Consider the following 57671-nt stretch of genomic DNA (forward strand, 5'->3'; position numbering starts at 1 on the left):
CCGGGTCGGAGCGAAAAGTTGAGCCAGTGCGTTGGACGGGTTCCCCGGCATAAAGCAACTGGCGTTGCGCGTCCGGGTTTCCCGGCGCAAAACTTTTCAAGACAGAGGGGTTGGGGAGAGGTTCATCGAACTCACGTTAATATCGTGTTCGGTGAAAGACTTATTATTAAGGCCGCAGAGGAGAGAGTTCTGTGGTTTCTGCACCGATATACTCAATAATAATTAATCAGCCGAACATGAGATAAAATCTAAAGCACAGTTCCCCGCAAAGCTTCTGTATCAATCGGTTTAATCAGGTAAATCAACAGTAGATTCCAAACAATGGCTGCAATTAAAGGTAGTTTGCGAATCAGCTTCACAAATTTTGGACTCCTACTGCGCTCAATCTCTGAAATTTGCAAGTTGTAATCTGCACAGCGTTGCAGACGAGGGAAAAATTGGGGATGTTCGGTATTCAACATCACAGGAAACGCCCGTCCCGCCGTTTCATTAGTGTGGTAAACAACTTGGCGGTCAAATTCTGTCGCATCTAGCCCTAATGATTTGTAAAAACCAGCCCGTTCATGAACTGTCATCGTGTGGGTTGCAAATACCGACAGCAAGAAAAAGCGACTCCACAGCCTAGATTTCCAAGTTTTCCATAGTTGGGGCTGAGAACGTAAAAGTGCTTTGAATATATCCCCGTGGCGGTTTTCGTCCTGACACCAACTCTCAAAGTAGCGGAAGATTGGGTAAAACTGGTTTTCCGGGTGCTTTTCTAAATGTCTGTAAATAATGATGTAACGCCAATAGCCGATTTTTTCTGATAAGTAAACGGTGTAAAGTACCCACTCTATCGGGAAAAACGTATAGGTGCGGGTTTTAGTCACTGTGGCTAAATCCAAGGAGAGTTTAAAATCTCCCATTGCTTTGTTGAGAAATCCGGCGTGGCGGGCTTCATCACGCGCCATCAGTTGAAACATCTCTGCTAGTAGTGGACTGCGGTTTTTCAGCTTGCGGGATAGTTCTTTGAAGAGTAAGAAGCCGGAAAACTCAGAAATGCAAGAGCGTTCCAAATAATCAATAAACGATTGTCTAGCTTCGCCGTCAATATGTTCCCAAGACTGTTCAAATGCTTCATCTCGCACAAAATGGTGGCGGTTGTAGTCGGCTCGCATTTCTGCCAACATCGCTTGTAGCTCTGAGTCTTGGGCAGATAAATCCAGGTTGGCGGCTTTTTCAAAATCCGTAGTATAAAACCGGGGTGTAAGTATAGTTTCTTGGCTGGGGGTTTTTGTTTGTGGTTTGGGTAGAGTATTAACCATCAGTAATACGGTAATCAATTAGATAATTTCATAACTATCAAGTTATGATAAGTAGAGTTCTTTAGCTAGCCCTGTTTACATTCCTTCAGCAAATTTTGAGATTCTCCATACAAGCTCATCAATCAAAGGCTTTGAGGACTTGAGTTTAGATAATTTATTAAGTTTTGAAACTGACCTAAACTATAATAGCTTAATAACTATAGAGTTATTAAAAGTAGTAATCACCCTTACCAAAGCTTTAGAGGTTTTAACATGGGTCGTCATGGGGATAATTCTCTGCAAGAATCTGCAAATCACACAATATTGCTGGCATCACCTAACAACACAATAGCCAAGGATTCACGGCAACGAGTGCAACAATTTATGCAGAACATCCAGGATGAGATTTGCACAGGATTAGAACAACTGGACGGCGAAGCAAAATTTCATCAAGATCACTGGGAACGAGCAGAAGGCGGCGAAGGACGTACCCGCGTAATTCGAGAAGGACGAGTTTTTGAACAGGGTGGTGTTAACTTTTCCGCAGTTTGGGGAAATAGTTTACCTGCTGCTATTTTGGCTCAACGTCCAGAAGCGGCTGGACATGAGTTTTTTGCTACTGGAACCTCAATGGTCTTGCATCCTCGCAATCCTTACGTACCAACAGTACACCTCAACTACCGCTACTTTGAAGCAGGCCCGATTTGGTGGTTTGGTGGCGGTGCTGATTTAACTCCCTACTATCCTTTTGCAGAGGATGCGATACACTTTCATCAAACTCTCAAAAATGCTTGTGATACTTATCATCCAGAGTATTATCCGACGTTCAAACGCTGGTGTGATGAATACTTTTACTTACGACATCGCCAAGAGCAACGGGGTATTGGCGGCATCTTCTTTGACTATCAAGATGCTAGCGGTAAACTCTATGTTGGTTCGCAAACAGATACTGCCGCAGCCATTTATAGTGAAAAAGTAGGAACTGTATCTCGTGATTGGGAAGATATCTTTGCGTTTGTACAGTATTGCGGTCAAGCTTTTTTACCTTCTTATTTACCGATTGTAGAACGACGGCAAGAAATAGAGTATAGCGATCGCCAACGCCAGTTTCAACTTTACCGTCGGGGTCGTTACGTTGAATTTAACCTAGTGTACGACCGAGGCACAGTGTTTGGTTTGCAAACCAATGGCCGGGCAGAATCAATTCTGATGTCTTTACCACCTCTAGCACGCTGGGAATACTGCTACGAACCAGAACCAGGTTCACCCGAAGCAGAGTTAACCGAAATCTTTCTCCAACCTCAAGATTGGGCGAGATAAGGGAGATAAGGAAGAATTCTTACTCAGACAGTCAACAATCAACACTTTTTTAATCATGAGGTATTTACCATGAGTAGCCATTTAGATCTTCGTTTGAGAGAAGGTACCAAACACTCCCATACACTGGCGGAAAACACCGCGTTTATGAAATGCTTCCTCAAAGGTGTAGTTGAACAAAGCTTTTTCCGGAAATTACTGGCGGATCTTTACTTTGTTTATAGTGCCTTAGAAGAAGAACTCCAGTGGTATCTGTATCATCCTTTTGTGGGAAGCATCTACTTTCCTGAACTGCATCGCCGGAGCAATTTAGAGAAGGATTTAGCTTTCTATTATGGTGAAAACTGGCGAAATGAGATTGTTCGCTCTCCAGCAACTCAAGTATATATTAATCGCATTCATGAAGTTGGACATATACAACCAGAGTTGCTAATTGCTCATGCCTATACTCGCTATATGGGAGATTTATCAGGTGGGCAAGCATTGAGAAATATTGCCCGTTCAGCAATGAATTTACCAGCTGATCAAGGCACTGCAATGTATGAATTTGAACAAATTCCCACGCCTGAAGCCAAACGAGCATTTAAAGAAAAGTATCGTCAGGCTTTGAATTCTTTGCCTGTGGATGAAGAAATGATTCAGAATATTGTAGCCGAGGCAAACTACGCCTTTGCTCTAAATCGAGATCTTGTTCATGAGTTGGAAGCAGATGTGAAGGCAGTAATTGGTGATCATGTCTTTGACATGATTACTCGCCAAGACAAGCTTGGTAGCACAGAGCGTAGTTCTAAACGTACTGAAGTTGAAATGATGGCAATAGATTACAGCATTTAGCTTCCAAATTGCATTCTCTTTACCTGCCTCAATGTGGAACGTAAAAAAATACTAGCTTATGAAGGTTTTGCCACAAACTGTTAAATTTGATGCCGATTTATTGAGAAAATACGATCGCCCGTTACCACGTTACACCAGCTATCCACCAGCTACAGAGTTAAAAGAAGATTTTGCAGAAATAGACTTCAAAGCTGCGATCGCGATCGGCAATTATAAAAAAACGCCGCTATCACTGTATTGCCATATTCCCTTTTGTGAAAGTGCTTGTTATTTTTGTGGTTGCAATACGGTGATTACACCACGCAAAGTAGTTGCAGAACCTTACTTAAATTATCTGATTCGCAATATTGAGCAAGTCGGGGCGTTAATTAATCGCGATCGCACTGTTGGACAGTTGCACTGGGGCGGTGGGACTCCTAACTATTTATCTCTAGGCCAAGTTGAAACTCTCTGGAATACTCTGAACGATTATTTCCAGTTTGATGATGATGCAGAAATCTCGATTGAAGTGAATCCGCGATCGCTTGATCAAGAATACCTGTTTTTCTTAAAAGATTTAGGCTTCAACCGGATTAGTTTTGGCATTCAAGATTTCAACCCCCAAGTACAACAAGCAGTCAACCGCATTCAGCCAGAAGCAATGCTGTTTCAGGCGATGGAATGGATACGCGAGGCTGGATTTGCCAGTGTCAACGTTGACCTCATCTATGGGCTACCGTATCAAACTCTAGAAACATTCAAAAGTACCGTTCACAAAACAATTCAACTTGATCCTGATCGCATTGCTGTTTTTAACTTTGCTTATGTGCCGTGGTTAAAACCGATTCAGCGTCGCATTCCCCAAGAAGCACTACCATTAGCTTCTGAAAAACTCAATATTCTGCAAATGTCCATAGAAGAATTAAGCAGTAATGGCTATGTATTTATTGGGATGGATCATTTTGCTAAACCAAACGATGAACTAGCGATCGCCCAACGTCATGGACAACTGCATCGCAACTTTCAAGGATATACAACTAAACCTGAATCTGAATTGTTTGGGTTTGGCATGACTTCTATTAGTATGTTGGATGATGTATATGTACAAAATCATAAAAGCTTAAAAAAATTCTATCAGGCGATTGATAGTGGTGAATTACCAATTGAAAAGGGTGTCAAACTGCATCGAGATGACATTATTCGCCGGACAATAATTATGGAGTTGATGTGTCAATTTCAACTCTCGCCAGATGATATTGAAGAAAAATATCATCTAAACTTTGATTATGATTTTACCCAGTATTTTTCACCAGAACAGTGGCAACTACATCAACTAGAAGCTGATGGTTTAATTAAAATTGCAGGCGATCGCATCGAGGTTACACCTGCGGGACGATTACTTATCCGCAATATCGCCTCTGTATTTGATAATTATCTTGGCGATCGTAGTTTTACTGGCTTTTCTAAAGCTATATGAAATATGAAAGGAAATTAGGACAAGCTAAAGACCTAATTTCCAACCCTATAACTGCGGTGGTTGTTGAGGAAGTATTTAGTGACATTCAATTCATTTCAAACTCTGCCAGAGAACCCCAAGTCTCTGCGTCTGAATTGGCTGACTGTAGCATTTTTTGCTACTATTCATGCACTGGCATTGTTAGCTCCTTGGTTTTTTTCTTGGTCGGCATTAGGCATAACTATATTCCTGCACTGGTTATTCGGCAGCATTGGAGTTTGTTTAGGTTATCATCGGCTACTGAGTCATCGCAGCTTTAAAGTACCTCGCTGGTTAGAATATGCGATCGCCATTTTAGGTGCATTATCCATACAAGGAGGCCCCATCTTTTGGGTTGCTGGACATCGTTTGCACCATGCTTTCACCGAAGATGAATATAAAGATCCCTACTCTGCCCGCAAAGGTTTTTGGTGGAGTCACATACTATGGATGTTCTATCCTCGTTCAGAGTTTTTTAATTATGATTGCTACCAGCGATTTGCACCTGACTTAGCGCGAGACCCTTTTTACCGTTGGCTTAATCGCTACTTTCTGCTGTTACAACTTCCAGTTGCGTTGTTACTTTATGCCCTAGGTGGTTGGTCATTTATTATTTATGGTGTGTTTGTCAGATCTGTAATTCTCTGGCATACAACTTGGTTTATCAACTCAGTGACTCATATGTGGGGATATCGTAGCTTTGAATGCAATGATAATTCTCGTAATCTTTGGTGGGCAGCTATTCTTACCTATGGCGAAGGATGGCACAACAATCATCATGCTTATCCTCATATAGCCAAATGTGGTTGGCGTTGGTGGGAAATTGATATCACCTGGTGGGCAATTAATTTGTTGAAAACAATTGGTTTAGCAAAGGATGTAAATTTACCACCTGCTTAGGCAACTAATTGCAGGATGCGAACTATTACAAGAGGATTTGATTGTTTTAGCGTAGAAGTTATACGCTAAAACAATGATTTTAGTTCAAAAGGGGGTAGGGGGCAGGGTGTAGGGTGTAGTGACCCACGTTTTTAAACTTGGGACTGAAAACAAGGACGCGCTCATTTCATCGCACTTCGTGCCTCGAAACAAATCTTTGTTTTAACTGGGCTTTAGACCCAGAACTAAAATTTTCTCTCCATCCCCTACACCCTACACCCCACACCCTTTTTTTGGTAAATTATTTATTCCAAAATGTAAGAATTCAAATACTCTAGAGGAATGGTAAACACATAGTAAAGTACACCTCCTCCTAGAAGCAGCACAGCTATACTCGCCAAAAGTATCCAACGGTCTGGAGGTTGATAAGTATCTTCGTCAATGTCTCGGCGAACAGCAAAATAATGCTGTGTTGAAAGTAAGACTGTTAATACTCCTACTAAAGCAAATCCTAAACCTAACTTCCAACCACTACCAGGCGGTTGCGGTGCTAATGGCGGACGGATAATGCGTAACCGTACAATCAAAACACCGAAACCCATAAGCGCAATACCACTCCGCATCCACGCTAAATAAGTACGTTCGTTAGCTAAGTGATCCCGAATTCGATCTGATCTGTACTTTTTTTTTTCTATATTTTTGACTGGTAATTTTTCAGATTCTACATTCATGAGAGCTGTGTATTTATATATGGATGCTAAATTTATATTGTGCAATTTAGATGTTTCAATAAAATTAATTTATTAAAATTACCTGACAATTACGCATTTAATTTGTCCGTGTATTTAATTTTATAATATAATCTAACGTCTATCCTTTACCTAAGATAGATATTGTTAAATTCCAAGGCTAGAGGCTAAGGTTTATAGGTAAGGTAGAACCTTATATTATGAGAAACTGCTCACGCAATCAATAGCAATTACAATTAACTGCTACTTTCCCATTGAATTACCGTATAATACTCTCCAGGTGTTCAAAAACACTACCATTCAAACCTGTACATAGATTAAATGACGCTGGAACAGTTGCGAATTTTTTTAGCCGTGGCGGAAATGTTGCACTTTACCCGTGCAGCAGAAGCACTGTATATTACTCAGCCAGCTGTCAGTGCGGCTATCCAAAGTTTAGAGACAGAATATGGTGTCAGGTTATTTCATCGCATAGGTCGTCATATTGAAATCACTGATGCTGGTAAGTTATTACAGGGTGAAGCACAAAAAATTATTGACCATGTACAGTTAACAGAACGGGGCTTGAAGGAATTAAATAATCTGCAACGGGGAGAATTGAAAATAGGAGCCAGTCTCACAGTTGGTAACTATTGGCTACCAGAGAAAATTAGCCAGTTTAAGCAGTTATATCCCGGCATTTTTATTAATTGCAAGTTGGGGAATGCTGAAGAGATTTGTGAAGGGACTGCTGTAGGTATGTATGATTTGGGTTTAGTTACAGGAGATATTAAACCATCATTGCAGCAATCTTTAGAAAAAGATGAAGTAGGAAGCGATCGCTTGAAAATTGTTGTAGGTAAATCTCATCCTTGGTATCAACGTCATGAGATTTATCTAGAGGAATTATTCAATATTAGTTGGGTGATGCGTGAGTCTGGTTCTGGCGCGCAGCAGATATTTGAGCAAGTTTTACAAAGTTGGGGAGTTGAACCCAAAAATTTAGATGTTGTGCTTAATCTCAACACTAGCGAAATGGTAAAAGCCGTGGTCGAAAGTGGTGTGGGTGCAGCTGCGCTACCAGAATTAATGGTGAAAAAAGAACTACAACTAGGAACCTTACACGCTGTCCAAATTATCAACCCACAAAAACCATCTAAGAAAAAATTAGAAATTGTCCAGCCGATTTGGAAACTAAAACATCGTCAACGTTTCCATACACAAGTCATGGTTGCTTTTGAAAAGCTGCTAATGCAAGACAATGTACAAGTTGCTTAATTTAGGCATTTGAGTTATTCAATTACTTTTATTTATCATTTTAAAAAAAAAGAATATTTGCTTTTATCAGGTCAAAAGAAATACTATTACTCTCAGACAAAGCCAAGTATTTGTGCAAGAAACTAATAATAAATAACCATCTGTTTATGATTAGTTTCTTTAAATCCTCTGTCTGTTGATATTACAAAAATCAAGCAATCTCCTGATGCAACCTCTCTGTGACAAGTAGAGAGTTACTCAGGGGAACATAACTACATCCTTGCGAGCAACACACTATGAGTTGGTTAATTGGTACTATCATTATTGGGATTTCTACTGCTTTCGCCACTACGTTTGACGATAACTTGTACTTGACAGCTTTCTTTGGTAAAGTCAATCGCAACTTTCGTCCCCAGAATATTATTTTAGGTGAACTTATCGGATTTACCCTATTAGTACTTGCTAGCCTTCCTGGTTTTTTGGGTGGTCTGATTATTCCTCACACCTGGATTGGATTGCTCGGTTTTCTACCAGTTGCGATTGGTATTAATCATCTTCTCACCAGAGAAAGTCAGGAAGAAGCAGTACAAGATGTATCAATTGACTTTGACTCTCATCAAAAATCACGGCGACATAAAAAATCTTTATTAGCAACTCTACGTGACCCTCAAACCTATCGTGTCTCTGCGGTAACTATCGCTAATGGCGGAAACAACATTGGAATTTATGTACCGTTATTTGCTAGTAGTAATCTTCCTAGTTTGGGTGTAATTGTGAGTATTTGCTATTTAACAGTTGGAGTGTGGTGTTTTCTGTCTTATAACTTGACTCGTAACCCACTCATGGCTCCTGTTTTAACCCGTCATGCACGTAAAGTCTTTCCCTTTGTACTCATCTATTTAGGATGCTCAATCTTGATCAAAAGTGAAACCTATCGGCTATTACCAAATATCGCAATGTTTCCTAATTAGAGCTTAATGAACTAACTTTAAACTCACCATCATCAAAATACAGTAAACCATGAACCGCAGTGGTTTTTGGGGCGCGATTTGACAGATTTTAGCTCCTAATAATACTCCTGGCACTGAGCCAAGCCATATTGGTAATACTAAACTCCAATCAACTGTTCCCAAGGTGAGATGTCCGAGCGCAGTGAATACTAACAGAATCGCAGCTTGGGTAATATCTGTGCCAACTAACTTCCGAGCATCTAAACGGAAAAATGCAATCAACGCCAAGGCGAACATAGAACCAGAAGCAACACTTGTCAGACCCACAACACAGCCTAACAATGCTCCGACAATTAGCGTCTGCAAACGTCCTAGTGTAGTAGTTAAGTCAAATTTGGGTGGTTCAGGTAGTTTTAATTGAGGAAAGAAGGTTAGCAGGAGCATTTGCACCAAAGCTGAAATAGTGACTAACAAAATCGTTACACCCAGCAACTGCAACATGATGCTATTTAAGCTATGTTCAGCCTTGAGTTTAATTAGATGTAATATTCCTACCCCTAGCAAAGAACCAGGAACACTCCCCAACGCCAGCCATTTCACTATTTCTATATCGAGGGTTTGTTGCTGCCAGTGTTTGACGCTACCAACAACTTTCATTAAAGTTGCTGCCACAACATCAGAGCTTACTGCGATCGCAGGTGGTACTTGAAAAACAAAAATTAACATTGGGGTAATGAGAGAAGCACCACCAATTCCTGTCAAACCGACAACAATACCAACTAGAAAGCTGAAGAGAGGTAATAGTAAAAAATCCATACTCCTGTCCTTAACTGGGGATTTTTGAATGTGGCGTTCTTTAGCTGAAACTAAAAGATTGGTTGTAACGCTGTTGTGTAAAAGATTTCATAGAACTGTAAGATTTGAATGACTACTAAGAAAATCAGTATAAAACACTATAGCTCGACCGACTTACCGTATTTTAATATTAAAATAACTTAAAAGTCCATGTTTTTGTACAACAATCTAAAATGCTAGTATCTATTTATACGTGACCAAAATTTTTATTATTGATAAACAGTTATTATAGATAGGTTTATACTTCAATAATAAGTAAAGTAGCAGTATTATAAAAAACTACAAAAAAGGCTGCTCTTACATCGATAAGAGCAGCCTTTTCACATTTGTTTAAGTAAACTATCTGTTTGTGGGAGGTTCTGGGCGATCGCCAGGAGGATGAGGTGGAACACCAAGCGCATCTTTTAACTGTTGTTCAGTCACACCCAGCTTTGCTGCTGCGGCTTTAAAATCCGGGCGAGGTGGTCGCTGATTTCGGTCAGCTTGACTGGGAGGATTAGCAGGTACTCCTAATGCATCTTTTAACTTTTGTTCAGTCACACCTAGCTTTGCTGCTGCGGCGGCAAAATCAGGGCGAGGTGGTCGCCTTTGTCCGTCTGGTTGTTGGTTGGGCTGTTGTGAAGCTTGAGCAACCCGATAGCTTGGATTAGCAGCATTGACTTGATTCAGCGAAATAATACCAAATGTGCCAGCTAGAACAGAAATTGCGGTTACGACTACTGCTTTATTAATATTCATCGTCATCCTCTAGAAGTTAGATTGTTTATGTTTCTGATTAAATTCGCTGAAAATTACAGTTGTCCCTGCTGCTGAATTACAGTTTTGTAATTTTTGTGCTGAGTACCCTACTGGTCTGTCCCATTAATTTTGCCCGGTTGTAGGTGTTCAGTTCCCCGACTTCTTAAAGAAGTCGGGGAGCTATAAGCTCTCATAACTAATGCGATGAACCACTAGTTGACTTATTTGTAGATATTGTTAGTAAAAATGGGAATTTATTGCTGAACATTGGGACAAAGGCTGATGGTTCAATATCCAAAGTACAACTTGGCTTGGGTAAATGGTTAGACGTGAATGGTAAAGCAATCTTTAGCTAAACTTTCCAATTGAATACCATACTTATCAGTTTTGCGATCGCCTTTCGGCATTAGCAAATGTGTAGACGGAAAGTAGCTTGTCGATCTGCGTCAATTAGGCATCGGATTGCGGTGATAGATCCGCTCCTTTGCTAAATATTTATTTAACAGTCACTCGCTCGTCAATTATGTGAAACTCAACCAATCAAACTCTTGCCACAAACACAGCGTTTGAAGCGTTTTTTCAATAATCTTCACAAAAGATATTCATTAGTGTTGCGAAAGAATGCTTTTATCCACCGTAGCAACATCTGCCTATAATCCAGAGTTTCAACTGATGAAAATGTCAAAAATATATTTTCAAAATATTTTTTAACATTTATAAATTATTACCTTTGATAGTTTTATTTTTGAGCAAATTCTCTCTCAGGATATAAGTTATTTGGCATCTTTTATAGATATTTTAATTATTAATACTAAAATAGTTTGGAGTTAGAAACAATTAAAATATTAAATTTCAACTTTCTTTTTTAATCTTAATAAAAATTTTTATTTTACAACTAAAATTGAAAGCACTAAACTTAGTCAATTCTTCTCATTATATCAATAAAAAGTGAATGTGCTTCACAAACTTTATTTTTAGTTATCAATAATTCCTCTAGATAACAAGGAATTATTGATAACTGATTTTACGTTATAAAACGCTTTGGCTAACTTGAGTTATATGTAGCTAATGCAAAGTAGGTGGCGCTGTTCTGTGCCAAATTTTTTGAATTTACGAATATTGCATATTGGGGTTTGGAAACTGTTAGCCAACAATAGCATTTTCAACAGAGGTGGATGGCTATGACAAAGCAACTATCACTTGAACAAGTCCTTGCTTGTGGTGTAGAAACTAATATTGCTACTACAATACTGCCGCAGGTCAATCAGTGCCTTACTTGTCTACCTGCTGACTGCTGGCAGTATCTAACTCAATATATCCTTAAGCCTAGTCATCCCTTTGCACTACACGAACTCCTTTACAAAACCACCTTCTCCGACTGGGACAAAAGCCAAGGTTATCCTCCTGTTTGGTTTCCTTCTCAGGGACAGATACAGGCGACTAATATCGCTGCGTTGATGAAGGAGCTAAAACTAGATACTTATACAGAACTTCACGCTTGGTCAGCACAACATCGCGCTGAATTTTGGGACATAATTATTCAACGTTTGGGTATTCGCTTTCAAGAGAAATATACCAAAATTGTTGACTTGGCAAACGGTGTTGAGTCGCCGCAGTGGTTGGTAGGCACTCAATTTAATATTGTTGAAAGTTGTTTTCAAACATCTCCAGATATCCCTGCCATTATCTTCCAGCCAGAAGGAGGTTCAATTTCTACTCTCAGCTATGGCGAACTTCACGCCTTGACCAACCGAGTTGCTAATGGGCTGGTGAATGCTGGCTTTCAAAGAGGCGATGCGATCGCAATTATGATGCCGATGACAGCCGAATCTGTAGCAATTTACTTAGGGATTGTCAAAGCTGGTTGCATTGTAGTTTCTATTGCTGACAGTTTTAGCACCGCCGAAATTGCCAAGCGATTGTACCTGTCTAACGTTAAAGCAATCTTTACCCAAAACTATATTTTGCGTGGCGGTAAGCAGTTGCCCCTTTATCACAAAGTGGTTAACGCCGATGCGCCTGTTGCGATTGTTTTAGGTTCATCTGTTGAACTGCGTTCTGGTGATTTAACTTGGAAGGAGTTTCTCAGTTCTAACGAGCAATTTGATGCTTTCCCTACATCTGCTGGTGCTTACACTAATATCCTATTCTCCTCTGGCACCACTGGAGAACCTAAAGTCATTCCCTGGACGCAAACTACCCCAATCAAATGTGCTGCTGATGGGCATCTGCACCAGGATATCCACCCAGGTGATGTAGTGGCATGGCATACAAATTTAGGATGGATGATGGGGCCGTGGCTGATTTACGCTAGTTTAATTAATCAGGCGGCGATCGCTCTTTATTATGGAAAACCTACAGAGCGAGAATATGGTCAGTTTATACAGGACGCAGGCGTAAATATACTTGGTGTAGTACCGAGTCTAGTTAATAGTTGGAAAACAACTGGTTGTATGCAAGGTCTAGACTGGAGTGCTATTAAAGCTTTTAGCTCGACAGGTGAGTGTTCTAATCCTGAAGATATGTTCTACCTCATGTCCCTAGCTGGATACAAACCAGTTATCGAATATTGCGGCGGGACAGAAATCGGAGGAGCTTATATAACTGGCACTTTAGTACAACCATCGACTCCCTCAACTTTTACTACACCTGCTTTGGGGCTAGACATAATTATTCTCGACTCAGATGGTCATCCTACTAACAAAGGCGAGGCATTTATTATCCCCCCATCAATTGGACTCTCCACTGAGTTGTTAAACGCAGACCACCACCAGATATATTTTGCGAATGTCCCCCAAATCCAGAATCTAGTACCTCTGCGTCGTCACGGCGACCAGATACAACGGTTGCCCTATAGCTACTACCGCGCTCACGGTCGCGTTGACGATACCATGAATCTAAGCGGTATCAAAGTTAGCTCTACTGAAATTGAACAAGTTCTAAATGCCGAGCCAGGAATTTGTGAAACTGCCGCTATTGCTGTTTCCTGTTTATCAGGAGGGCCAAGTCAATTAGTTCTCTATGTGGTGGTCAAACCGGATGTCCAGGAGGATAAAGCCGCGATCGCCGCATCCTTGCAAAAAGCAATCAACCAGCGTCTCAATCCACTGTTCAAGATTCACGATATTGTCATCGTCGATCGCTTACCTCGCACTGCTTCTAACAAAGTTATGCGCCGTGTGTTGCGCGACCAATATCAAGGTTCTTTACCTCAACCTACCAAATTATATCCTGTCCGGTAAAAGACTTATCATTAAGACCGCAGGGGGGCAGAGGAGCAGGGGAGAGGGTTTTGCATTTTCTGCACAGATGTATCGAATCACAAGTAATTAGTCGGACATAATATTATATGCGTAAAGTCTATATTGTATCAGCAGTCCGCACGCCCCTGGGTAAATTTGGTGGTGTACTAGCGGGATTGTCCCCCGTAGATTTGGGGGTCTGTGTCATGCAAGCAGCGATCGCCCAAGCAGGAATTCCGGCAGCAGCTTTAGACTTATATATTATGGGTAATGTCCTTCGCGCCGGACATGGACAATTGTTACCCCGCCAAGCAGCAATTAAGGCAGGAATTCCAGAAACAGTGAATGGGTATGCTGTAGATATGGTCTGCTCTTCAGGCATGATGAGCTTAATCAATGCAACTAATACTATCCGAGTTGGGGACGCAGATATAGTTCTCGCTGGAGGTATGGAATCAATGTCTCAGGCGGGCTTTTTACTATCCCACAGAGCGAGGTGGGGTTATAAATTCTTATTGGGTGCGCCAGAGTCATTAACAGACGTACTACTCTGTGATGGGTTGACTGATGCTACCACAGGGCAAACGATGGGAGAACAGGCAGAACGCATTGCCGTAATCTACGGATTCTGCCGTCAGGAATTGGATGAGGTAGCATTTTATTCTCATCAAAAAGCTGCTGCGGCAATGCAACGAGGTAGCTTTGGCAAAGAGATTGTCCCCATTCTAGTTAAAACCAAGCAAGGCAAGCAATTAGTAGATACAGATGAAGGAATTCGTTCTGATACTACCTGCTCAGGCCTTGCTCAACTACATTCTGTTTTTCAGCCAAATGGTGTACTGACAGCAGGAAACAGTAGTCAGATATCAGATGGTGCTGCTGCTGTAATTTTAGCCAGTCAGTCAGCAGTAGAAAGTTATCAATTGCAGCCGATCGCAGAAGTGTTAGGTGCAACTTGGGCCAGTGGTGAGACTTGGCGGTTCCTAGAGGCACCAGTTTGGGCAGTTAAACAGTTGTTAGAAAAGCTCGGCATGACGGTAGCTGATATTGACTTGTTCGAGAATAATGAAGCTTTTGCCTTGAGCAACTTGCTTTTTAGTCAGTTATTGAGCGTTCCCAAGGACAAGTTAAACGTTAACGGCGGTGCGATCTCTCTAGGACATCCAATTGGAGCCTCTGGAACACGGCTTGTTGTTACATTACTCAATGCCTTAAAAGAACAGAATAAAACCGTGGGCATAGCTGCCCTATGCCACGGCACTGGTGGAGGTACTGCAATTGCAATCAAGCGGCTTTAGACTTCTTGCAGAAGTCGGGAAAAGGGTAAGGGGGAAAGGGAGAAGAAAAAACCCTTTCCCTTTGCCCCCTCTTATTGTCCTCATTGCAGTAAATCGCTATATAAACCATCCCAAAAAACGGCGATCGCTTCTAGAATCTGCCATCCTCCTTCAAAGAATTTGGCGCGATCAAAGTTGGGATTGAAGTAAACCTCCTCTAATTCCTCAAGGGTGTGTGCAGCGTGCTGCGCCTCCACACGGTTATGCCAGGTGAAGAATGCCAAACGTAACTGTGGATGACGCATTTGTTTAATACGTATGAAACCATCTTCCAATTCCTGCCAGAAACCAGCCGCCGCCCAGTGTTCGACAGCAAAGCTAGCACCCTCGGCAATCTGGCGATCGTCACTACCGTAGAGGCGAATCAGTTCATCACAAAAGTGCAAGGTTTTAGGGCTGCCGTGCTTGCGCTTACCGATATCTGCAAAATCTAGCCCCAGACCTTTAGCCACCCCCAGCAGCCATTCAAAATGAGCTGCTTGGAAACGGCAAATACCACCATCTACTGTGCATTCAGTGCTGACTAATTCGGGATCTCCTTCTTTGTCCTTTGTTTCCTCAGTGAGTACAATGGCGTTAGAGATTTGTTCGGTGTGGCGATAAATAACTCCCAGTTCGTTGAGCAATATCTCCCGACTAGCCCGCGACTGCTGGAGAGTAGGAGAATTGATAACTTTTAACAAAGCTGCAACGAGGAACTGGTTGGAGAAAACTGAGAATTGCTGAATAAAATGCCGCAGTTCTACATCTGTAGCTGTGCCTTTTTGAAACCACTTAGTATAGGCATTGTTTCTGATAATGCGATGGTGCAATAATTTGCGCTCAACATCTTTGAGAAACTCTTGAAAGTCATCTATCTGCTGTTGGGTTAACGTGCCTTGGCGCAAACGCTCATGAATCCGCGAAGAAATGGTGAGATGAGTTGGCTTTTTTGGAATTGCTTGAGCGATCATATATATTACTCCTAGTTTGAAAATAAAAAATAAAGAACAAAAAACAAAAATAGAGAATTACTTATATAGCAACCCGTATTGAATATCCAAACAAACCTGTTGCCTATTGCCTATTGCCCCCCAGCCTCACCCAAGCCAACTGTAAATATAATTTTTGTCTTCCAAAGCAATAGCATTCGTTGTCAGTCTCAATGGTCGAAAAGTATCAATCATCACAGCAAGTTCGTTAGTTCGTTCTTTGCCAATTGATCCTTCGTACATCCCTGGGTGTGGGCCATGAGGAATACCACTCGGATGTAAGGTAATCGAACCGCGCTCAATTCCTTTGCGAGACATAAATTTCCCCTCAACGTAGTAGATAAACTCATCAGAATCGACATTAGAGTGATTGTATGGGGCTGGAATTGCCTGGGGATGATAGTCAAACATTCGCGGTACAAAGGAACACAAGACAAATCCAGGGCCATCAAAGGTTTGATGCACAGGTGGTGGCTGGTGTATTTTGCCTGTAATTGGCTCAAAGTCCTCAATATTGAACGCAAATGGCCAAAGATGCCCATCCCAGCCAACTACATCCAGAGGATGATGGTTGTATAAGTAACGACTAAACCCACCGCGAGCTTTGAGTAATACCTCAAACTCTCCTTTTTCATCGTGAGTAATCAGTGCTGATGGCGGACGAATATCTCGTTCGCAATAAGGTGCGTGTTCGAGGAATTGACCGTACTGATTGAGATAGCGTTTGGGTGGCTCGATATGCCCGTATGCTTCGATTACAAGCATTCGCTGCTCTACTTCTTCATCTGGCAAAATGCGCCAAATAACCCCAGTCGGAATCACCAGATAATCCCCCGGCCTATAGTGGATTATTCCATACTGACTTTCTAGAACACCGCTACCTTCATGAATGAAAATCACTTCATCGCCATGTGCAAAACGGTACCAATATTGCATAGGTACTGTAGGCAAAGCTACAGAAATACAAACATCTGCATTGGCTAATAAAGGAATCCGAGATGCAATGGCATCGCCTTGAGCAGCTAGAGTTGCTGTACGCAGATGACGGTGGCTTAGGGGAACTGCTTCTTCATAAGATATATCTGTTTTACTCTCTAACAAAATTTTCTGGATTTGAGTGGGTGGATGCAGATGGTAAAGCAGGGATTGAATACCCGAAAAACCACGAGTTCCCATCAATTCTTCGTGATATAAAGAACCATCAGTTTGGTGAAATTGAGTGTGGCGTTTATGAGGAATATTTCCTAATTTGTAGTAATAGGTCATGGTTTTACCCTGCTTGTTTGGGTTTACCGTAGCTCATCTAAAGATTTCCTCGCCGCGCTTGCTCGCGCTCAATTGCTTCAAACAAAGCTTTGAAATTTCCCTCGCCAAAGCCTTGACAGCCATGTCGTTCAATTACCTCAAAGAACAGTGTTGGTCGATCTTCTACAGGCTGAGTGAAAATTTGTAACAAATAACCATCGCGATCGCGATCTATAAGGATTCCTAGTTCTGCTAGTTTATCCAAAGGCTCTTCAATTTTCCCTACCCGTTCTTCTATGTTCTCGTAGTAGTTTGGAGGAACGTTGAGAAACTCAACCCCTGATGCTCTAAGTTGGGAAACTGTCTCAATAATGTTGCTGGTTGCAAGGGCGACGTGTTGAATTCCAAGACCCTGATTATATTCTAAATATTCTTCAATTTGAGACTTCCGTTTGCCTTGGGCTGGCTCATTGATCGGCAATTTGATTTTGCCTGTGCTGTCTTGCATTACTTTGGACATCAAAGCAGAGTATTCTGTGGAAATAGTTTGATCGTCAAAGTGTACTAATAACTCAAAACCCATAGTATCAGCGAAGAACTTAGCCCATCGCTCCATACCACCCAATTCGACATTACCAACTACATGGTCAATCTTGGTTAGACCTACTCCTTTCCCCTTAGCTGAATCACGAGGCTGGAAACTGGGTGCAAAAACTCCAGTATAATTACTGCGCTCGATAAACTTGAGCAAAATATCGCCATAGATGTGAATAGCAGCGTAGCGAATTATTCCATCTTCGTCTTTTTCTTCAGTGGGGGGAATTGCTCCCACTGCACCCCGCGCGGTTGACTCCTGGTAGGCACTGGCGGCATTGGGAACTTCCAGCGCAATCACAGCTATGCTATCGCCGTGCTGAAGTACACTTTTGCAGATGGGATGGTTTGGATTCAAGCCACTACTCAATACAAAGCGAATTTCTCCTTGCTCCATAACATAGGAAGCCGTTTTGCGATCGCCTGTTTCTAAACCCCGGTAAGCTGTATTGATAAATCCGAAAGCTTGAGAGTAAAACAGTGCTGCTTGCCTGGCATTACCTACATAGAATTCAAGGTGGTCGAATCGTTGAATCGGAAAAAAATCATTCACGGTAATTCCTCCTTTCGGAAACTACAGTTATTAGTAGGAGGGAAGAACTAAAAGTAAAAGAGTAATATTAAGACAGTCTAATTATGCAATACAAAAATATTGCAGACATATTCGTATTTTTGCGCCTAGCCTGCGATTTTTGCTTTGCAGTACTTGTCTAATGCGCTTTTACGTAAATTAATTTTTCACCTGTTTTAAGTATAGATATGTCAACAGGAAAATTTATAAGTATGTAACTAAAAATTAACCAGAGCAATTAAATTTCTAGATTAACATCGGTTAATTCTGAGTTAGCATGATTTTAGTCAGGAGATTATCTCCAATGCTGGCATCGATAAAAACACTTTTCTCATCAATTGTTGACTATGCTGGACTGTTCCCTCCAGCAAAACTCACTATGGAAGAGGCGATCGCCAATTATGTTCGCTATCAAAATACTTGCCACCACTGGATGTTAGGTAACTTTGTACTCCCAGTGTCACGGATAAATGAGTTTGAACAACTGCTTTTAAAGTTACCTATAGAAGCGAGTAAAACTACACACTGGCGGCTCAGTGTGATTATCTCTCAAGAAGTGGAGTCGGCGATCGCCAAAATTCAAGCTCTAAATGATAATCCTAAAATAGCGATCGCCTCCCTAGAATTTCCGCCGCTTTCCCTAAGAGAAATTGATCAAATATTTCTTTATCTTCCTGCTGACATTGAGGCGTTTTTTGAAATTCCTTATAATGAAGACTTAAAAGCATATTTAACTGTACTGCAACGCCTTGGTATATCGGCTAAAATTCGCGCTGGTGGCTTGAGTGCAGAGGCTTTTCCTACTATTTCTCAACTTTATCGGTTTATCTTTGCTTGTGCTGAAGCTCAAGTTGCTTTTAAAGCAACGGCTGGACTGCATCATCCCCTACCCGGAAACTATCCCTTAACATACGAGCCAGATAGCTCTAATGCGATGATGTATGGCTTTCTGAATGTAGCAGTCTTAGCGGCACTGGTTTATTGGCAGAAGGTAACTGTACAAGAAGCCTTAGTAATTCTTCAGGAATCTACTATCGAAAATTTCCAAGTTTCAGCAGATAGCATCGTTTGGAAAGATTGCCGACTGAATATCTGGGAGCTACAAAAGGCTCGACAAAGTTTCTTTCGTTGTTTTGGCTCTTGCTCATTTCAAGAACCGATAGAATTACTCCAGAATCTGAAACTATTATGAGCCATGTAATCGATCAAACCCACGACCCAAGTTTGCGTAGTTGGGTAGAATCTGCCAATCAAAAAGATACTGATTTTCCCATTCAGAACTTACCTTTTGGCGTGTTTCGCCATCGTAATGGTATCCGAAGCTCACGAATTGGGGTAGCGATCGGCGACCAAATTCTAGATTTGACATCATGTTACCATTCAAGGCTGCTTCAAGAACTCCCTGAGCAATTGCAAGCAGCTTGCACGGCTTCTAACTTAAATCCCTTGATGGCTTTAGGAAGTTGGGCTTCATCAGCGTTGCGTACTCGTCTGAGCGAATTGCTGCGCTGGAATGAACAAAAGCCTTCATCAGAGGCAAAGCTGCTGATACCAATGGTGGAAGCCGAACTTTTATTACCTGCGGATATTGGCGATTATACTGATTTTTACGCTTCTATTTTTCACGCTACCAACGTTGGAAAGCTATTCCGTCCTGACAATCCCTTACTCCCTAACTACAAATACATTCCTATTGCCTACCACGGACGAGCCTCCTCCATTGTACCCAGTGGTACACCTATCAAGCGCCCGCAAGGTCAGCGAAAAGCTCCTGAAGATACTGTCCCTCATTTCGGTGCTTCTTTGTCTCTAGACTATGAAGTGGAGGTCGGCTTTCTAATTGGTGCTGGCAATCAACTAGGACACCCCATATCTATTGGTACCGCAGAGTCACACGTATTTGGACTTTGCTTAGTCAATGACTGGTCAGCACGGGATATCCAAGCTTGGGAATACCAGCCCTTGGGCCCCTTCCTCGGCAAGAGCTTTGCCACGACGATTTCTCCTTGGGTAGTAACTTTGGAAGCTCTGGCACCTTTCCGTTGTCCTGCTTTTGAACGTTCCCAGGAAGATCCGTTGCCCCTACCTTATTTGTCTGACTCAATTAATACCAAAATGGGTGGAATAGACCTGACGCTGGAAGTGCTACTTAATTCGGCACAGATGCGCGAGCAAGGGATAGAGCCATTTTCTATGAGCCATGCTTCTTTTAAAGAAATGTATTGGACAATAGCGCAGATGATTGCTCACCACACTAGTAATGGTTGCAATCTCCGCCCTGGAGATTTACTAGCTAGTGGAACAGTTTCCGGTGCTGAATCAGGTTCTCAAGGATCTCTGCTGGAAATTACTCGGCGTGGTTCTCAGCCGATTAAACTAGCAACAGGTGAGAGCCGAACTTTCCTGGCTGATGCAGACGAAGTGATTATTCGTGGATACTGTGAGAAAGAAAACTATGCCAGAGTCGGATTTGGAGAGTGTCAAGGCATAGTTCTTGCTGCCGAATGAGCGGAGGGAAGAAATGCAATTTTCAGCCAGTTTAGTTGAACTTCTGTAAAAGCCTCTTTAGGTAAGCTCTGTGCTAGTTCATCCAGTCTAATTGTTTTTTGAATGGGATGTACCCCCAACCTAGGCGATCGCAAATTTTGATTCAAAATTACTGTTTGGGCTGTGCAACTGGAATTGTAATAGTAAATTCTGCTCCCCCCTCAGGAGAAGAAACACACTCTAACGAACCACCATGCAGCTCGGTAATAATTTGATAACTAATCGATAGACCTAAACCAGTACCTTTGCCCACAGCTTTGGTAGTGAAAAAGGGGTCAAATAACCTTTGTTTAACTTGTTCGGGAATACCAGGGCCATTATTAAAAATCCGAATAACTATTTGTTGAGCATTTATTTGTTGAGTACAAATGACAATTTGTGGCTGATTATGTGAGAGTTTTCCTGGAATCAATGAATCTTCTAAAGCATCAATTGCATTGGTCAAAATGTTCATAAATACTTGATTTAGCTGTCCAGCATAGCACTCAACTAAAGGTAGATTGCCATAGTCTTTGATGACCTGAATCTGGGGATGACTAGCTCTAGTGTTGAAACGATGCTCTAAAATCATCAAAGTACTGTCAATACCTTGATGAATATCTACTGCTTTTAACTCGGCTTCATCTAGCCGCGAAAAGGTACGAAAAGAAAGCACAATTTGCTGGATGCGTTCAGCACCGACTTCCATTGATGCAAGCAATTTTGGCAAATCCTCGACTAAAAAATCGAATTCCATCGATTGAATTGCCATTTGAATTTCAAGTGCAGGATTGGGGTAGTTTATGCGGTAAAGATGAAGTAGATTGAGTAGTTGTTGGATATATTTGTTAGCGTAAGTTAAATTGCCGTAAATAAAATTAACTGGATTATTGATTTCATGGGCAACTCCAGCAACTAATTGACCCAGAGAAGACATTTTCTCACTTTGGATAAGTTGAGATTGAGTAGTTTGTAATTCTTTGAGAGTTTGCTCTAGTTCTATTGCTTGCTGTTTGAGTTGAGCTTGGGCTTGTTTATGTTTTGTAATGTCGTCTCGAACCACTAGTAAATATTTAGGCTGACCTTGAGAATCAAGAATCGGAGCTTTTTTAATCTGTAAAATGCGGGTTTCACCGCTTTTTGTCCGAATTATTTCTTCAGGAATCTCTAACAATGTTTTGTTATTAAGTGCTTCATGATCTCGCTGGGTAAAAAAATCGGCCTCTTGTTTGGGAAATAGGTCGTAGTCGTTCTTCCCTAAAATTTCATCGGCACTGACACCAGCTAACTTTTCTGCGGCTCGATTACATAAGACAATTCGCAGATCAGCCGCATCTTTCACAAAAACTGCTACAGGCATTGTTTGAATAACAGAATGCAGAAACTTTTGAGCAGTTTGCAGTTGTTCTTCTATCAGTTGGCGCTCATAAAGTGCCGCTTGCCGTTCGCTGTTGTGTTGCTGTAATTGATTAGTATATTCTATAACTGTCTGGCGTAGTTCAGCATTATCTGTTTTTAGTTGCTGAAGGCATTGGCGTAGGCTGGTTAACTCTTGATTCAACTCTTCAATAGACATACTGATTCACTATTTTTTAGTTTTAGATGTTGAGAAAGCTATGTATAGCTCAATACAGTGAACTGATTTGTCTATTACTAGAGTCAAGTAACTTGAAAATGCGATAGCCATGCAGAGATTTTGTTTTGGTATAGTTTCTCATATCTATGAATTTGCTGGTGAAGAAGTTATCGTTAGAGAATTTAGCCAAATCTACTGTCATGGAAAGAGCCTGAGATTATTTTGCCCAAATCAATATCAAATATTAACTATTAGTTACATTTAAATGCCTGGCTTTTCATAACAGCGAGAGCGTTATATCGGCGGGGTTCTGCGTTTGCCTGTTCACCAAAAGCTTTTTCAACTGAGTCCGGAACTGTAGTATTTCACGCTTATTGCTGTTTATATTGTTTGCGACCAGAACCAAAAACCCTACGGTTGTAAAGAAATGTAAAGGCAGAAATTTAAAAATGTGGCAGACATTGGTCAAAGCTGCTGGCTTAGTGGATACTCTCAAAGGAGAGGGGCTATTTACGTTTTACTTATAAATCCTGTATTGAACTTCATCCAGAAGATTACCGCTACTGTTAATCTGTTGAAATTCTTTAAATACTTTACCACCCAAACTTTCAGCAATTTTGCAGCTAGGAATATTTCTTTTATCAACAGGATAGGAAAGATAGTTGTATTCCAAATTTGTATCTACCCAATTTTTTAACGCATACATTGCTTCTTTACCAAAACCAAAACCATGAGCCGATTTTTTGAGCCAAATTCCTAATTCCGGTGTATTAGTATTAATAGCACCAGCCTCGCAAATTCCTAAAAACTCTAAATTATCTTTCTTGAGAATTACCAACACAAGGTCAGTTTTGTTTTGTCGTTGTTGAATCATATTGTTAATGATTTCCTGGGTTTCAGCAAAACTTTCGGCTGGCTTTGGATACATGAATGTCGTGATTTCGCTAGTAAATTCACGAAAAACATCATCTGCATATTCGAGTGCAATCACTTGCATAATTAATCTTCTAGATGCTAAAAATACTGTTTCTAAATTTTCCATAAGTTAGCATACTTAGAACGGTTCAGAACCTACCCCCAAATCCTCGCCATCGGCTCAAAATATTTTAGAAAATTATATTCTGCACAGTCATATTTTGAGAAGTAATCCACAGTGATATAAAAAAACATAGTCACACTCGCCCCTTCCTCCCAGTGCTTGAGAAGTTAAAATGATCAGCGCAAGTGGAACTGAACATTACATAAAGCAAGATCTAAGCCAACAAATGAGTGGCAGCACTATTATGCTGCGGAATTTCAACCGGGAGTAATCGCCTGATCACCAGCCATCGACCCCACTAAGGACAAGCAATAGAACTTAGGAAAACCATACACAACCCTTGACTCAGACTACTCGCTCACATCCTTGCCTAGTCGTCAAGAAAAAAGCAGATTGACTGTTCAAGTAAACCTCTACAATAGGCGATGTTCCGACTGAAAACATTGATTATGAGCTTTGCTAATAAAACCATTGTGATTACAGGTGCATCAGCAGGAATTGGGCGAAAGCTGGCAATCTCCTTAGCCCAAAAAGATGCAAATTTAGTTCTGGCGGCTCGTAATCAAGAAGAATTAGAACAGACGCTGACTGCTTGCACCAAGAATCCACAGAAGGTGATTGCAGTACCTACCGATGTAACTCAAGCCCAAGCTTGTCAGCAGTTGATCGACAAAGCGATCGCCGCGTTTGGTCGGATTGATATCTTAATCAACAATGCTGGAATTGGAATGCTGACGAGTTTTGATGAAGTCACAGATCTCTCGATTTTTGAGCAGGTAATGCAGGTTAACTATCTAGGTGCGGTCTACTGTACTCATTATGCCCTACCCTATCTCAAAGCCAGTCGAGGACTATTAGTGGCAATTTCTTCAATTTGTGGTAAGACAGGTGTACCAACTCGCACAGGTTATGTTGCCAGTAAACACGCCATGCAAGGCTTCTTTGATACATTGCGAATTGAATTGCACTCAACAGGAGTAGATGTCTTAGTTGTCTCACCAGGGTTTGTCGCCACAGATATTCGGCAACGAGCGTTGGGAGCAGATGGAAAACCATTAGGCAAAAGTCCGCGTGATGAAAGCCAAGGCAATATGTCAGTGGAAGAGTGTGTACGTCAAATTATCTGGGCAATGGAGCGGCGTAAACGGGAACATATTATGACAGTGAAAGGTAAGGTAATACCTTGGGCAAAGCTAATTATGCCGGGATTGGTTGATCGTATAACTGCTGCTACCATCCGCAAAAAGACTTCCACTCATACCGTTTCACTTTAAGTTTGATACAAATAGGCCGCAGGGGGGCAGGGGAGCAGAGGGGCAGAGGAGAAATTATTTGTATCATTTATTTCTCCTCTGCCCCCCTGCTCACCAGATAAATTTGTTAACTGAACTGTATGGCACTCACTCTGCTCTAGGAATTTGATAGACTTTGGCATTCTGTAAAACAGTAACAATTGTTGCTAATAAAACTAGTAGCCAGCGATAGTATTTTTAGATTATCCTTGATAACCCTTGAACGGCTTGGCTAAATCTAAAACCAAAGAATTAGATTTTAACCTTGGAGAAAAACTTGATAGTGGTTACAACAAGAAATGACGAATTTGAATAAGTTCCAAAAATTAATAGCGATCGCAAATGAACATGGAATTAGTTGCCATGCCGCGCCAGAAGAGTGCTTGGTTGCCACCTTACCAGGAGAGGATGATTTCTTATTAGCTTTTAGTTGGTCAGGCGCAGTAGAGGGAGAGCCACCGGAGCATGAACTAATAGCAATTAGTGTACAAGATATTACTAAAGAAGTAACTGTTGCAGCTTGGCAGATTCCGGCTTATTTATTTAGCCACGTGTTAAGACAGGCACAGATGCTGGTTGCTGCCCATAAAGATTTTCTGCGGGAGCGAAATAATTCATAGATAAAAACTATACATAGCATTTGCGTTACTTACTGTCAGGGCGATGATGTATATATCTTGAGATAGATACAATGTCATGTTAAAAACCTTACGCTTGTAAAGAAATGTAAAGGCAAAAATTTAAAAATATGGCAGACATTGTTGATACTGCTGTGAATGCTGGCTCTTTTAACACTTTAGTAGCTGCTGTCAAAGCTGCGGGCTTAGTGGATACTCTCAAAGGAGAGGGGCCATTTACGGTTTTTGCGCCGACTGATGAAGCATTTGCAAAGCTTCCAGAAGGGACAGTAGATTCATTGCTCAAGGATATTCCACAACTCACGAAAATCCTGACTTATCATGTGGTTTCAGGTAAAGTGTTGGCAGCTGATGTCGTGAAGTTGAAGTCAGCTACTACCGTTGAAGGTTCTGACGTAAAAATCGATGCGTCAAATGGTGTCAAAATTAATGATGCCACTGTTGCAACACCCGATGTTGCTGCTGACAACGGAGTTATTCACGTCATTGATACAGTGTTAATTCCGGCATAAGCAAAACTCGGTAGCTGAATTTATGGTTGCAGGACAGTAATTAATTTTGGTTACTGTCCTGTAATGGTACAATTTGTTGCACAAATCAGATAACGAAAGTTTGCAAGAGATTGCTAATGGGTTGAAACAACTCAAACAGGTCTTAAAGCACAAGAATCCCAAGCTATCCGACATTAGCCCTATTTTAGAAAAGCTAGGAGAACAAACAACTACTGTAGGGCAGGAAGCAAAAAGAGGCTTTAAAGTTTTATTACATAATTTTTATCTTTACAGCCATTTCCATAAGTTAATTAATATTTAATTTACCTAAAACTATATCTGTTATTGATTCAAAGCATAGCTTTAAACCAAGCAATCCCATGTTTGGCTTTTTCTAATTTCACTGCTCTTCAAAATCCTAATCGCAAATTGGCAAATTCACCATCACACCATAAAACACTTGTGCAAGAGTTCCAATATCTAATATAAGATTTCTACATAGCCTTGGGTTCCATTAACCCGAATTCTCTGTCCGTCATTGATCAGTTTGGTAGCATTTTCTACTCCGACAACTGCGCTTATGCCATATTCACGTGCGATAACTGCTCCATGTGTCATCAGTCCACCAACTTCGGTAACTAGACCTTTTACTGATACAAACAATGGTGTCCAGCTAGGGTCAGTAAAGGAGGTGACTAATATATCTCCATCTTCTAGATCAGCATCTTCCATGTTTAAGATGACACGCGCTCGTCCCTCTATAACTCCAGAGGAAACAGGTAGACCTACAATAGCTTCGGCTGGCAGATTTTCTCGTTTGTACCGACCCGCAATGATTTCACCATCAGACGTAATAACACGTGGGGGAGTTAGCTTTTCATAGTGTTTATACTCGTCTTTTCGTTTGCTGATAATCTGGTAATCAAGTTTGTTTGTGCGTACGACTTCGCGAAATTCTTCAAAAGTGAGATAGTATATATCTTTTTGTTCATGAATAACGTTGGCTTGTACAAGTTGTTCAGCTTCTTTAAGTAAAGCCTGCTTATAAACAAAGTAGCGATTAACTATGCCGTATTTTGGATATTCACGATAACCGATGAAATTCCGGTAATGACCAATCATTCGTTTTGTCTGTTCGGCTTTTCGTTCACCATCCGATAATTGCTGCAATCGCTCTAATAACTCTTGTTCTTTTTTCAAAGCCTCCTGTCGCCCTTGCTCAAATTTCCGCTTGCTGGCATTAGGCTCAAAGTTTTTGATGTTACTGAGAATGATGGGGACAAGTGTAGTTGGTTTTTCGCTCCAACGAGTTTTCGTAATATCGATTTCCCCAACACATCGCATTCCGTATTTGTTGAGATAAGCACAGATAGCGTCCCTGGCTTCCTTTCCCCCATTAAACTTAACCAGTTCATCCAAAAAGCTATCATCTTTTATCTGTTGTAAATAATCAATTACTTCAGGATAAGGACGAATCACATCCGCGACATCCAATAGTTCTAAACCCATTTCTGAAGTAATATTGTTGGGTACAGATTGAGAAAGCGTGTCTGCTACGTTTTTTTCATCTAACCACTCCTGCATTTTTTCATTGAGCCATGATGAAGCATTCATAGCAGTCATAATCACACCAAAACTTTGTGGATCAAATAAACTCTTCTTTAATTTCTGGATATCTTCTTGAATAAAATTAAATAAATCCGCGCCTGACTTCGTTTGGATGTTATGTTTTAACTCTTCTATCGATGCTTGATTACTCTTGATTAACTCAGAAACGATTGTCGGATCGTATTCGTTTAGTGTTTGAAAATCCGCAGGCGATCGCGATTTATTGCTTTTACTGGAATTCAGTTCTTGTTGATCATCTGGTAACGATTTTATCAAATCTCCTCGCTCTATGATGGTCATCAATGCGTCCCTTATAAGCGGATCGGATTTCCCAAGAACGTTTACTAGAATGTCTCTTTTAACGGGTGAAGCCAAATCAGGTGTAATATCAACAAACAACCTTCCACCAGCTTTAAGCATGGGTCGAGCAGCTGTTAACTGGAATAAAGACAATCCTAATGGTTTGATGGGGTCAGTCATCATTTGTTGATGACCAACAGATACATAAACGTGATTTTCCCGATCATTTGCTTCAGGAATAGGATATAAAGTCGTGATGGGGCGACTCTGGACAATATGAAATGTGTCATCAACCAAACACCATTCGATGTCCTGGGGGTGTCCGAAATGTTCTTCAATCTTCCTACCGATGCGCTCAAGCTGCAAAATCTGCTCGTCTGTCAGTGCTTGCCTGTTCTGGCGTTCAGGCTCAATCTCCTGTTCTTTCGTACCGCCATCTTTTAAGGCGTAAATAGCCAATTTTTTGGTGGGTATCTTCTTATCGATCACCTGGCCGTTACGCACTTTATAGATATCAGCATTCACCAGACCTCTAACCAAGGCTTCACCAAGTCCGAAGCCCGCATCAATGGATAACACCTTCCTATTACAAGTGACGGGATCGGCAGTAAACAAAATTCCTGTTACCTGCGGGAAGACCATCTTCTGAACAACCACAGACAGGTAAACTTTACGGTGATCGAAGCCGTTTTGGAGGCGGTAAATTACTGCTCTCTCGGTAAATAGCGATGCCCAGCACTTGCTGATATGCTTTAGAATTGCCTCCTTTCCAATAATGTTCAAATACGTATCCTGCTGACCTGCAAAAGAGGCTGTCGGTAAATCCTCAGCAGTTGCGCTGGATCTTACGGCATAGGCATTTTTTTCATCAAGCCTGGCGAGGAGACAGGTAATCTCTTCATTAATATCTTGAGGCATGGCTATTCCTTCGATAACCCTACGAATCTTACCGCTAAGTTCACCGATTTTATTTCGGTCTTCCACCAATAGATGCGATAACTGATCGAGTAATTCATTAATCGAAAGCGTTTCCCCAATGATTCTTTTAAAAGCTTCAGTAGAAATACAAAAACCATCCGGTACGAGTATTCCTTCAATCTTGGTAAGTTCCCCCAGGTTCGCGCCTTTACCCCCAACAACCTTGAGTTTTGTTTTATCAATATCTTGAAAACAAAGTACAAATGAACTCATCAGTTGCCCTCCTTTGGCAATTCATACTTTGGTAATTTTGACTGCATCACAACCTCTAGACTCTTGAAGGTCGGTGTGCATGGACGTTGGGCGTTGTTATGCGGCGATCGCTACCGCTACCGCGATGCGATCGTGTTTTTTTGGATGCCAATCTGCTCAGTTCAGGGAATAAACAAAACAGTCATCGTCAATTGTCAGCCAAAACGTTCAGAGAAGCGGTGAGCGCGAGTATTGCTGGCAAGTGGATCGATAATTTGGACAAATCCGACTTCAATTATTGGCTGACGGCATTTTGGTAAACTTGGGTAAATCTGGATTCATATAATCCCACGGCTGGGCACTAGCGGTATAAATATCCATTCCAGGTTGAAACCAGCTTGGGTCGTCAAGGCTGCCTGCAAGAATGGCTATCAGTTCGAGATTCGGCGGTTTACTAAATAATCGAGAACCACAGTTTGGACAAAATCCACGACCGACTGTGGCTCCACTATCGCCGATGACCTCGTAATATTTAACCTCTCCAGAGATCGTGACGGCAGCGCGTGGTACCAGAAGTGCCGACGCAAATGCGCTACCAGTTGCCCTCTGGCAATCGCGACAATGGCAATTGCCCATAACAATTGGCTCTACCGAACATTCGTAGCGGATAGTTCCACATAAACAACCACCTGTAAAAGGTACTTTCATCCTAGTTCTCCTGTATTTTCCGTAACCCACTGGACGAGTTGAATGACGACACCATTCGGATCTGTCACCTGAAAGAATCTCTCCCCAAGGCTCAGTCTCGATCGCAGTTGTAATGGGTACACCTTCTGATTGGATTCCCATATATTCTCGATCAATGTCATCTACCACAAGGATAATAAGCAGACCGTCCGCTCGATGTTAAATTACCAAAATATTTGTGGAATCAATCGCAGGCTGAGTTGACAGTGTGGCGATTAGAACTTGACGGCTAGAGCCTGTATCGTCAACATCAAAGAACAGACTGCCGGAAGCTCGATTGTAAATAAAGCGATCGCTTTCGTCATTGCTACACAACGAGAAATCAGGACTTATAGATTTTTATTTTTTCGTATGAAACCACCCTGCTTTTGAAGGGGAGCCAGCGCTGTGGTCGGGTTTCCCGACTTGCGGCGACTGGCGTGGATTTAGGGGGGAATGGCACTAAGAAAACGTGAAACGTCGTCAGGGCAGGGTGTTGGAGGTAGGGTGTGGGGTTTAGGGAAAATCAAGAACAATAAATATAAGTACGGACACAAATCAATCTCTGACTCAAGCTAAGAACTTTTGCAAATCCCTCTTAGCTTGGGTGCTTTGAGGGATTTTGGGTATTGAGGATTTTTGAAGTGCTAGGTTAAATTACTTGCTTTCTGGACTGCTTGCTTTAACTCTTCAAAGGTAATACTACCGTCTTCATCTGAATCATACTGTACTAGCAACTCTTGGGGGCTAGTAGTATTTGTTTGTGATGAGATGACTGCACTTAAGCCAGGACTTAAAAAAAGCTCATTAATGGAGATTTTGCCATCTTGATCGCGATCTAAGTTATTAAAAAGAGATTTAAGCTCTTGCTCGGTTGTCATAAGTTTTTACCTGAATTAATCTTTTACTTTAATATCTCAAAATAAAACAAACTTATATCCTCAGATGTAGAAATAGGTATCGCTGGGGATGAGATTAGTGGAATGGGATGAACGGTATCTTGTTCTGGCTTAACGAGTGCAGGAGTTATAACATGATTTGTTTCTCCTAAATTTTCTGATTTAAATCTTAGTTGTTCTTGTTCAAAGTGGGCGCGGCTATAAAGTGTACAATTTCCCCGTTTTGGTTGCGACACAATGACCTATATTTGGGTATCATCCTAATTGGTACTACTACCAATTAGGGCGATAAATTACATAGTGCCAACCATTTCCCTCAAACCCATGTTCTATTCCAAAACTCATCTGTATTTTTGAAAGTTCTGTGGAACTTAATTTAGGAATCACAAACCGAATATTCGTAAATGTATAAGACTCTCCATAATTGAGACGATTTTTTTGCAATACTTCAAACCTGGAATCAGGAAACTTTTCCCATTTTTGAGGTGTGCCATAATAGGAAAGAAAAAATTTAAGAGAACGAAGATAAGTGAATTTTTTGTTAGGAAGATAATTATAAACAGTTGCCTTTTTTACAATTACTTCCACATAGTCAGAAAGAACGCGATACTCTCCCTCAAATGTTCCCTTCATTCCCATATCAGGGTATGGGTAAGAACTGTCTAAAGAAGATACATAAAAAGAGACAGGCTGGGAATTTGAGGAAGATTTTAGTTGTGAAGGGGATGGCTCTGATTTTAACTCTGGAGTTGGAGTAACAAGGACTTGACTGGGGCTAGATTTAATAAAAAATCGAGGGATTTGAATCCCCACTAATCCCAGCAAAACAATTACGCCTACTATCACTCCTGCTCTCCCAGTCGTTAATGACTGATTTTTTAATTGAATAATTGGGATAGATTTGAGTGCTTTCAAAGCAATATCAGCATTCGGAAAGCGATTTTCGAGCTTCTGAGAAACCATCTTTTCTAACCATCTAACAAACTTATGGTTTAACCCAGGTAAATGCTGCTTGACTTTTAGGCGATAATTCTCATCTATTAATTGACCGATATCGCTTGATTTAGTCTGCGTTAACAAGGCAATCAAGGTCATCCCAAGACTGTAAAGGTCAGACGCTTCTGTCAGTTGACGATTGAATAATTGTTCGGGTGGCATAAAGCCTAACGTGCCTTTAATGACACTACTTGCAGTTAGTTCTCTTCCTCCGATTTGAGCAAATCCAAAATCTACTAAGTAAACTTTTATCTCTTGTCCAAAACAATTAACCAAAATATTTTCAGGTTTAATGTCCCGATGAATTACTGCGGGATTTCTCTGTTGCAAGTATACTAAAATCTGTAAAATAGCAAGTGCAATTTGCTTAACTTCTGCCGGACTGAAGTATCGTTGCTTGACTAAGGAAAGGGCTTTTTTATATTCCTGAACTAGGCAAAAGCCAGCAGGAGTTTCAAATGAATTGAGGTAACGAGGAATATTCGGATGATGGAGTTGTTTGAGTATCTCGGCTTCTTTTTCATATGCCTTGTAGTCTGACCAATTAGAACCAGACTGAGCAAACTGAAACTGCTTGATAACGACAGAAATTTCCGTATGTATGTCCGTTGCTAAGTAGGTTACACGACCGCCTGCGTGATTTTGTCCTAGCTCTCGTTCGACTCGATAGCCGTGAGCGCAGAAATCTGGTAAGTTGCTCATCAGCTTAAAAATTAAACATAGCTCTAATTAATACTGAATCTTTTTATAACATTAAAATATCAGACTGACCAGGGATGGCGATTGCTATAATGCTGACCTCGTTTTATCAAAACTTTTTAGAAAAATATCTCAATAAACAATACCTTTGCCAAAATAAGAGCCTACAAAAATTTTGGCAAAGGTATTGTTTACTTATCCTTCTTCTGTGACTTTCCGGGAGGGCAATCGCTATAAGCCTCACCAGGCAAGCAATACACGTTATTTAAAGCCACGACCAGTATGTGGAACATGAATAAGTTTTTTCGGCTTGTGAGTCACATAAATATCACTTTCTAGTTCTGGCTTTTCTTCTTCCTGCTTCGCAAAAGCACCTGACTGAGTGAGGTCTTGAATCAGTTCATCAATTAGGGTAGTAGTAACGTGCGCCATGAGGAAAATATGTGAGTACTGGCGCTTTTGACCTTTCACATACAAAGTCTCACTCGATAGGGAATATTTAAAGACAATATCATCATTGGCACGTTTGAAGCGGATAGTAAGTGATAGTGGCGTATGTTGCACCCACAAATCCTCGCCTAGTTTTTCTTCCAACGCCTTTAATTGTAAATATGCATAATTAGCAATATTTTCCGTATAAAGTACCTTATTAACCTGGGCTTCGTAAGAATTTTTTGCTAAGTAATCCCAAAGAAGCATAGCTGAGAAGCCATTGCGAGAGCCAGCAAAAGTAGTATCTTGAGAACCTATATATTCTGGATCGTCGGGTGGACGCAGCTGATATTTTGTTTTGGTCATATAAATGCCGCATGGTAATGGTGCGCCGATCCACTTGTGTCCGCTCATAGCGATCGAGTGTACAAAGGGCAGACGAAAATCAAAGTTCGGCCCACGCTGCGAAATTTTGCCCATGTTATACGCCATTTCAATGAATGGCATATAGGCAGCACCAAGCGCACCATCCACATGGAACCAATAGCCATTGCGAATATCGTATTTGGTTGGATCTCCGGAATCGTAATATACCTTACGCTCGTCAAGACCATATTTTTTTAAAATCGGAAGCAGAGCTTTGCCTGCTGCTTCTACATCGTCGTAGGCACCTTTAAATGTAGTGCCGTAGTTGAAGCACACGAGAATAGGATATCCCTTGGCGGCAAAAAACTCGACGAGCTTGCACAGTGCTTCAATATCAATCGAGCCAGGCCCATCGTTTCCACCTTGGGATGGCACTTCTTTTGGCCAGGGATGACCGGGTGCTAGTGGATTTTCTTGGGGATATTTTTCAGTACCAATCTCGTAGAAATTCTGCATAGCCATCACGCGCATGGCTTTGATAATTGAGTAGTGCGTGTCTTCTGAATAAAATGCAACTGGAGTGTGGGCGTTTGGATTTTCCTCTAAAATCCGTGCCTGCTGATACATGAGACGGCGCGGTACTGAGCGTGGCTGACCTGATAAACTAGCTTTTCTGGCTTCTTCTTCGACAGTAGGGTCATTGAGTAAGAACTTACCAGCTAGATAGTCACGTCCGTTCCACAAACCGTATAAGTTACCTTCCGTGCAACCCATCGTTAGGACATAACCCCAGTAAGATTCTAGATCGTTAGGATCGTGAGGCCAACGCGCATTCCACAGCGAGGCGTAATAATCCAGTACGGCGCGTTCCATAAACTTGCTGTTAACGGTGAAATTGCCACTTTGGAAAGGGTCGCCAACGTTATTGATGTGGTAATTGAGGTACTGTTTCAAGTCTTGTTCGTAGTTGAAGCTTTGGTTGACTTGATAGCCAAGAAAGTGAGCTTTCTGCACCAACTCATATTTCTGCAATTGGCTGAGTGCGGCTGTGCGTTGTTCGGGAGACAAGCCTGTTGAAGATAGAGCAAAGTTTTTGTAAGTAATACCAGATACTGTAGGGTACGCAGAGCATGAATCTTTCGTTGGAGGTGAGACGATCGCAGTGCCATCAAGCATAACAGAATCGAACACAGTTTCCTGCCAGAATCCTACTTGTGACATTAAAAGCAGGTTATTTTCCGGATTGTTTCGATTCTTTTCATCACTTATGCTCATAATCTCCTCCAAGCAGCTTTGTTGTTGAACAAAGAATAATTGCAGAAATGTCTAAACTCAAGGTCGATGATGTCCCTCAAACCCCTTGATTAGGTCTAATGCTGAGTTCCAGAATATAGTTATAGAAAAACAATATGAGGAATTCGTGAAGAAAATCTTATTTTCACCTCGATACGAACTCTTGAAGCTAAACAAATATATTTAGACAGATGTGAAGGCAAATAGAGATAGGCGTTGAACCCTCATAAATTGGCTAAGGTATGAAATTTTATGACATTTAATCTTAAATTCTGGCGATCGCAACCTCTAAAACAGGGGCTAGAAGTTAAAGATAAACTTCTGCCTCCTGCCTTCTGCCTTTAACTAATAGGTGGCAAAGTATTGCTTTCCAACCAGTAGTCAACAAATGCCTGAACTGTCTTTTGCAGTTCTTGAGCATCCATCGGCTTGACTAAATAACCATTGGCTCCTTTCTGGTAGCAAAATTCAATGTCTTTCGGGTTGGATGAGGTGGTAAAAACAACAATGGGGATTTTTTTGAAACATATGTCTTGCTTCAGCCGTTCTAGAATGTCACGGCCATCAATCCCTGGTAAATTCAGGTCAAGCAAGATAACAGAGGGCTTTGGTGTGCCATTGGGGTTTTGAGAACTTTCTTCTTGATAAAGAAAATCCAACACCTCGTCCCCATTTGTACATCTATATATGGGGTTCTGGACAGCCATCCGCCGCATCAGGCGTTGCAGCATTTTAAAGTCTTCATTGCTATCCTCAACAACCAACAGAGGTTTGTTAAGTTTTTCTGTCATCAGAGATTTTAAAAAATGTAACAAAAATTTTTAACTATCTTAAACTATTGACCCAAGGTGAAATAAAACGTGGAACCAATACCTACACTAGATTCCACCCAAATTTGACCACTGTGTAACTCAACAATTTTTTTAGAAATGGCTAGTCCTGCGCCTGTGCCGCCACCGTACTTTTCTTGAGAGTGCAGCCGTTTAAATAGTCTAAAGATGGTTTGGTAATGATGCTCGTGAATACCAATACTATTATCTTTGACATAAAAAACGGGGTATGAGGTATTTTTACGGATATTTGGTGATTCTTGCTGGCTGATAAAGCCAATTTCAATCAAAGCTTCTGGTTTATCATTATATTTCAAGGCATTGATGATTAAATTACTAAAAACTTCGTTGATTAGTACCGAGTCACATTGAACTGTTGGTAAAGGCCGAGGAATGTGAACATTAATTTGAGCCTCTTGACGACTAGCATTAATCACATCAATTACTTGGTTCACCAATTCATTGAGATTAGTAAGTGTTAGATGGAGTTGTGTTTGCCCTAATTGCGAAAGACGCAACAGAGAATTAATCAGAGTTTCCATCCGTACAGACAAAGCAAGTACAGTCTGCAAGTAGTCAAGCCCGTCTTCATCGAGAACTGCGGCATAATCTTCGATTAAAATTGTCGAGAAGTTATAAATGCCACGCAACGGTTCTTTAAGGTCGTGAGAAGCCGCATAAGCAAAAGAAGCGAGTTCGCGGTTACTGCGTTCTAACTCTTGGTTGATTTTGGCTAATTCCTCAGCTTTTGAAAGCACAATTCCAACGATCGCATTTTTCAAGGTCAAAGCATTATCAATCTCACACTGTTTCCAAGGTAGAGAAGTTAATTGTACTGTTTCTTGCCATTGTTCAAAGGATGTGCGCGGACACAGGATAACGCTACCATCCGCATTTGTCTGTATTGACGCGTTGGGATTGCCTGCCCAGTTGACAGTTTGTAGAACTTCGGGACGAAACCAGAGAATATAGTAACGCTGAATTTGGGAAATTCGTAATAATAGCAATCCACTGGCAGTATTTTTATATTGAATTGCCTCTGGGTAAAGTTTAGGCAGTGAATCAGTAGCAAAGATGCGTTGACTAACTTGATTATCTACCCAAGCAATCAGCGATCGCACTTGTTCTATATCTGGTGTTTCACCCACCAGCGTGATTTCATTATCCAAACATACCGCCGCCCCTGTCGCACTGACAAGGGCTAATAAACTAGGTTGAGGCTTAACTAAGGCATCAATAAAATTATCCGCCTGGGAAATTAACTCTACAAATTCAGATTGCAGAGATTTCAGCTTCACTTCATAATCTAGTTCTGAGTGAATAACTTTATGTCCTAACTCTAAGGACACAATCTGACCTAAAAATTCGCAGATTTTCCGCACTTCATAAGTTAGATACTTCGGGGTTTGATGATGGCAAGAAATTAACCCCCACAACTGCTGATTTTTAATTAAAGCAATCACCAAAATCGCTGCTGCACCCATATTTTGATGGTATGCCACGCAGCAGGGATCAACACTCCGCAGTACAGACCAGCTTAAATCAACGGGTGTAGTGTCGGCTGAATTTTGTGAAATTAACTCCACAGGTTGGGCTGTGAAATTAGGAATAAAGCGCAGCAAACACTGCATATATAACTGTCTTGCTGGTTCAGGGATATCGGTTGCTGGATAGTGAAGCCCTAAATAAGGCGGTAACTCTTCTCGTTTGACTTCAGCAACCACCGAACCCGCACCCTGTTCATCAAATTGATAGACCATTACTCGGTCAAAAGCAGTGATTTTGCGGTATTCTGAGGCAACCAAATGCAAAAATTCTTCTAGGTTTGAGGTGTTTTGCAAATTTGCGATCGCTTCACTTACCAAACCATGAAAACCTAAAAAACTGACCTCATCATCACTGTCTCTTGGTTCTAGTTCCAAAATTATCGCATTGGTTGTGCGATGAGCAATACCATCAAAGTATCGCTCTCCATTTACAGTTGCGATCGGTATTTTTAAAGTTGTGACACTACCAATTTTTTTCTCTAAGCACTGTTTGATAGCGGCTACCTGTTGAGTAGCAAGTAAACAACCAAGCCGTTGACCGAGTAACTCTTGGGGTTGTTTATCCAAATATTTCTCGGTGTTGTTGCTAACTTGCCAAATATCTAACTCAGTATCGAGTGCGAGTAATAAACCATGAGGTTGTATCGACCCAGACAGATGAATCGGTTGGTCATGGCTGTTCCAAGAAGTAGTTTCAGTGATGTCTTCAGAACTCATGGTGTGAATAATTAAAGTTTAACTGATGACACTGCACTAAATCACAGATACAAATTATTCTGCCTTGTTCTTGCTACTGATTTGTAGGGGTTAAAAACTAAATTAAGAATTCATGATAAAACAGCCAGAATGGAATGAAACTGGGCCAAGATAAGTTTTTACTTCGTATTCAAACGATCACCACGGATTGAACACTCTGCGCCATTACTCACTTTTCTTGAACATAAATAATAAAAAGTGATTTTGAGTGATTTGACTATGATTTTTGGTGCAAGTAAGAAAAATTTCTGCTTACTTACTTCAAAGATTGATTTAGCTAGTTTTGTGTAGGAGAGATCTCGCACCCTCTTGGCAAGACATTGGCTCATATGAGCAATTCACTCTGTGTTCTAACTTAGAATTATGCAATAAGCTAGAACGAACTATAGAAAACTCGGACTCGTACCTCACCAAGCGACCTGAATCCTGTAATTTCCTAACAATATTATTCATGAAATACTTGCTGTCAAACGCTTTTTAAAGGTTAATATTTTCCTTTAATATTACAAAATTTAAGTTTAGAAAATCAGCTTTTTGTTTCTTATCTCCTATAGTTATATTCCAATTTTTTTCCATAAAATCCAAAAGCTTTATCCCTCTTTCCAATATTTCTTTAGCAGTCCATTCATGATATTTGCTGACTTCTATTTCTGAATAAGATCCATATTCATATCCAATAATGCTATCAATCCCTGAGACTTTTTCCGAAAAACATTTATTTTGAAAAGTCGAATTTTTTGGTTGTGAAAGAGGTAATAGATTACCTAAAGAATGTCTTAATATGCTTTTTTCTCTAGAATTATAGTTACTAAATTTTGCAGTCCAACATTCCTTTCTTGGATTTTGTGGATATATATGTTCAATAGTTTTATAATCAAAATCATTTTCAGTCTCATTTTCATTTCCATTTTCAATAAACTCATACCAATTCATTTTATCCCTTTTAGTTTTTGATTGATTTTGTAAATGTAATTCATACTCATAAAGAAAATACTTTATGCCCTGCCATTTATAAAATCCTTCATTTCTAAAGGCAGCTTTTATTTTTTCAAGCCATTCTTTATTATTAATAATGTTTTGACGCTTGTCTTCTATCTCCTTTACTAACTTTTCAACTGTTAGAGTATTCTTACTCAAAGCAGTTGCCCAGTTTAAAAAAGTAACAGGGTGAATTATAGTGATTGAATAGTAATAATCGTTAGATAACAACAACAAAAAGCTCAGTCTTTCTAAACTTTTTAAAAAATTAATTCTTTTGATAGGATCGTTTTCCTTAGAAAAGAAAACCATAATCAAAGTTGTATCTAATAGAATAGAACCTTTACTTCTTATCCTATTTAACTTATTGAGCCAAAATTTTTCTGGTTCTGAAAAATTACTATCGTTTGGATTAAAAATTTTGTACCAAATTTCGACAGAATTTTTTAAACTTTGGACATAATTATAGACATCAGTCAATGTAAGATTATTATTTTTGTTATTATTTTCTGTAGATCCGGGAGGTAACAATATATTTTTACTAGTGAATTTTTTCTCTAATAAATATGTTGAATAATATTCTTTATGAATTCTTAGTCTTCTAATACTGATTGAGAATTTTTCAACTGTATCATCACCTGCTATTATTTCATCAAAATAAGTGATATAATGGTTGAATAGGAAATCATCATCATCCAAAGGATTATTCCTGTTTCTCCCTAAATTATAGTATATAGATTTCCAAGATTCATTAATACTAGTCCTTGATTTTTCTTGTTCATATAAATCAACATTAAATTTGGTGGATAAGTATATTAATCGATTCTTTAATAATTCCAAATAAGATAGTGGCTTTCCTCTATTGTTCATTGTTTCAAAAGTTACGCAAACATCTATGTCACTTGAAATAGTATATATATTAAATAGTAAATGCTGAGTTAGTTTGCGGTAAATCTCTTCTTTTTGCTCAGAGTTAAATAACTTTATTTTATCTATAAAAAAGTTTTTCGCATCCTCTAAATTATGAGTATAAATTGTATTGTGATGAAGAGTAATCATATCGGATTTCTCCCCAAAAATTTGGGTTTTCAAAAACTCATAACTCGGATTATCTTTTTCATAACCGAAAATGTATGATCTGGATATACCATCATCTTTTGAATCAAATATAAATTTCTTTTTAATTTCATAAGTGGTAGTATAATTTAATTTTTCATGTTCACTTGTGCATTCCAGAATAGCTTGAATTAAAATTATAGCTGTTGTTAACCTTTGCTGCCCATCGACAACAAAATATGGTTCATAGCTTTTAGATTCTATAATCCATAAGTCATCTTTCCAGTCTTTTTGTAAAGACTTATTAACTTCTTCTAAAGTTAAAACACCTAAATAGTGATTTTTACCTTTATCTAATTGTTCTAAATCACCCCAAAACTCTTTTAATTGTTTTTCTGTCCAGGCATAGCCTCTCTGATAGTCTGGTATTCTATAAAGTTTTTCTGTAAAGATTTTAGATAGGGAATTTAAGCTTTTATCCACAGTGTTGAGTTTTTGAATAGTATCAATTTAATAAAGATAATATGAAAAAAATTATCATGTAAAAAATGAAACAAAATTTTAGATAAATGAGGTTTGCGCTGGGATGTAGAATTGTGTTGAGTATGGACTGACAAATACTCAAGATGTGGATATAAAGCTTAATTACCATGAGGAGACAGCACTATGAGCAGCTTACCGACAGTCCAGATCTCTAGTCACCCTTGGTGCCTCACAAGCTAGTTTGTGGCATGAATTTAAGTAGTATCTAAAACTTTACCAATAAGAAGATTTTTCAAACATCCTCTAAGAGGTTATTTGTCAGCAACAAAATTTTTGCATAGCCTAGTAGTTAGTGTATCCAGAAGCCCAAAGCCAAACCCTTGTTTATGAAAATTAGAACTATAACCACAGGCGTTTCGCTACAATCTCCGCAGGAAATCAGCAAAATCAAACAAGTAGCCCAGTTTAATCAGCAGGCTAAAATTTTTTTTGAACAGCAAGGATATGAAGTGCAAACAACCAGAATTGCCACAAATCCTTGGGAAGAATATCTGCCAATATCAACAACAGAAGCTATTCAAGAAATTCAAGCTTTAGAAATACTCTGTCACAGCCTAAATATTAGCTTTTTTAACATTGGTTATGCCAGCCGACCGGAAACTATAGCCTTAATACCAGAGATTAACAAAAATACTTCAAGTATTTTCTGTTCTAGCAAAATAGGTGACATGGAAACTGGGCTTAATTTTCAAAATGCTTGGGAATCAGCTAAGGTAATTAAACGTATCGCCCAAGAAACTGAAAATGGTTATGGTAACTTTCGCTTTTGTGCTTGGGCAAACTGCTTACCCGGAATCCCATTTTTTCCGACTGCATATCATCTAGGTAACACATCTTTTTCTCTAGGCTTGGAATTGGCTGATTTAGTTACACAGGCTTTTTCGCAATTTCCAGATATAGAAGTTGTAGAAGAAAAGTTGCAATTATTGTTAGAAATTGAATTGCAGAAAATAGAGGCGATCGCCCAACAAATATCTGCTAAATTTGCTATAGAATACAATGGTATTGATACCTCTTTAGCACCATCTTTAGACAAGAGCAATAGTATTGCTTTTGCCTATGAACAATTGCTGCATGGTAAATTTGGTAGCCCTGGTACGCTCACAATTTCAGGAATGTTAACTCGTGTCTTAAAAAATGTTTCTGTAAAAATTTGTGGCTACTCTGGGTTAATGCTTCCTGTATGTGAAGATGTTGGTTTAGCAACCAGAGCTAATGAGCAAACCTATGATATTACAAACTTACTCTTGTATTCTGCTGTTTGTGGCTGTGGACTAGACACAGTTCCTCTTCCTGGCGAGATTTCTATTGATCAAATAGCAGCAATTTTAATTGATATAGCAACTTTAGCGATTAAACTTAATAAACCATTATCAGCCAGATTATTTCCCATTCCAAATAAAAAAGCTGGGGAAATGACTACATTCAATTCCCCATACTTAGTAGACTGTAAAATATTTGCAATAGATTAATGTTGGAAAGGTAAAATAAACAGGAATTTACTAGATAAATAATTATTCAGTTAGTAAGCTAGGCGAAGTTAACACAAACACGTCCCTAATCCCTACACCCTCATTTTGTGGTTTTATCGGCGTAGTGAAGTGGAAAAATTCGTGGTCATTAACTAATAAGAGTTCACCAGGATTTAGAACTTTACTAAAAACAGGCTTCTCTTTTTTAGCAGTATATAAATGTGTTTCTCCACCTTGAATATTTTCTCGCTTCACAGAAAATATGCCAATAAAATCAGTACCATCTTGATGGATACCTTCAGGCGCGGGATTACCCATATTCTCTGGTGAACAGGTAGTTCTAATTTGATGAACTCCTATCTCTGCTTCTGGATGCAGTTTACAGGATTCACTAAAAGCTAAAACCATCTTTTTAAAGATATCAAGCTCAACAATACCATCTTCCAATTCAGCGAATCCTCTTTTAACATCTCCTAATAAAGGGTTGTAATTCTTACTTTGGAAGAGGTAGCCATGAGGTAGTTTAATTAATTGATCCCCAGAAACGGTAAATCGAGACAATCTTCTTAAACGATACTTACCTTTGATATAAGGATCAACAGGTAGATTATTAAAAAATGGCTCGAAACCTTCTGGATTAATTGAATTTACCTTTCTGAGGGTAAAGAGAAAGGCATATTCCAATTGGGTTGATTCCCATACTTCTTGCATAGGATTTACCTGCTTATTAGGTTTAAATCCTCCGTTATTTTTCTTTATCGGAGGGTTATATTACTGAGTATATGCTACTTTTTATTAAACTGTCGTTAAATTGACTACATAAATTGACAAATTGTGATAAGGCAATAACATTTTGATTGTTCAGTACTAATGCTGTGCTGGCTAATGGTTTGGCTTGCTTATTGTATTAATACCAATTCTGTATGAAGTTGCCGATAGCGGCTTACCGCAGGCTACCGCAAAGATAGGAATAAGTGAGAGTGTGGCGCAGCTTGACAAAGAAATGGGATAAGAAGCCAAGTCTACAGGAATCATCCTTAGCTACCGCAATGCCTATTTGATTGATATCTACTTACTGTGACGAGTTCTTTATTCTTGCCAATAACTGTAATTAATCATACAAAATAAACTTAATTATCAAACAAAATATTGTTGCTTTATTAGTTTAATGATTAATAACTAATTATTTATACTAAAAACCTAGAAATATTAAAAGTTCGGCATTATAGGATACGAATATATTAGATTTAGCAATAACAAATTGTAAAAAAGTTCAGATTTAACAGACAATCAATCAATTATCATTGCATTTTATATAGCTCTTTTGTCATGCTGATTAATGTGACTAAAGTCTGATGGTAAAAAATTAAAAATGCTTTATATTAGAAGGGTCATGCATTACTTAATTATTGATGCTGTTTTGGATTAGTTCATATTTATCTAAATAAAGCTTGAAATAGTAATTAATGAACTTCTTGTTAAACATTTGTCCAAAAACATTTTAGTTAGAAAAATTTGCTCAGGCTGTCTAACAACCATAAAGTATTAGTGCATATTTTATCTAACTCACAAAATATGTCTTACTTCTGCGTGTTCAATTTCGTGATTTTTATTGAATAAAACTAAAACGGTAAATGTACTCAAAGTCAGGAAATAAAGGTATGCGGATTTTTTTAACTGGTGGCTCAGGATTTGTCGGTCGTAATTTAATCACGACTTTAGTAAAACAAGGTTTTGAAGTGCGATCGCTTGTTAAATGGGAGAATGAAATTGAGTTAATCAAAAGCTGTGGTGCTATTCCCATCTTTGGAGATATCAATGATTTCCAGGCTTTAAAGTCGGGGATGGAAGGATGTACAGTGGTATTTCATGTAGCTGCAAAGGTAGACGACTGGGGAGTTTTAGAGGATTTTGAACAAGTTAATGTATGTGGAACAGAACAAGTTATTGCAGCTGCTAAAGCAACAGGTGTTCCACGCCTCGTTTATGTGAGTACAGAAGCTGTATTGATTGGAGGAGAACCAATAATTAATGCTGATGAAACTCGACTTTTACCCACAAAGCCATTAGGATTTTACCCCCTGACAAAAGCGATCGCTGAAAAAAAAGTCATTGAAGCCAACTCAGATGCACTCACAACAGTAGTAGTTCGTCCGCGTTTTGTTTGGGGAAAAGGAGATACTACATTGTTACCACGCTTCTTGAAAACTATGCGCGAGGGAACTTTTTCTTGGGTTTCTGGAGGAAAGTATCTTACTTCTACCTGTCATGTACAAAACTTGTGTCAAGGGTTAATTTGTGCAGCAGAACGAGGTAAAGGTGGAGAAATTTATTTTATTACTGATGGTTCACCTGTAGAGTTCCGCAGTTTTATTACAGAATTAGCACGTACTCAAGGAGTTGAACCAGGTACACGCAGCCGACCACGTTGGCTCATTTGGTTCTTAGCATGGAGTTTAGAACAAGCCTGGAATGTATTCAAGCTTAAAGGTGTACCTCCAATTACTAGAACAGCTTTATCTATGATTGCTGATGAAGTTACAGTAAATGATACTAAAGCCCGACGTGAAATTGGTTATCAAACAGTAATTTCACGGCAAGAAGGATTGTTAGAAATGATTTGAAATTCTCTTGATGAGCATTAGCAAGTTCACCCGAACTCTAACACTTAATTTTCAAAAATTCTTGAGTCAAAAATCAATATTAATGTGAGTTCTATGAACCTCTAACTAACCCCTCTCCGGTGCGGAGAGGGGCTTAAATATTTTTATGTACCTCTGCTTCAGACGACTTTATTTTTTTATTGCTGAGGGACTTCCAGAAATTAAATTATTCAACCATCAACCATCAAAGATATTGCGAAGAATTTTTTTCCCCCTTTGCGCTCTTGCTCCCCTGCTCCCTCTGCTATCCCTCATGATTGGATATTTTTTTAGTTGGAAGTTCCTTATCCTGCTTTTTTCGCCTACCTTGCTCATCACCTGTATGAACCTAGGTCGTTTTGCCTTAATTATTTTTATTTCTTTAGAGCCGTACTTTTCGGTATAACTAGCAAGTAACATAATAGTTGATATTTGCTAGTCAAATATAAAAACTTATGGCTATTTTTAATACTCCGTCTCGCGCTCAGTCTTCTGCTTTGAACACTTTATGCCAGTCATTTTCTCAAAAAATTAGTATTGCAGTAATCTTGATTGGCTGTGTTGTAATTGTGGGTTGGATAAAAGACATTACAGTTCTCAAAAGCATTTTGCCAGGATGGGTGGCAATGAAAGCAAACACAGCTATATGTTTAATTTTAGGAGGAATGTCTTTATGGCTGTGGCATGAGCATTCGACAATTGGTGTAACACGCCGTGCTGCTCAAGTTTGTGCTGCCTTAGTTTTAGTAATTGGTCTGTTAACGTTGATGCAGTATGCTTTCAACTTAAACCTTGGCATTGACCAAATTTTCTTTCAGACTAGCATTGACCCGTTAGGTGATACTGCTCCTGGTCGAATGGCAGTTCAAACCGCATTTATTTTTGTGTTGCTTGGCTCAAGTTTACTGCTGTTGAGTCTGACTCAACCCAAGTATTTTGTAGCTCAGATATTTGCAGTCATCGCATCTTTTATCTCTGGGATGGGTCTTTTAGGCTACATTTACGGCAATGCATATTTGTATAAATTTGGTTCTTTAACATCAATTGCAATACATACAGCCATTGCATTTCTCTTACTAATTTGTGGAATTCTGTTTGCCTGTCCAAATCGAGGGTTAATGATAGTCGTCACTAATAAAAATGCCGGCGGAATGATGGCCAGAAATTTATTACCAGCTGCAATTTTGTTACCGCCAGTGATATGCTGGCTGGTTTTATTTGGCTATCGAATGCAGATTTATACTGCGGAATTTGGTTTATGTGCCTTAAGCGTGTTAAATATTATTGTCTTTGCAGTGCTGATCTGGTGGAATGCCCGATCGCTTAACATTATTGATCATCAGAGGCAGCGATCGCAAATCGCACTCAAAAAAGCAAATGAAGAGTTAGAACTTAGAGTTACCTTACGCACTAACGAGTTATTAAGAACTCTGGAACAATTACAAAGTGAAATTGCCGAACGCCAAGCCATAGAAAAAGCTCTTTTTCAAGAAAAAGAACTAGCTTTAGTTACTTTGCAATCTATTGGGGATGGGGTAATTACAACCGATGCCAATGGTTTAATTCAATATCTTAACCCGGTTGCTGAAAACCTGACTGGTTGGAACCTCAGCGAAGCCTTAGGTATGCCTTTGGCGCAAGTCTTTCAGATTATTGATGAAATTAGCCGCGAAACGGCAGAAAACCCAGTAGAAAAAGTTTTACATTCTGGTGCGATTTATGGTTTAGCCAACCATAGTGTCTTAATTACTCGCAATGCTAGAGAACTATCTATTGAAGATTCTGCCGCACCAATTCGTACCAGCGACGGCCAAATTATTGGTGTAGTGCTGGTGTTTCACGACGTTACCCAAAGCCGCAATATGTCACGTCTATTATCTTGGCAGGCTAGTCACGATAGCTTAACTGGGCTGTTTAACAGACGCGAGTTTGAAAGCCGCCTAGCCCAAGCTGTAACTAACGCTCAGGCTGATGGGGAAACACACGCATTGTGTTATTTAGATATAGACCAATTCAAAATTATCAATGATACTTGCGGTTATGTCGCTGGTGATGAACTATTGCGTGAAGTTGCTAGTTTATTTCAAAAACATCTAAGTTCTTATGACACTTTTGCACGTTTAGGCGGAGATGAGTTTGGTATTTTATTTAATAACTGTTCTCTAGATACAGCAGTATTAATTGCTAATAAGCTAAGTGAAGTTGCCAAAAAATTTCGGTTTGTGTGGAAACAGGATAAAATTTTCAATTTGAGTGCCAGCATCGGCTTAGTTGAAATCAATGCATATACTCAAAATATGAATACTGCCTTAAGTGCTGCCGATGCAGCTTGCTATGTAGCGAAAAATCAAGGGCGTAATCGTGTACATATGTATCAAGCTGATGATCTGGAGTTAGCAAAACAACATGGTGAAATGCAATGGGTAGGAAGAATTACTCAAGCATTAGAAGACAATCGTTTTCGGCTGTATTATCAGTCTATTGTGCCTGTAAACCGCACCAAATCATTAACAAAGCATTACGAAATTCTTTTACGGCTGATAGATGAAACGGGTAAGTTAATATCACCAATGGCGTTTATCCCAGCCGCAGAACGCTACAATCTGATGCAAACTATTGACCGTTGGGTGATTCACACGTTTTTTACTAATCTGGCACAATGCGGAAATTCTCAATGTAATAATTGTCTGGCATATCACAACACGCATGGCTGTTTATATACAATTAACCTCTCTGGCGCAAGTATTAATGATGATCAATTTATTGATTTTGTGTGTAGCCAATTTGAATTATATCAGATACCACCTCAGGCAATCTGCTTTGAAATTACTGAAACTGTCGCTATTAAAAACTTGAGTAAAGCTGCTGTATTTATTCGCTCACTAAAAGAATTTGGTTGCTGTTTTGCCTTAGATGATTTTGGCAGTGGAATGTCTTCTTTTGCTTATCTCAAAAATTTACCAGTTGATTATTTAAAAATTGATGGTAGTTTTGTTAGACATATTGTAGAGGAACCGATTGATTTAGCAATGGTAGATGCAATCAATAAAGTTGGTCAAGTAATGGGGCTTCAAACCATTGCCGAGTATGTCGAAAATAAAGCTATTTTAGAAGTAATTCAAAACCTTGGGGTCAATTATGCCCAAGGTTATGGTGTTGCTAGACCTGCTCCTTTCTTTTTCAATTGAATTAAATAGAATGCAGGATAACCAGTCCACCGCGCTGCCTCCCCCTGATCCTCTGCCCCCTACGGACTATTTGTATCAAACTTAAAGTGAAACGTTATAAAGGCTAGTGTGGCGATTTAAGTTTGTTTTAATGTGTTAAAGGGAATGATAAAGATATACCCAGGCATTGTTAACTTACAAGAGCCAGCCATCTATGTCTTTCCCCATTATTCGCAATTTCATTCGTCGTACCCCTTTACAGGCTGTTTTAATTGTGCCGTTTGTGCTGCAAATATTTGTAGCAGTGGGGTTAACGGGATATCTGGCGTTGCGGAATGGGCAAAAAGCTGTTGATGAGTTAGCCCAGCAATTGCAATGCGAAGTTGCAGACCGCGTTGATCAGCATTTGGATACTTATTTAGCATTGCCGCATCAGATCAATCAGTTAAATTTAGATGCCATTGAACGAGGAATGCTCAACCTCACAGACCTTAAAAGTGCTGGGCGTTATTTCTGGAAGCAATCTCAAACTTTCCCACAAATTAGCTTTGTTGGCTACTACTTGCAAGATAATGCTGGGGTAGGAGCAGGGCGTTGGTTAAAAGGTCACGATATTGTGATCTCTGTGCATCGGGGTGGCCAGCTGAAAGATTTGAGTTATGCTACCGATAATCAAGGAAATCAGACGAAACTTGTCTATGAAACAGACTATGAAGCAATAGCTGATCCTTGGTATGTCGATACAGTCAAGGCAGGTAAACCAATTTGGAGCCGGATTTACGCCGCAGAAGGATTTGATAATTATGTAGCTGCTTCTGCGAATACGCCAATTTACGATCAAAACCATAAGCTTTTAGGTGTATTGAGCATTGATTTGCTGCTTTCGCACATTTCCGAATTTTTGCAACAGATTCGAGTCAGTGCTTCCGGTCAAGTTTTTATCCTAGAACGCAGTGGACGTTTGATTGCTAGTTCTAGCAATCAAGCTATAGTCTTCAAAAAGAACGACCAACTGGAACGTTACAGCATTTACGATCACCCTGATCCATTGATGCGAGGAATTGCTCTCCAATTACAACAAAAATTTCAGGCTCCAGGAAAAATCCAGTCTACTCAACATTTTGATTTTTTGATGAACGGACAGAGAAGGTACGTGCAGGTGAGTCCGTGGCGTGATCAGTTTGGTCTTGATTGGCTAATTGTTGTTACTATGCCAGAGTCAGATTTTATGGCGCAAATTAATGCTAATACTCAAATTACCGTACTGCTGTGCTTGAGTGCATTAGCGATCGCTACTTTGCTGGGTATCCTCACATCTGGCTGGATTACGCAACCGATATTAGCATTAAACCAAGCCTCCAAAGCGATCGCAGATGGCAACTTAAATCAACAGGTAATTACTAGTCGAATTCAAGAACTAGAAGCACTAGGAAAATCTTTTAACCAAATGGCTGCCCAACTGCAAATATCATTTACCGCCTTAGAGGGCATCAATGCAGAATTAGAAGATCGTGTTGCACAACGCACCCAAGAGTTGAGTTACAAAAATACCCAACTTAATCAAACTCTGGCAGAACTAAACCGTACTCAGACTCAGATGATTCAAGCTGAGAAAATGTCTGCACTTGGACAGATGGTGGCAGGTGTGGCACATGAAATCAATAATCCCGTTAACTTTATCTATGGCAACCTGTTTCACATCAACACCTACATAAAAGATTTAATGTCCTTAGTAGAGGCTTATCAACAGTATGTGTTGAATCCTCCACTAGCTATCCAAAACAAGATAAAACAGATCGATCTTGAATTTTTGACTCAAGACCTGAGCAATCTATTACAGTCTATGCAAGTTGGGGCAGAACGTATTCGTGAAATTGTTTTGTCTTTACGCAATTTTTCCCGACTCGATGAAGCCGAATTAAAAGCGGTCGATTTGCATGAAGGGCTAAATAATACACTGTTGATTTTGCATCACCGCCTTGAGGCAACTGCAAATCGTCCAGCGATTGAAGTGATCAAAGATTACAGCGAGCTGCCGCTAGTAGAATGTTATGCTGGACAGATGAATCAAGTTTTTATGAATCTGTTAACCAATGCGATTGATGCTCTTGAAGAATCGCATTCAGGAAAAACTTGGCAAGCAATTGAGTCTAATCCTCAAATTATTCGCATTTCTACTGCACTCAAAGACAGCAATTACGTCCAAATTACCATTGCAGATAATGGGATTGGTATTCCAGAAGATGTGCGATCGCTAATTTTTAATCCCTTTTTTACGACCAAACCCATAGGCAAAGGAACAGGTTTAGGACTTTCTATCAGCTATCAAATCATTACCGAAAAGCATCACGGTAAACTTGAGTGTGATTCTACTCTTCAACAAGGCACCAAGTTTTATATTGAAATTCCTGTAATTAGTGTTTATCCTCACCTATGACTTAGACCGTTTCACTTTAAGTTTGATACAAATAGGCCTAGGAAACTACGCCATTTGCCGAGCCATCAATTGAGTAAATAATCCCTCAACTGTAACTAGTTCATCAAAGCTGCCTTGTTGGACAATCCGACCGGCTTGGAGTACATAAATACGGTGAGCTTTGCGGATAGTACTTAGACGGTGAGCGATCGCAATCCGCGTCACTTGTAACTGTTCTAGATTTTGGCTGACAATAGCTTGGGTTTTATTATCTAAAGCACTGGTAGCTTCATCAAAAAGCAGAACTTTGGGTTTTAATGCCAAAGCACGGGCAATTAGTAATCTCTGGCGTTGTCCCGCAGAAATATTACTAGCACCTTCGCTAATTACAGTGTACATTTGCATTGGCATGGCTGCGATATCATCTGCTAAACCAGCCTGACGGGCTGCTTCCCAGGCTTCATCTAAGGTGAGTGGAGTACCACAAGCAATATTTTCAAAAATGGATGTAGAGATTAACTGACCATTTTGTAAGACCACACCCAACTGGCGACGGACTGCATCTACATCTAATCGTGCTAGGTCTTGACCATCGTAGTAAATTTTACCTGCTGTGGGAGATTCAAATCCTAGTAGCAAGCGGAAAATAGTTGATTTACCACTACCAGAAGGGCCGACAATGGCGATAAATTCACCTGGTTGAGCAGATATATTCACATCATTTAAAGTTAGCAGCCCAGCTTGACGGTAACGGAAATTGACACGTTCAATCACAATTTCGCCCCTAATTTGCCCAGGATCGCTTTTAGTCGCATCAACTTCGGGAATTGTAGCCAGAATTGGCTGGGTACGTTTCCATTGGGGGATTACAGGCAAAACTTCTGTAACTGTACTACTGAGGTCTGTTGTACCCTTGAGAAAGTTACTCAAAGCTGCATTGAAAGCTAAGTAAGTCCCTAAAGATAGGGCAATTTCGCCGGAACTGGGGTTCGGCTGCATCAGTCCGGCGGTAAACCAAAAAATCAAGCCAGAAGTGATGTTGGGCATAACTGTATTAAAAATAGCTACAGTATCTTCCACTTGTTGAGTGCTGAGTTCTAGCTTGATTTGCCGATTGTAGTTTTGAATCCAAGTTGCAAAAGCACGCTCTTGAGCGCCAGCAATATGCAGTTTAGAAATGCCATTAATTAGTTGTACTGTTTGTCCCAGAATATTTCCTTGTAATTCCAGCAACCGAGGAACCTTACGCAGCAAAATTAAACTAGCAACAGTGGTGACAATTAGTATAACTATGGTGACAGCAACGGCAACTAAAGCTAATTTGGAGTTGTAATAAAATAATTGTCCTAAATAAAATAAGGCGAACAAACTGCTAATTAAATTAATCAGAGTTCTACCACTCAGTTGACGGCGGATAGTACTAATTGATGAGACACGAGACTGAAGATCGCCAATTGTATATTCTCGAAAAAAGGATAAAGGTAAATTTAACAACCGATCCCATACGGCTGCTTGGGTAGCATCGTCGCCAGCCGTTTCTATTCGCAGTGTAGCCAAACCTTGAGCTAAAAGAAATAAAGCTGTGCCAAGACTAGCAATTAGTAACCCAAAACCGATTTGTACTAATAATATTTTGTTGCTGTCAGGTATGGCATTATCAATAATCATGCCTGTGCAGTAGGCGGTGAGCATTCCTATAAGTGTCACACCAACGCCAGTCCCTAAGATAACTGTTAAATCTTTAGCACGACCTTTAAAAGCAAATTGCAGTAACTCCCAAGCTGTCAGGGCGTGATTGGGCAAAGACCGATAAATTGTGTAAGCGATGGGAGCGAGTGTATCCGCAATGCGTCGTGTCACAGGTACACGACATCGCTCTACAGGATCAAGCAGTTGGTAGCTATGGGGCGAAAGCGGTAACAGGGCTACTGGTTGATTTTCTTGTTGGGTGTAGGCGACTAAAGGGCCGCTATCTTTTTGCCACCATTTACCTGTCAAAGTCACCCGACGTATACGTATGCGTGAGGCTCTAGCGATCGCTTCTAATGGTTCCACAAAGCGTTGATATGCCTGTGAATTCACCGGGGGGCGGATTTTGATTCCCAAAACTCTACCCACAGCACCAGCCGCCGTTAATAACGGTGTGCTTTCAAACCCAAAGTCCTGGACTTGGGGATTCAAGGTTGAGGCTAGTTCCCGTAAGGCTTTGTCTGTGGTTTGGTGACTGTGCTGTTGGCGATCGCGCAATCGCAAAATCTCCGTTTGCGCTGCTTGTTGGTCTAAAAGGTCGATACAGTTCAGAACTTGAGTATGCAGTTGGGACAATCCTGTTAGTAAGATATCTGCATTACCTAAGTCAGTCGTTTGATAAACTACCAGTTCTGCCTCAGCAGCCGATTCTAACCAGATACAATCACAAACAGGAAAAATACCTGTAGTTGTGGTCACAGGTAATTCTGCCATGCCTAAAAAGTGTGCCGTTCCTTGTTGCAGTTTTACCCAACGGATCATCCCTGCTTGAGGTTGGCAATTTTCACCATGCGTGAGGGTAATTGTTTCTTTGCCTACCAATACCCTGTGGATTTTGGGCATAGGCACTTGAGCAACTATATTACCTAATTGCGTCACCCAATTTTCTACCCAGGCAATTGCTCGCATATCTGCATCGGCAATCAATTGGGCGAAACGTTCTTGGTCTACTTGCAGCAATTTAGTTTCACCAATCGGGACTGCCAAAATTTGCCGCTCGGTTTGAGGTGCAGTTCCAAACAAGGCACCCTCTTTTTCAACACTGCCTAGATAACGACGAGTTCCTGCAACCTCGCCATTTTTCACGGTGACCACAAACAATGCGATCGCTCCAGACTGAACTACCCATAATTTTTCCGGATCGTTCAGCAGCATCGGTTCATTGCCGTTGACGATGTAAATTTGTCCAGATATAGCCATTTTAATAATTGATAATTAGTAAAAAATTTTTTTTATAAAGCTTCGCCTTCGGTGCGGAGTAATTGTGAATACACCCCTTCCTGATGCCACAATTCTTGGTGTCTGCCTCGTTGTACTACCTTGCCGCGTTGTAAAACAATAATTTCATCACAGTCGCGGATTGTACTTAAGCGATGGGCAACAATAATACAAGTGCATCCACGCCGCCGGAGATTTTCATCAATGATTTTTTCTGTTTCCACATCTAAAGCACTGGTGGCTTCATCGAGAATCAGTACAGAGGGATTATTCACCAAAGCGCGGGCAATTTCTAGCCTTTGTCTTTGACCTTGACTTAAATTGGCAGCACCTTCGCTGAGTGTGGCATCATATCCTCCAGGTAGGGAGGATATCACATCTGCGATCGCTGCATCTTCACAAGCTGCAATTAAATTCTTTTCCGGAATTGTCCCATCCCAGAGAGTTAAATTTTCTCTGACAGTACCGCTAAACAATTGAATATCTTGTTCTACCATCCCGACAGAGTTAATCATTAACTCATAGGTAATTTGGCTGCGCGGTTGACCATCAAAATAAATCTCTCCTTCCCAAGGTTGATAAACTCCTGCAATTAATTTGGCAATTGTAGACTTACCAGAACCACTACCCCCTACCAAAGCAATGCGCTGTCCGGGTTTAATTGAGAGATGAAAATTGGCAATCACTGGTGGGTCGGCGGAACTATAGCCAAAAGTGAGATTTCGTAACTCAACGTAACCCTGCAATTTAGGTACAGTAGTGGTTAAAGTTCCTTGAGTGATTTCTTTGTGTGCTAATTGCGGATCTATAGGATTGTTGAGAACATCATCTAAGCGAATTAAATTACCTTCTAGTTCTTGCAGAGTCGCACCAAAATTGAGCAGATTATTGATTGGCTGCTGAAAACTCTGCATCAAGCCTTGAAAAGCAACCAACATCCCAATGCTGAGATGTCCATTCATCACCCGGAAACCGCCGACGACTAACAACAGCATCACCGAAAGACCAGATAGTAACTTGGGTAATACTAAAAAAATTTGGTTAGTCACCCCTAATTCCTGTTGAGAATTGAGAGCTTTGGTGTAGTAACCAGACCAACGACCAAAAAAATCAGATTCTAAACCAGAAGCTTTGAGAGTTTCGATATTTTGCAGACCTGCTATAGATGCACCCGCAGCCTTACCATATTCTTGGATCAAGCGTTGATTTGCATCTACGCGCTGACGAGAAATTTTTTGTAATACGAAAATATTAACGATCGCAAAGCTAACTACAATTACCGTTAGCACCCAGTCATATTGCACCATGACTAGAGCATAAAAAAATACCATCATCGCATCAATTAAAGTCGTCGCCAACTGTCCAGAAAGCACCTGTGCGACTTGATCGTTAAGATTAATGCGATTGCTAATTTCTCCGGCAAAACGTTGAGAGTAAAAACTTACAGGTAAACGCAGAATATGCCAGAGAAAACCACTAGACATCGAAATTGCTAGTTTAATTTTCAGACGGCGCAGATAACGCAAGCGCAGTAAAGTCAGCCATCCTTGAATGATCGTAGTAATTGCGATCGCCAGCAGTAAAGGACGTAACCAGAACTGCCGTTCTTGAATTAAAATATCATCTACAAAAATTTGACTGAATACAGGTATTATTAACCCAATAATTGTCAGGAAAAATCCCACAATCATGGCATAAAATAAAGCACCCAGCGACCCTTGCAGCCGCTTCCAAAGCGATAGAATCGGGCTGGGTTTATCTCCACCTTTGACAAAATCCGGGCCTGGTGACATCGCTAACACCACTCCCGTATATGCCTGATCAAATTCCTCGATAGAGATAGTACGTGATCCGGAAGCAGGATCATTTATATATACGTGAGAACCGCCAAAACCCTCAACAACTACATAGTGGCTGAAGTTCCAAAACACAATATATGGAGGCGGCAACTTTTGTAGTTCGTCTAGGTCTTTTCTATAGCCTGTAGCTTGTAAACCATAGTTTTTAGCGGCTTTCACCATGTAAGAAGCTTTACTACCATTGCGAGAAACGCCACACTCCCGACGTAGTTCTGGCAAAGGTACATACCGACCGTAATAACTTAAAATAATTCCGACAGCCGCAGCACCACATTCAACGGCTTCCATTTGCAGCAACGTCGGTGTTCTGACACGTTTACCTCTACCTAACAGGAGTTGTTGCAGATATATCACTAAAGGAGTCTTAATAAATGCCACTCACAGACCTCAAAATTGGGAAAATAAAGGTAATGGGCGCTCGTTCTTCTACCGTTACACGTACCACTGTAGTAGTTCCAGAAGAAATTTTGAGTTGGGGGCCAGCTGAAGAAGACCATTTGTAGCCACTGGCAGTTTTGGGATCTAATTCTAGATTGCCCAATACTTGCAGTACACCATCTTGCTTGTTGGATACCAATCCTGCTGCTAATTCCGGATTCCCCACCTCTTTGGCGACTGCTTCTTGAGTAATCGGAAATGCGGAGACATTCGCCACATTCCCAACAATACCGCCAAAGCGTTCTCGCTTCACAGTTTGGGGTGTAATTTGCATCTGCATTCCTGGTTGAATTTTCTTCCCATCGGCGATGGGAAAATAGGTGATACCCACCAGTTGGCTATTAGGGTTTTCCGCGTCTATGCTGGCTAAACGAGTTCCCGCAGATATAACTTCACCAGGGTTAACCGTGATTTCCAAAATTCGTCCAGAAACTTGGCTAATAATTTGGCTATTTTTTTGCAGTTCTAGTTCTAATTGGGAAATATTACTTTTAACTTCTTGAATTTCTTTGGTGCGTAAGGTGGCTTCTTGGAGGTTTTGTTTAGCCAGATTGGATTCTTGACTATCCAATGTTTTTAAATCAGCCTGTAGTTTAGCAATTTGATTTAAGTTATTGAGATAAGATTGTTCTGTATTAGTTTCATCAACTTCCAGCTTTTGCAGTTCGGAGCGGATACTCGCAATTTCATTTAGGTTGTTAATATATTTTTCTTGACTATCATTTTCTCTGACTTCCAGTTCTTTGAACTGAGTTTCTAGTTGCGCTATATCTTCTACTTTTCGCAAGTATTCTTCTTGAGCTTGTACAAATGTATCATCTGAAATCACTTTCTGTTCTAAAAGCGATCGCCGACTCTCGACTCTTTTATTTAGCAGTGGTAGTTGTGCTTTCGCCGCTTGAATTCGCTGCTGAAAAGCTTGACGCTGCTGGAGGAGGGATTCACGATTTGTTTTTTGCAGGATGGGAACTAAAGCTTCCAACTCTTTGATTCTTTGCTGGAGTTGGCGACGTTGTTTGGCAATAGATTGTTGGCTTTTCGTCCTTAAAATCGGAGTTAGTGTTTGCAACTCTCGAATTTGTTGTTGGGCATTTTGACGTTGTTGCTCAATAGTTTGTTTTGTTTGGATATTTTCTTTGCCTTGCAATGAACTAACAGCTTTATCTTGGCTCATTAACGAAGCTAGTTTATATTGCTGTTGTTGCAATTGCTTTTGCATTTTAGATTGGTCAATAATTGCTAAGATATCTCCTTTTTTAACCTTATCTCCTACTTTGAAATTCAATTGCATTAATTGTCCAGAAGTTTCTGATTGCAGTGCAATTACTTTACTGGGATAAACCAGTACTCCTTGACCTTCAATAGTGATAGGAATGCGGCCAAAAATACCCCAAATGAAAGTAGCTGATACCAATAACCCTAAAGATGTCAGGGGTAGCCAGCTTTGAGGGCTGACCACTTGTATCAGCTGATCTAATCTTTCAGGTGAAGACAAACGCTCCAGTGATTCTTTTCTAAATAGATTGCGCTTTTGAGCTAACATTTATATTCAACTTTATAAAACTTATAGACAAAATCAATTCGTAACTTATGACTTACGGGAAAAGACTCTCAAATAGGAAACAGGCAATAGGGAACAGGCAATAGGGAATAGGGCAATAAGATAAGAATAGTGTTTCTTCTATATTTTGCTGGCGAGGATGCTTATATTTGATTTTTTTCAAAAATCAGTATATTGTTACCTATCTTCTTTACTGTTGCCTATTGCCTATTGCCTGACTACATCATTGCCTGTTTAAATTAATTTCAAAGTACCTCTGCTTTCGTCAATCGAATTCAAGTAAGGCGACCAACGATTTCTGACAAATGCCACCATAGATTTATGAAAAGATGGTACAGTCCAAATTCCGTGAGGAATATTTGCTTTCAGTTGACGTTCACAAGCTTCAGCATAGAGGCTAATAATCCGCCCCATTTTCTGCAAATCTTCTCTGACAAAACTACAGGTGTAGCGTATGGTATCGGGAGCAATCCGATGGTTAATTACCCACCCTACTACTTGCCCTTCATAACGCAAACCTAAACTATTCAATGGTTCTAAATTGTCTTCATAATTAAAAGGAACCAAGTCTTCAGGAATCCAAGGCTGGGTTTGCTGTTGCTGTAGAATAGCCTGCCGTTCTTGTGGAGTGATTTCTTGCCAAGGGAAGATACTATAGGAGCTAGGAAGGCGACTGTATCTTTTGAGCCAATTAGCTTCCATGACTTTATCGGCTTCGCCTCTGCAAACCAATGTGCGGGTTTGGGGTGGTGTCCAGTTGCGCTTTTCTAACAGATGTTCTAAAGCCCTAGTTGTCGGCTTTCCTGTGGTGTAACTTAGCTGAATTATCTTACAGCCTCTTGATTGTAATTCTGTTTCTACACGGCTGAGTAAGGCAGTACCAACGCCCTTACCCCTGTTTTCCATAGCAACGAATATAGAAAATATAATAGCGATGCGGTCTTGAACAATTTGTGCCAGAACTAAACCAATTGGTTGTTGATTTTTAGTAGCCCCAATTGCCACAATCCTATCGTCAGTATCTAGCTTGTGCAGTAAATATTGATAACTGGGGAAAGTCATCCATTCATATTCATTTGCGGTAGAGTTATTTAGGAGATTTAATTGATACAT

General features: G+C 40.2%; 43 protein-coding genes and 1 pseudogene. 20 read left to right on the forward strand and 24 right to left on the reverse strand.

Annotation, left to right across the window (positions count from 1 at the left end; genetic code table 11):
• Positions 1-248 precede the first annotated feature (248 nt).
• On the reverse strand, positions 249-1304 hold the full coding sequence (gene acsF / locus H6G76_RS00005) for a magnesium-protoporphyrin IX monomethyl ester (oxidative) cyclase (RefSeq protein WP_190694033.1): 1056 nt from the start codon (positions 1302-1304) through the stop codon (positions 249-251).
• Positions 1305-1556: 252 nt separating this feature from the next.
• Here acsF and hemF point away from each other — a divergent pair, with 252 nt between their 5' ends.
• From hemF to H6G76_RS00025, 4 genes are all read left to right on the forward strand, one after another.
• A complete protein-coding gene (gene hemF, locus H6G76_RS00010; RefSeq protein WP_190694034.1) occupies positions 1557-2603 on the forward strand; it encodes an oxygen-dependent coproporphyrinogen oxidase in 1047 nt (348 codons plus the stop codon).
• Positions 2604-2672: 69 nt separating this feature from the next.
• A complete protein-coding gene (locus tag H6G76_RS00015) occupies positions 2673-3434 on the forward strand; it encodes a heme oxygenase (biliverdin-producing) (protein WP_190694035.1) in 762 nt (253 codons plus the stop codon).
• 58 nt (positions 3435-3492) lie between these two features.
• The gene (gene hemN / locus H6G76_RS00020) at positions 3493-4890 is read left to right on the forward strand and encodes an oxygen-independent coproporphyrinogen III oxidase (protein WP_190694036.1); all 1398 of its coding nucleotides are present in this window, start codon (positions 3493-3495) and stop codon (positions 4888-4890) included.
• A gap of 78 nt (positions 4891-4968) precedes the next feature.
• The gene (locus tag H6G76_RS00025; protein ID WP_190694037.1) at positions 4969-5808 is read left to right on the forward strand and encodes a fatty acid desaturase; all 840 of its coding nucleotides are present in this window, start codon (positions 4969-4971) and stop codon (positions 5806-5808) included.
• Positions 5809-6092: 284 nt separating this feature from the next.
• On the opposite strand, the gene H6G76_RS00030 is transcribed toward H6G76_RS00025, so the two are convergent.
• The gene (locus tag H6G76_RS00030; RefSeq protein ID WP_190694038.1) at positions 6093-6518 is read right to left on the reverse strand and encodes a YidH family protein; all 426 of its coding nucleotides are present in this window, start codon (positions 6516-6518) and stop codon (positions 6093-6095) included.
• Positions 6519-6857: 339 nt separating this feature from the next.
• On the opposite strand from H6G76_RS00030, the gene H6G76_RS00035 reads away from it, so the two are divergent.
• Both H6G76_RS00035 and H6G76_RS00040 read left to right on the forward strand, forming a co-directional pair.
• Positions 6858-7793, forward strand: a complete 936-nt coding sequence (locus tag H6G76_RS00035) for a LysR family transcriptional regulator (protein ID WP_190694039.1) — start codon at positions 6858-6860, stop codon at positions 7791-7793.
• Positions 7794-8068: 275 nt separating this feature from the next.
• Positions 8069-8743 (forward strand): cadmium resistance transporter, encoded by a 675-nt coding sequence (locus H6G76_RS00040; RefSeq protein WP_190694040.1) that lies wholly within the window; start codon positions 8069-8071, stop codon positions 8741-8743.
• A 3-nt stretch (positions 8744-8746) separates the two neighbouring features.
• Here H6G76_RS00040 and H6G76_RS00045 read toward each other — a convergent pair whose 3' ends face one another.
• Together H6G76_RS00045 and H6G76_RS00050 are read right to left on the reverse strand one after the other, a co-directional pair.
• Positions 8747-9538: a sulfite exporter TauE/SafE family protein gene (locus H6G76_RS00045; protein WP_190694041.1), complete on the reverse strand. Its 792-nt coding sequence runs from the start codon at positions 9536-9538 to the stop codon at positions 8747-8749.
• A 378-nt stretch (positions 9539-9916) separates the two neighbouring features.
• Positions 9917-10315 (reverse strand): hypothetical protein, encoded by a 399-nt coding sequence (locus H6G76_RS00050; RefSeq protein WP_190694042.1) that lies wholly within the window; start codon positions 10313-10315, stop codon positions 9917-9919.
• 221 nt (positions 10316-10536) lie between these two features.
• Between H6G76_RS00050 and H6G76_RS38190 the strand changes: the two are divergent.
• The 3 genes and pseudogenes from H6G76_RS38190 to H6G76_RS00065 form a co-directional block, all read left to right on the forward strand.
• Positions 10537-10671 (forward strand): annotated as a pseudogene (locus H6G76_RS38190) (alpha-L-fucosidase); the annotation flags it as partial.
• Between the two features lie 825 nt (positions 10672-11496).
• On the forward strand, positions 11497-13557 hold the full coding sequence (locus H6G76_RS00060; RefSeq protein ID WP_190694043.1) for an AMP-binding protein: 2061 nt from the start codon (positions 11497-11499) through the stop codon (positions 13555-13557).
• 107 nt (positions 13558-13664) lie between these two features.
• A complete protein-coding gene (locus H6G76_RS00065; RefSeq protein ID WP_190694044.1) occupies positions 13665-14855 on the forward strand; it encodes a thiolase family protein in 1191 nt (396 codons plus the stop codon).
• A gap of 80 nt (positions 14856-14935) precedes the next feature.
• Here the strand turns inward: H6G76_RS00065 and H6G76_RS00070 are convergent, their stop codons facing one another.
• The 3 genes from H6G76_RS00070 to hppD all read right to left on the reverse strand — a co-directional run bounded on the left by H6G76_RS00070 (position 14936) and on the right by hppD (position 18257).
• Positions 14936-15847, reverse strand: a complete 912-nt coding sequence (locus tag H6G76_RS00070) for a hypothetical protein (protein ID WP_190694045.1) — start codon at positions 15845-15847, stop codon at positions 14936-14938.
• A 126-nt stretch (positions 15848-15973) separates the two neighbouring features.
• Positions 15974-17131, reverse strand: coding sequence for a homogentisate 1,2-dioxygenase (locus H6G76_RS00075; RefSeq protein ID WP_190694046.1), 1158 nt, complete (start codon positions 17129-17131; stop codon positions 15974-15976).
• A 37-nt stretch (positions 17132-17168) separates the two neighbouring features.
• Positions 17169-18257: a 4-hydroxyphenylpyruvate dioxygenase gene (gene hppD, locus H6G76_RS00080; RefSeq protein ID WP_190694047.1), complete on the reverse strand. Its 1089-nt coding sequence runs from the start codon at positions 18255-18257 to the stop codon at positions 17169-17171.
• 322 nt (positions 18258-18579) lie between these two features.
• On the opposite strand from hppD, the gene H6G76_RS00085 reads away from it, so the two are divergent.
• Together H6G76_RS00085 and fahA are read left to right on the forward strand one after the other, a co-directional pair.
• A complete protein-coding gene (locus tag H6G76_RS00085) occupies positions 18580-19467 on the forward strand; it encodes a hypothetical protein (RefSeq protein WP_190694048.1) in 888 nt (295 codons plus the stop codon).
• Positions 19464-20783 (forward strand): fumarylacetoacetase, encoded by a 1320-nt coding sequence (fahA, locus tag H6G76_RS00090; RefSeq protein WP_190694049.1) that lies wholly within the window; start codon positions 19464-19466, stop codon positions 20781-20783. The genes H6G76_RS00085 and fahA overlap by 4 nt, the downstream gene beginning before the upstream one ends.
• A gap of 148 nt (positions 20784-20931) precedes the next feature.
• Here fahA and H6G76_RS00095 read toward each other — a convergent pair whose 3' ends face one another.
• Positions 20932-22377, reverse strand: coding sequence for a sensor histidine kinase (locus H6G76_RS00095; RefSeq protein ID WP_190694050.1), 1446 nt, complete (start codon positions 22375-22377; stop codon positions 20932-20934).
• A 517-nt stretch (positions 22378-22894) separates the two neighbouring features.
• Positions 22895-23419, reverse strand: a complete 525-nt coding sequence (locus H6G76_RS00100) for a GNAT family N-acetyltransferase (RefSeq protein ID WP_190694051.1) — start codon at positions 23417-23419, stop codon at positions 22895-22897.
• Between the two features lie 446 nt (positions 23420-23865).
• On the opposite strand from H6G76_RS00100, the gene H6G76_RS00105 reads away from it, so the two are divergent.
• The 4 genes from H6G76_RS00105 to H6G76_RS00120 all read left to right on the forward strand — a co-directional run bounded on the left by H6G76_RS00105 (position 23866) and on the right by H6G76_RS00120 (position 26159).
• Positions 23866-24690 (forward strand): SDR family oxidoreductase, encoded by an 825-nt coding sequence (locus H6G76_RS00105; protein WP_190694052.1) that lies wholly within the window; start codon positions 23866-23868, stop codon positions 24688-24690.
• Between the two features lie 317 nt (positions 24691-25007).
• A complete protein-coding gene (locus H6G76_RS00110; protein ID WP_190694053.1) occupies positions 25008-25328 on the forward strand; it encodes a hypothetical protein in 321 nt (106 codons plus the stop codon).
• 128 nt (positions 25329-25456) lie between these two features.
• Positions 25457-25858 carry a fasciclin domain-containing protein gene (locus tag H6G76_RS00115; RefSeq protein WP_190694054.1) on the forward strand — a complete coding sequence of 134 codons (402 nt, stop codon included), beginning with the start codon at positions 25457-25459 and terminating at the stop codon, positions 25856-25858.
• A gap of 76 nt (positions 25859-25934) precedes the next feature.
• Positions 25935-26159, forward strand: a complete 225-nt coding sequence (locus H6G76_RS00120) for a hypothetical protein (protein WP_190694055.1) — start codon at positions 25935-25937, stop codon at positions 26157-26159.
• A gap of 158 nt (positions 26160-26317) precedes the next feature.
• Here the strand turns inward: H6G76_RS00120 and ppsA are convergent, their stop codons facing one another.
• Positions 26318-28936 carry a phosphoenolpyruvate synthase gene (gene ppsA / locus H6G76_RS00125; RefSeq protein WP_190694056.1) on the reverse strand — a complete coding sequence of 873 codons (2619 nt, stop codon included), beginning with the start codon at positions 28934-28936 and terminating at the stop codon, positions 26318-26320.
• A gap of 63 nt (positions 28937-28999) precedes the next feature.
• On the opposite strand from ppsA, the gene H6G76_RS00130 reads away from it, so the two are divergent.
• On the forward strand, positions 29000-29158 hold the full coding sequence (locus tag H6G76_RS00130) for a hypothetical protein (protein ID WP_190694057.1): 159 nt from the start codon (positions 29000-29002) through the stop codon (positions 29156-29158).
• Positions 29159-29206: 48 nt separating this feature from the next.
• Here H6G76_RS00130 and H6G76_RS00135 read toward each other — a convergent pair whose 3' ends face one another.
• The 9 genes from H6G76_RS00135 to H6G76_RS37980 form a co-directional block, all read right to left on the reverse strand.
• A complete protein-coding gene (locus H6G76_RS00135; RefSeq protein WP_242056272.1) occupies positions 29207-29764 on the reverse strand; it encodes a GFA family protein in 558 nt (185 codons plus the stop codon).
• A 57-nt stretch (positions 29765-29821) separates the two neighbouring features.
• A complete protein-coding gene (locus H6G76_RS00145; protein ID WP_190694059.1) occupies positions 29822-29977 on the reverse strand; it encodes a hypothetical protein in 156 nt (51 codons plus the stop codon).
• Positions 29978-30288: 311 nt separating this feature from the next.
• The gene (locus tag H6G76_RS00150; RefSeq protein WP_190694060.1) at positions 30289-30522 is read right to left on the reverse strand and encodes an EF-hand domain-containing protein; all 234 of its coding nucleotides are present in this window, start codon (positions 30520-30522) and stop codon (positions 30289-30291) included.
• Between the two features lie 23 nt (positions 30523-30545).
• Positions 30546-30776, reverse strand: a complete 231-nt coding sequence (locus tag H6G76_RS00155; protein ID WP_190694061.1) for a hypothetical protein — start codon at positions 30774-30776, stop codon at positions 30546-30548.
• A 37-nt stretch (positions 30777-30813) separates the two neighbouring features.
• Positions 30814-32238 carry a serine/threonine-protein kinase gene (locus H6G76_RS00160; RefSeq protein WP_190694062.1) on the reverse strand — a complete coding sequence of 475 codons (1425 nt, stop codon included), beginning with the start codon at positions 32236-32238 and terminating at the stop codon, positions 30814-30816.
• Between the two features lie 258 nt (positions 32239-32496).
• Positions 32497-34224 carry a pyridoxal-dependent decarboxylase gene (locus H6G76_RS36805; RefSeq protein ID WP_199337208.1) on the reverse strand — a complete coding sequence of 576 codons (1728 nt, stop codon included), beginning with the start codon at positions 34222-34224 and terminating at the stop codon, positions 32497-32499.
• 443 nt (positions 34225-34667) lie between these two features.
• Positions 34668-35117 carry a response regulator gene (locus tag H6G76_RS00170; RefSeq protein WP_190694063.1) on the reverse strand — a complete coding sequence of 150 codons (450 nt, stop codon included), beginning with the start codon at positions 35115-35117 and terminating at the stop codon, positions 34668-34670.
• A gap of 44 nt (positions 35118-35161) precedes the next feature.
• Positions 35162-37420: an ATP-binding protein gene (locus tag H6G76_RS00175; RefSeq protein WP_190694069.1), complete on the reverse strand. Its 2259-nt coding sequence runs from the start codon at positions 37418-37420 to the stop codon at positions 35162-35164.
• 516 nt (positions 37421-37936) lie between these two features.
• Positions 37937-39976, reverse strand: a complete 2040-nt coding sequence (locus H6G76_RS37980) for a DUF262 domain-containing protein (protein WP_190694071.1) — start codon at positions 39974-39976, stop codon at positions 37937-37939.
• A 386-nt stretch (positions 39977-40362) separates the two neighbouring features.
• Here H6G76_RS37980 and H6G76_RS00185 point away from each other — a divergent pair, with 386 nt between their 5' ends.
• Complete coding sequence (locus H6G76_RS00185; RefSeq protein WP_190694073.1) at positions 40363-41508, forward strand: DUF711 family protein; 1146 nt, start codon at positions 40363-40365, stop codon at positions 41506-41508.
• Between the two features lie 42 nt (positions 41509-41550).
• On the opposite strand, the gene H6G76_RS00190 is transcribed toward H6G76_RS00185, so the two are convergent.
• Entirely contained in the window at positions 41551-42219 is a 669-nt protein-coding gene (locus tag H6G76_RS00190; protein ID WP_190694076.1) for a 2OG-Fe dioxygenase family protein, read from the reverse strand.
• A 950-nt stretch (positions 42220-43169) separates the two neighbouring features.
• Between H6G76_RS00190 and H6G76_RS00195 the strand changes: the two genes are divergently transcribed.
• The 3 genes from H6G76_RS00195 to H6G76_RS00205 all read left to right on the forward strand — a co-directional run bounded on the left by H6G76_RS00195 (position 43170) and on the right by H6G76_RS00205 (position 49754).
• Positions 43170-44132: an NAD-dependent epimerase/dehydratase family protein gene (locus H6G76_RS00195; protein WP_190694077.1), complete on the forward strand. Its 963-nt coding sequence runs from the start codon at positions 43170-43172 to the stop codon at positions 44130-44132.
• Between the two features lie 473 nt (positions 44133-44605).
• Positions 44606-47338, forward strand: a complete 2733-nt coding sequence (locus tag H6G76_RS00200; RefSeq protein WP_242056273.1) for an EAL domain-containing protein — start codon at positions 44606-44608, stop codon at positions 47336-47338.
• 193 nt (positions 47339-47531) lie between these two features.
• Positions 47532-49754, forward strand: coding sequence for an ATP-binding protein (locus tag H6G76_RS00205; protein ID WP_190694080.1), 2223 nt, complete (start codon positions 47532-47534; stop codon positions 49752-49754).
• 45 nt (positions 49755-49799) lie between these two features.
• On the opposite strand, the gene H6G76_RS00210 is transcribed toward H6G76_RS00205, so the two are convergent.
• The 4 genes from H6G76_RS00210 to H6G76_RS00225 all read right to left on the reverse strand — a co-directional run bounded on the left by H6G76_RS00210 (position 49800) and on the right by H6G76_RS00225 (position 57671).
• Positions 49800-52682, reverse strand: coding sequence for an NHLP bacteriocin export ABC transporter permease/ATPase subunit (locus H6G76_RS00210; protein ID WP_190694082.1), 2883 nt, complete (start codon positions 52680-52682; stop codon positions 49800-49802).
• 32 nt (positions 52683-52714) lie between these two features.
• A complete protein-coding gene (locus H6G76_RS00215) occupies positions 52715-54847 on the reverse strand; it encodes an NHLP family bacteriocin export ABC transporter peptidase/permease/ATPase subunit (RefSeq protein WP_190694767.1) in 2133 nt (710 codons plus the stop codon).
• Between the two features lie 76 nt (positions 54848-54923).
• Positions 54924-56540 carry an NHLP bacteriocin system secretion protein gene (locus H6G76_RS00220; protein WP_190694084.1) on the reverse strand — a complete coding sequence of 539 codons (1617 nt, stop codon included), beginning with the start codon at positions 56538-56540 and terminating at the stop codon, positions 54924-54926.
• A gap of 252 nt (positions 56541-56792) precedes the next feature.
• On the reverse strand, positions 56793-57671 hold the full coding sequence (locus tag H6G76_RS00225; protein ID WP_190694086.1) for a GNAT family N-acetyltransferase: 879 nt from the start codon (positions 57669-57671) through the stop codon (positions 56793-56795).

This window comes from Nostoc sp. FACHB-152 (assembly GCF_014697475.1).
Classification (GTDB): Bacteria; Cyanobacteriota; Cyanobacteriia; order Cyanobacteriales; family Nostocaceae; genus Nostoc_B.

Bases quoted from the DNA above. Each gene is read 5' to 3' on its own strand.
- H6G76_RS00045 (WP_190694041.1), bottom strand. From the start codon at position 9,538: ATGGATTTTTTACTATTACCTCTCTTCAGCTTTCTAGTTGGTATTGTT.
- acsF (WP_190694033.1), bottom strand. From the start codon at position 1,304: ATGGTTAATACTCTACCCAAACCACAAACAAAAACCCCCAGCCAAGAA.
- H6G76_RS00190 (WP_190694076.1), bottom strand. From the start codon at position 42,219: ATGCAAGAAGTATGGGAATCAACCCAATTGGAATATGCCTTTCTCTTT.
- H6G76_RS00035 (WP_190694039.1), top strand. From the start codon at position 6,858: ATGACGCTGGAACAGTTGCGAATTTTTTTAGCCGTGGCGGAAATGTTG.
- H6G76_RS00070 (WP_190694045.1), bottom strand. From the start codon at position 15,847: ATGATCGCTCAAGCAATTCCAAAAAAGCCAACTCATCTCACCATTTCT.
- H6G76_RS00110 (WP_190694053.1), top strand. From the start codon at position 25,008: ATGACGAATTTGAATAAGTTCCAAAAATTAATAGCGATCGCAAATGAA.
- H6G76_RS00030 (WP_190694038.1), bottom strand. From the start codon at position 6,518: ATGAATGTAGAATCTGAAAAATTACCAGTCAAAAATATAGAAAAAAAA.
- H6G76_RS00050 (WP_190694042.1), bottom strand. From the start codon at position 10,315: ATGAATATTAATAAAGCAGTAGTCGTAACCGCAATTTCTGTTCTAGCT.
- H6G76_RS00015 (WP_190694035.1), top strand. From the start codon at position 2,673: ATGAGTAGCCATTTAGATCTTCGTTTGAGAGAAGGTACCAAACACTCC.
- ppsA (WP_190694056.1), bottom strand. From the start codon at position 28,936: ATGAGTTCATTTGTACTTTGTTTTCAAGATATTGATAAAACAAAACTC.
- H6G76_RS00085 (WP_190694048.1), top strand. From the start codon at position 18,580: ATGCTGGCATCGATAAAAACACTTTTCTCATCAATTGTTGACTATGCT.
- H6G76_RS00170 (WP_190694063.1), bottom strand. From the start codon at position 35,117: ATGACAGAAAAACTTAACAAACCTCTGTTGGTTGTTGAGGATAGCAAT.
- H6G76_RS00195 (WP_190694077.1), top strand. From the start codon at position 43,170: ATGCGGATTTTTTTAACTGGTGGCTCAGGATTTGTCGGTCGTAATTTA.
- H6G76_RS00075 (WP_190694046.1), bottom strand. From the start codon at position 17,131: ATGACCTATTACTACAAATTAGGAAATATTCCTCATAAACGCCACACT.
- H6G76_RS00040 (WP_190694040.1), top strand. From the start codon at position 8,069: ATGAGTTGGTTAATTGGTACTATCATTATTGGGATTTCTACTGCTTTC.
- hemF (WP_190694034.1), top strand. From the start codon at position 1,557: ATGGGTCGTCATGGGGATAATTCTCTGCAAGAATCTGCAAATCACACA.
- H6G76_RS00100 (WP_190694051.1), bottom strand. From the start codon at position 23,419: ATGGAAAATTTAGAAACAGTATTTTTAGCATCTAGAAGATTAATTATG.
- H6G76_RS00065 (WP_190694044.1), top strand. From the start codon at position 13,665: ATGCGTAAAGTCTATATTGTATCAGCAGTCCGCACGCCCCTGGGTAAA.
- H6G76_RS00135 (WP_242056272.1), bottom strand. From the start codon at position 29,764: ATGGGAATCCAATCAGAAGGTGTACCCATTACAACTGCGATCGAGACT.
- H6G76_RS00105 (WP_190694052.1), top strand. From the start codon at position 23,866: ATGAGCTTTGCTAATAAAACCATTGTGATTACAGGTGCATCAGCAGGA.
- H6G76_RS00225 (WP_190694086.1), bottom strand. From the start codon at position 57,671: ATGTATCAATTAAATCTCCTAAATAACTCTACCGCAAATGAATATGAA.
- H6G76_RS00210 (WP_190694082.1), bottom strand. From the start codon at position 52,682: ATGGCTATATCTGGACAAATTTACATCGTCAACGGCAATGAACCGATG.
- fahA (WP_190694049.1), top strand. From the start codon at position 19,464: ATGAGCCATGTAATCGATCAAACCCACGACCCAAGTTTGCGTAGTTGG.
- H6G76_RS00215 (WP_190694767.1), bottom strand. From the start codon at position 54,847: ATGGAAGCCGTTGAATGTGGTGCTGCGGCTGTCGGAATTATTTTAAGT.
- hemN (WP_190694036.1), top strand. From the start codon at position 3,493: ATGAAGGTTTTGCCACAAACTGTTAAATTTGATGCCGATTTATTGAGA.
- H6G76_RS00160 (WP_190694062.1), bottom strand. From the start codon at position 32,238: ATGAGCAACTTACCAGATTTCTGCGCTCACGGCTATCGAGTCGAACGA.
- H6G76_RS00115 (WP_190694054.1), top strand. From the start codon at position 25,457: ATGGCAGACATTGTTGATACTGCTGTGAATGCTGGCTCTTTTAACACT.
- H6G76_RS00060 (WP_190694043.1), top strand. From the start codon at position 11,497: ATGACAAAGCAACTATCACTTGAACAAGTCCTTGCTTGTGGTGTAGAA.
- H6G76_RS00200 (WP_242056273.1), top strand. From the start codon at position 44,606: ATGGCTATTTTTAATACTCCGTCTCGCGCTCAGTCTTCTGCTTTGAAC.
- H6G76_RS00185 (WP_190694073.1), top strand. From the start codon at position 40,363: ATGAAAATTAGAACTATAACCACAGGCGTTTCGCTACAATCTCCGCAG.
- H6G76_RS00175 (WP_190694069.1), bottom strand. From the start codon at position 37,420: ATGAGTTCTGAAGACATCACTGAAACTACTTCTTGGAACAGCCATGAC.
- H6G76_RS00150 (WP_190694060.1), bottom strand. From the start codon at position 30,522: ATGACAACCGAGCAAGAGCTTAAATCTCTTTTTAATAACTTAGATCGC.
- H6G76_RS00205 (WP_190694080.1), top strand. From the start codon at position 47,532: ATGTCTTTCCCCATTATTCGCAATTTCATTCGTCGTACCCCTTTACAG.
- H6G76_RS00220 (WP_190694084.1), bottom strand. From the start codon at position 56,540: ATGTTAGCTCAAAAGCGCAATCTATTTAGAAAAGAATCACTGGAGCGT.
- H6G76_RS00095 (WP_190694050.1), bottom strand. From the start codon at position 22,377: ATGTCTATTGAAGAGTTGAATCAAGAGTTAACCAGCCTACGCCAATGC.